The following is a 57,671-nucleotide window of genomic DNA, read 5'->3' on the forward strand; positions in this document are numbered from 1 at the left end:
GTCGCTCGCCTCCTTCCCTCTCCCCCCTACGCACGATTATCATTTTTATTTGAGTGATTTTGAGTATTTGGACTGATTGACAAAATGCATTTTACGTTAACCTCTCACAGATGGTTCCATTGAGACATCCTAGAAAGATAAGTTTAGTAAAAAGTATGCATTGATGCCACGCCAAAAAAGAACCTCTTCCCTGCTAGAAAAAACCGAACAGAGAGTAATCGGATTTAAATCGATTAATTCTAACCTTGACTTTGGTGATTCGATCAGCTTAAACCATTTAACCGAGTTAACTGGGCAACTCCGCAACCAGATTGACGAGTATAATATGATGCTAACTGCTATTGACTCAGCAAAGGAACAAATAGAAACCCTTGAAAAGACCATTCGGGAAACTTCAGAGCGCTTAGTCAGTGGTGTAGCATTAAAGTATGGCAAAGACAGCCGGGAATACGAGATGACAGGCGGAGTACGCAAAAGCGATCGCATTCGTAAAGCCACCATTACCCGGTTAAAATCGACAGCAGACTTAAAAGCAGCTTCTACACAGACGGCGTAATGAGCAACAAGTAGGCATCATTCACCGTGAATGATGCCCATGTTCTTGCAGTTTTATTCTTCAATCAACTCAAAATCAACTCGCTCATAAATATCCCGCAAGGTAATTTGAAATTCAATAGAATCTAAGACTAAAATTGCCTCTTCATTTTCATACTCTTTAAAAATCCATTGACTTTCTGCTTGTTTGGTAAATTGTTCTACAGCAAAACTATACTGGTCAATCATAATATATTCCTGAAAACCAGGAATTGAACGATAATATTTAAACTTATCTGTTTTGTCATAATTTTTAGTTGAATTTGATAAGACTTCAACAATTAATAAGGGATTAGTAATAATTGTTTTACCTGTTCCCTCATAGATAGGCTTACCTTTGATGACGATTACATCAGGATAAGTATAAAGGCGATGACGAGGTATTGATAATTTCACATCGCCTATGTAAATTTCATAATCTTGTCCTTGCACTGTCAAGGGAAACTTGCGACAAAAATTAAGTGCAATTTTGTTGTGGTTAGTTGTTCCCCCTGTCATGGGTATAATTTCTCCGTCTCTGTATTCATTTTTATATTCAGCCTTCTCTTCTAATTGCAAATATTCTTCTGGCGTGTAGTAGCGCTTTTCTGTTTGTAAAACCATATTAATTAACTCATAAAATGGGGGAATGGTTCTGTTATCAATAGCGTAACGTACCCGAAAGATAGCGAAAATAAATATTTTTGTTATACAAATACGGTTGCAGACAATGTAACAATAGCGATCGCAAGCAAATACTTTTAGCCATACCCACCAGTGAACGCCCCTACCAACATCTCTGCACAAACTCAGAATCGCAAAGCCGATCACATTCGGATCTGTTTAGAGGAAGATGTTCAGTCTCATCAAATTACCAATGGACTGGAACGTTATCGTTTCACCCATTCTTGCTTACCCGAACTAAACCACAACGATATTGATGTCAGTACAACTTTCCTGGGGAAACACCTTGGCGCACCTTTATTAATTTCTTCCATGACTGGCGGAACAGAACAAGCCGCAATGATTAACCAACGTTTGGCCCAAGTCGCGCAACACTACAAAATTGCAATGGGTGTTGGTTCCCAGCGAGTCGCGGTAGAAAAACCCCAGGTGGCTGATACTTTTGCTGTCCGCAAGTATGCGCCCGATGTTCTATTATTTGCGAACTTGGGGGCTGTGCAACTTAACTACAAGTACGGCTTAGATGAATGTTTGCGAGTAGTTGATATTCTAGAGGCTGATGCCTTGATTTTACACATTAACCCTCTACAAGAGTGCATTCAACCCAAAGGTGATACTAATTTTCGGGGTTTGCTTGACAAGATTTCTATATTATGCAGCAAGCTACCAGTGCCAGTGATTGCAAAAGAAGTTGGTAACGGCATTTCCGCAGCGATCGCACAACAACTAATCGCCGCTGGAGTAGCAGCAATTGATGTCGCTGGTGCGGGGGGTACTTCTTGGGCAAAAGTAGAAAGCGAACGGGCAGAAAGTCCCTTACAACGTCGCTTGGGGATAACATTTGCCGATTGGGGTTTACCAACAGCAGAGTGCATTACAACTATTAGAGCGATCGCTCCTTATGTGCCTTTAATTGCTTCGGGAGGTTTGCGTCATGGATTGGATGTGGCAGCTGCGATCGCCTTGGGAGCCGATATCGCTGGTTTAGCAATGCCTTTTCTGCAAGCAGCAGCAACATCAGAGACAGCAGTAGCCGAACTTGCTGAAGTATTAATCGCCGAAATTACCACAGTCTTATTTTGTACTGGCAACACTACCTTGTATCAGTTAAAGCACTCTGGTAGTTTACAGCGCATAGAATAAGTAAATGGGTCATTGGTCATTAGTCCTTTGTCATTTGTAAATGCTCAATGCCCCATGCCCAATACTCAATGCCCAATAACTAATAACTAATGCGTAATTTTATCAAACAAACTTTTGCTAGTGTAATTGGCACTTTACTAGGACTAATTATTTTCGGTGGTTTAGGAACCACTGGACTTTTCTTGCTGATATTGGCTGCTAGTTCCTCTAAAGATACTGGGCCAAATGTGAAAGATAAGTCAGTGCTAGTTTTTGACTTGTCAATGAAAATTACTGATAGCGAACCTAGTTCAGGCGAATTCTTTCAAAACACAATATCAGGTGTAGATGACGATAGGATGGCACTCCGCAAAGTTGTGGAAACTTTGGAAAAGGCGCGGCGCGATCCGCGAATTGTCGGGATCTATTTGGATGCAACGAAGGCAAGCCAAACTGGTAATGTCGGCTATGCTTCCCTGAAAGAAATTCGGAAAGCGCTGGAAGAGTTTCGGGCTGTGGGGAAAAAGGTTGTCGCTTATGGCAGTGATTGGAGTGAAAAGGAATATTACGTTAGTTCAGTGGCGGATTCCATCATACTTAATCCTCTGGGAATGATGGAAGTCAACGGTTTGAGTTCACAACCAATGTTCTTAGCTGGAGCGTTGCAAAAGTATGGCATTGGTGTTCAAGTCGTGCGGGTAGGGAAATTTAAAGGAGCCGTTGAGCCGTTTATCCTCAACAAGTTGAGTCCAGAAAACCGCGAACAAACTCAAAAATTGTTAGATGATGTTTGGGCAGAGTGGCGCACTGCTGTAGGCGCAAGTCGAAAACTTGAACCTAACCAGTTACAGGCGATCGCAGATAATCAGGCACTATTAGAAGCCACACAAGCCAAAACCAGCGGTTTAGTCGATCAAGTACAATACCCTGATGAAGTCGTAGCAGACCTGAAAAAGTTTACAGATAGCGATAAAGAAGACAAAACATTTCGACAAATTAGCCTAAATAGCTACGCCCAAGTTTCCGGTAAATCTTTGGGTGTAGAACGTAGTTCCAAAAATCAAATTGCTGTGGTTTATGCTGAGGGTGAGATTGTCGATGGTAAAGGTGATGATGGACAAGTTGGAGGCGATCGCTTTGCCAAAATCTTCAACAAACTACGACAAGATAAGGATGTAAAGGCTGTTGTCTTACGAATTAACAGTCCTGGTGGTAGCGCTACCGCAGCCGAAGTCATGCAGCGAGAAGTGAAATTAACTCGTAAGGTCAAACCAGTTGTAGTATCAATGGGCGATGTCGCCGCCTCTGGTGGTTATTGGATTGCTAGCGACTCAAATCGCATTTTTGCAGAACCAAATACCATTACAGGTTCCATAGGTGTGTTTGGGATGCTATTTAATGGGCAAAAGCTAGCTAATGATAATGGCATTACCTGGGATTCAGTGAAAACCGGACGTTATGCTGATAGTCAAACAGTTTCGCGCCCGAAATCGCCTCAAGAGTTGGAACTTTATCAGCGCAGTGTTAACCGGATTTATAGTATGTTTCTGAATAAAGTTTCTCAAGGTCGCAAACTCCCAGAACAAAAAGTAGCAGAAATAGCCCAAGGACGGGTGTGGTCGGGTGAAGCGGCCAAAGAAATTGGTTTAGTGGATGAAATTGGTGGTTTGAATACTGCGATCGCATACACTGCCAAACAGGCGAAACTAGGAGAAGACTGGGAAGTGCAAGAATATCCTCGCACTAGCAGTTTTGGAGAACGCTTTTTTGGACGTGCAACAGAAGAGGCGCGGACTGCTTTAGGGATTGAGTCGGCGAAACTCAAATCAGCCAATCCTATCACCACTGAATTCCAAAAATTACAACAGGAAATAGAGACTCTGCAAAAGATGAATGATCCACAAGGAATTTACGCCCGCTTGCCTTTCAACTTAAAGATTGATTAGATGCTTTGTCTTTATAGAAGAGTCGCCCAGAAGCCTACACTGACTGAGTACAGTACAGTGTAGGAGCATGTCAAAGAACAATGAGCTACCAGAAGAGGAACGTTTTATGATAGTTGTGCATCATCTTAACAACTCGCGATCGCAGCGTGTGCTATGGCTGCTCGAAGAATTAGGTATCGAATACGATATCAAGTTCTATGAACGCGATGCAAAGACGATGTTGGCACCAGAATCGCTGCGCCAAGTTCATCCCCTCGGCAAGTCACCAGTGATTACAGATGCAGACTCAACGATTGCTGAGTCGGGGGCAATCATCGAATACCTAATTGATCGCTATGGTAATGGTCGGCTAGTCCCAGCATCGGGTACGCCGGAACATCTGCGCTATAAGTATTGGCTACATTACGCCGAAGGCTCGGCAATGCCCCTGCTAGTAATGCAGTTGGTATTGAACAATTTTGGAGCAGGAGACAGCAGTGTGGTTAGCGGATTTGTCGCACCCCAGATCAAACTTCACTTTGACTATATAGAAAGCGAACTTGGTAAAAATACGTGGTTTGCGGGTGAAGAATTTACCGCCGCCGATATCCAAATGAGCTTTCCTTTAGAAGTAATCGCTATACAGCCCAAAGAAATCGAGAGCCGACCAAAGCTGAAAGAATTTGTCGAGCGCATTCAGACGCGACCTGCTTACAAACGCGCCCTTGAGCGTGGAGGTAAATACGACTTCTCCTCTCAATAATTTGGGAAATAACAACAAACTCACTAAGAGGCAGGGGGCAGGGGGGAGAACCCCATATATACCCATACATAAATGTAGGAAATGTATTGGCTCTGGAACAAGGACGTATTATTTCTCTCTACGAGACGCCAAAGGCGAATGTGCTATTCATCTCGAAATAAATGTTTAAATCAAAGAGCATAAATAAATTTAGGGGCTTGAAACCCTTTGAGCAGGGGAAATGAGCGAATCTTTCTCCCCTGCTCCCTGCTCCCTGCTCCCCTGCCTCTTTGGTCAAGTCGTTCTAATAGTTGTACTCTGGCTTGATATCTCGCAACATCAGCTCATCAAGTGCTTGTCCGGGTGTGATTTCGCCTTGAAGTAACCGATAAACTTGCTCAGTAATTGGAACTGCAATGTTTTGTTGCTTGGCTCGTTGCATCAAAACTCGGCAAGTGTTTACTCCTTCAGCAGTTCCTTGTAAATTTGCGAGAGTTTCTGTAAGTGATTTACCACCAGCTAACTGATAGCCAACTTGGTAATTGCGACTTAAGGGACTATTACATGTTGCTAACAAATCTCCTAGACCTGATAAACCATAAAATGTTTCGGTCTTTGCGCCCCAGTTGTTGCCGATGCGAACCATTTCGGTAAGTCCACGGGTGACTAAAGCAGCTTTGGCATTGGTTCCCAGTTGTAAACCATCGCATACACCAGCTGCGATCGCAATCACATTTTTTAGTGTTCCCCCCAGTTCCACCCCCAAGGGGTCGGGATTGGTATATACCCGAAAACGATGAGAAGAAAATACTAATTGCACTACTTCCGCCGCCGTGGGAATATTACTGGCTACCACCGTGGCTGCTGGTAATTCCATTTGAATTTCTTTTGATAAATTAGGCCCAGACAAAACAACTACTGCATGGTTAGGGAATATTTGTTGCCAAATTTGTGACGGTGTACAAGTGGTTTGGGGATCTAAGCCTTTCGTCGCCGTCACAAAAATTGTCTCTGGAGAAAGGGGGAAAGATTGAACTTGGGAAGCAACATCTCTCACGCCAATCATTGAGATAGCGGATAGGATTATTTGGGCATCTGTTAAAACTGCTTCCATTTGGGAACCTTGACGCGACCACACGCGCACCTGATGACCATTTGCAGCAGCGAGATTTGCGAGAGATGCACCCCAAGCACCTGCACCAAGAATTGCAACGGAAAGTTTTGTGTTGGAGTACATCTGCTCACTCATAACTCCTAATTCCTAACTCCTAACTTTTGAGCGTGGATAACGTTGCATCAATTCTCTAACTTGTTCTGCATGATATGAGCTTCTTGTCAAAGGTGAAGAAACAACTTGTAAAAATCCGATTTCTTCGCCGAATGCCTTCCAAGCAGCAAATTGTTCTGGATTGACAAATTCGTTTACCTGCAAGTGTTTTTGACTGGGTTGGAGATATTGCCCAATGGTTAAAATATCGCAATCCACAGATCGTAAGTCTTGCATAACTTGGCGGATTTCGGCATCAGTTTCACCGAGTCCAACCATAATGCCAGATTTAGTGTAGGCACTAGGAGAAAGTTGGCGAGTGCGCTGCAATAATTCTAATGTGCGATCGTAGTTTCCTTGGGGACGCACCCGGCGATATAAGCGTGGAACAGTTTCGGTATTGTGGTTTAATACCTCTGGCGCAGCTTGTAGAATTATCTCCAGAGCATTCCAATTACCGCATAAGTCAGGAATTAGCACCTCAATTGTGGTGTTGGGTGAAACAGAGCGAACCGCATCAATACACGCCACAAACTGAGATGCACCACCATCAAGCAAGTCATCTCGGTTTACAGAAGTGATGACTACATGATTAAGGTTCAGGCGGCGAACAGCTTGGGCCAATCGTGTAGGTTCCGTGGGATCTAGTGGTTTAGGTTTTTTCTCAAAATCAATATCGCAGTAGGGACAAGCGCGTGTACAAGCGGGCCCCATAATCAAAAATGTGGCAGTCCCAGCATTGAAGCATTCACCAATATTCGGACAGGACGCTTCCTCGCAAACTGTATTGAGGGCTAAATCCCGCAAAATATCTTTAACGTTACCGATGCGCTCAAGCCCAGGTGCTTTCACCCGCAACCAGTCTGGTTTTACAGTCACAATCCGCTTTTACCACTAGAGTTATACAAATTTAATCCTAGCAAGCAAAGTCTTTAGTGAAGCGATCGCATATGGATATAATTCTAATATTTGGCACAGATTGTGATATTCTTATATTTACAATGCCATTTTTGTGGCGGGATGTGGCGCAGCTTGGTAGCGCACTTCGTTCGGGACGAAGGGGCCGCTGGTTCGAATCCAGTCATCCCGATTGGTAGATGTCAAATAACTAATTATTTGTGAAACTAGATAAAGAGGCAAACGATTTGTCCTCTACATGAACATAGTTATAAATATTCCCGGTTGCCTACTTGCTTGTATTTGCTGACAGATTACTAGTAGCGTCTTCCAGACTAATTAGGGCGGTTATTCACACCAGAAGTTTTTGGGATAGTTTGTCAAAATTAAAGATAACTGGAGGTTCAAAATATGAAATTTTCAATCCAATCACTTTACACTTGGTACCGCGGTGTGCTTCGTAACCCCAAGTACCGTTGGTGGGTAATTTTAGGAACATTAGTCTATTTGGTTAGCCCGTTTGATGTTCTCCCAGATTTTATACCGGTTGTGGGACAAATTGATGATGTTTTCCTTTTGACTCTGCTTGTTTCTGAGGTGTCTGGGCTAGTCATTGAAGGCTGGAAAGCTCGTAAGGGTGATTTGAGTACTGAAGTGCCTAATACTACCGATGGTTCTACCTCCAGTGGCAGCACTGTTGATGTTGATGCTGTTTCGGTTAAGTAGTTTTAATAATACCCCTGCTTTTGGAATCTGAGGTGGGGGATATTTTTTTTTAACGCAGAGGAACGTAAAGGGAAGCGCGGAGGTTCGCGGAGGGGGGATTAGAGGTTGTTGGCTACGCGTTTGATGCCTTCTTTGAGGTGGAGGACGTTAAAGTTGAGGAGAAGACCTAGTTTGCAGTTTGCTAGTTTGAGATAGGTTAGGAGTTGGACGGAGTGAATTGGGTGGAAGGATTCTACAGATTTAATCTCTACAATTATTTGGTTTTCGACCATCAAATCTAATCGATAAACGCATTCCAATTGCACATCTTGGTAAACCAAAGGCAATGGAATTTGCTTACCAACACTCAACCCGGCCTTCTTCAACTCATAATCCAAACACTCCTCATAAGCCGACTCCAACAAACCAGGCCCCAAAGCAGTATGCACCCTCATCGCACACCCAATAATCACCCCACTCAACTCATTCTCTCTCATCCTCTGCGCTCCTCTGCGTTTCCCTTCGCGCTCCTCTGCGTTTCCCTTCGCGCTCCTCTGCGTTTCCCTTCGCGCCCCTCTGCGTTTAAAAATCCTTCACAAATTCCGTCAAGAACCTGAACGCCTTCAAAATATAACTAGCGCAATCTCTAGGAGAAGTATTGTAAAACGATCGCCACGCACTCGCCTTATCCTCATCATAGCGATCGCTGCGTTGACTATGATTCTCTAACCACGCCAATCGCACTGCATGGCCAATCAACACATCCAACACAATATATTCTTCAATTTGCAACTTGGGATTGTTGGCTACGATCGCAGCTAATTCTACTAATGCTTCAATATTAACTTGGCGGTATTCTGTAGCTTCGATTTTATTCAGCAAATGCTCAACCAAGAGAGCAAAATTTCTTTCACCGGCTGTCATTTCCGACAACATTATCTCACTATCTAAACGATTGCGGCGTTCTAATTTATCGCCAATTACTATACCTTTGCAATGTTGCATTAATAGCCAAACTTGTTTAAAAAATTCTTTTGGTACGCGCCCTGTCGCACCCTCGGCTTGGCGAAACCGTCGCCAACCGCCCGGCGGAACTTCCATACCTTCGGCGATTCCTGGTAACACCACCCAAGCAATATCACTTTCTTTTTGCTTGACGTGCAGTGATTCTTGCTGGCGTAACAGGTTACTCATGCCAGTATATCCAGTTAATACCTGACGCAAGCGCACTTTAACTTCAAAGGGTGAAAGTTGCATTAAGCGATCGTAAGCTTCATCTTGAGTAACATGCAATTCCCGCGCTAGTTCGCTGGTGATTAATAAGATAAGATAGCCGACTCTGAGCGTTAGTAATCCCTGAAATAGTTCGGGTTCTGAGCGAATTAAGATACCAAGATAGATTAAAATCTCTTGAGTGAGGACGCGATCGCGGATATCTTCACGACAGAAATGATTAATTTTATCGGCAATTTCATCGTGAGACATGGGTACGCTAATCAAAGATGCTTCGCTGTAAGCTTTACCTACAGCAATTTGTTTACCCCGCACCAAGATACTTGTGACTGCATCTGATAGGCTGATATCAACCATTTGGCGTAACCCCGCAGCCCGACGCACTACTGCCCAAATGCCTAAATCTCCAGCTTTGGTATAAACTTCATCTAGTAAATCACCCACGGTGACAGGATATCCTGGGCCACCATATCCCGTATCAAATTGCATTCCCTGCAAGCGAGTCAAAGTTTGCAATAACTCAATTTGCTCGTAGATATTCTCTGATGAACGCAAATAAGAAAGTAATAATCCGAAGTTAGTTTCATACTCCATTTTAAATTCTTGGGTATGTCCTAAACGCCAGTTTTTCTCAGGATGATATGCTAAATAATAGCAACGTGGGCTAGCATTTTTTACTGGCGATCGCGAAAATTCTGCATTGGGAAGAAAATCAATTCTTTGAATTCCGGCTGTTAGCATTAGCTGATTTAGCCGCCCTAATTTCACTCGCACACCGTTACAAACACCATCTTTCAGTTCTTGCATCAATTCTAGTAATGCTTCTGAACCTGCTTCTAACATGGTGTGCGTCAACATTAAAGTCAGAGTAGGACGACCTAAATCGCTCCAATATTTTTGAATGTATGCTAGTTCGCTTCTAATTTGGTCTAGTAGAAAATGGTAATCAAGGGTTAAATAAAACTGTTGAGAATCTGAAAATGAAGGCAAAAATACAATTGTTTCACCACTAATCCGAAAAATTCTAGATGTTGTTAAACTCCGCAGCCGCCGCACTGGCCGCCCAGTCAAACCAAGTTTTTTATTACGTCCAATTTGGGTATAAATAGCTGAAAATTCTCCAGCTTTTCTCACTTGAATCGGTTCTACTTGGGTAGGCGTTTGTGCTTCAATTCCGTGAACTTCTAATTTTTTCTGTAAATCTTCATCTTCTGCTAATAAAGCAATTTGTACTAATGACTCTCGCTGTTTACCAACACACAAATGTCTTCCCAAAGGATCGATATCACCAACCGCCAGTAACCCTTCACTCAACATTTCACCGAGAAAATATAAACTCTGTGCCCACACCAAGGGAATATTTTCATTAGGTAAACGTGGTTGAGTTTGAGGTGCTAACTTTTCAGCTTCGATATTTTCGGCGGGAACATAATAAAGTTCTGGCAATAAACGCAAACCATCTTGTTCTATAAGTAATGATTTTAAAAGACTTTGGTATTTTTTGACTTGTTCTTGTTCGCCGCGAAATAATCCATCTAGAACTAAATAAGTGAAAAATAACGGCCATTCGCATTCGATATGCTCAAATTGCTTAAGTTCTAATGGTTCGTAGTGCAAGCGCTGATGATCTTCTAAAACGGTTTGGTGTCCATCACGCAGAAAGCGTTTGCAGCCGTATTTACCTGCAAGTTTATTGATAATATCGTTTAAGGTGCGATCGCGTAACTCCAAATCTTCCACTGCAAAGGCAGGATAACTAATAATACTTAACAGCGCCGCATCAATTTCTTTGGAACCAGATTCCCTCGGTAATAAGGATTCTAAAGTAATCCGAGCGCGGGCAATTTCATCTGGTAGCACATGAATAACTGATGCTTGACTACCACGCACACCAAATAAATCCAGTCCGTTGATAGCTTCTAAAGCAGCTTTTGCCATGCCTACGGAACTGGCGTTTAACTCAGCACTACCACGATTAATTTTATTACCACGTTCCCAAATGCCGTAATCTGGAGTGCGGTAAGCTCGTCCAATGTAGTAAACCAAATTTTGGACAAAATTTACTTCATCAATGGTATAAATTATTGGCAATCCGGCTGCCGTCATTTGCGCCAATATCAGCAAAAATATAGATGTGGCATCAAGTTGCAAATGTCCCCATTCATCATCACCAACAACAATGTCACCGGTTGCGGTATTATATTTGGCGTGCAGTCCATCTAGTAGCGACTGAGTATGTTTAAATGTCTCTACTTTATGAGCCTGTCGCATCATCGCAAATAACAACCCGCGCATCAGTTTGATGACACTGTGTTCTAGTTCATAGGTGCGTCCCTTATCATCGTCAATTTTGCGGTATGCAAGTCCTAAACCCCAAACTGCCAAAATGCTGTAAACATTGTCTCGCACCCAGGCATCAGTATAATCACCGTGGGCTGTAATCGCTGTACTCGCAGGTAGTAAACCAGTAATTGGATTCTGCCGAGTCAGGATGATCGTTTTGATTTGCTGGTAGTAGTAGTCTAGGCGAGTTAGCAATTTGGTAGATGTTTTCATGGTTTGGTTCAAAACAACTTGCAAAATTCGACCCTGTGACTGTGAACTGAATTACCTAAACCAAGTCAGAACAAGCTCTGTAATGGTTGATGGAAGAACAGCGAAGGGTAGTAAGCTTATTATTATCTCCTGTTAATAGGTTTCTGGGTACTTAATTTTAGCGATTCCGAACTAAAATATGATACTTGTTCAAACTCCTCTGAATACTTGTACTATTTTATACTTAAACCATGCTTTTCTTCAGGCATACTGAATTCTTCTTGTTGATAGTTTAAATTAGATAAACGAGCGCTAATTTCAGCGAGCGATCGCAAAACGTTTAGGATGTTATGAAGCGGAAATAATTTATTACGATATCTTTCACAGCACTACTACTAAGGCCTGCAACCTAAATCCAATAAACAAAGTTATGAAGGATGAATTTTTATCTTATGGGCTAGACAACAAAGCTTTCTTACCTTGGATAAAGCTATCTGAAGATGAGAGAAAAAAATATTTATCACCATTAAAATTGATCGCGAAAGCTAAAACACATTACTGCGAATACGAAGTGAAACCTGTTAACCCATTTTTGATTCTTCGTCATCCAGGTGACTACGCATGAAGTTGCTTGATCCAAAATAATACTGAGATATTGGCAATATTTTAACTCTGTAAAGTTTCGGATTAAATTCGTTGATTGGCTTGACAGAGCTTATTATTGTTGTAGTAAAATCTACCTTAAGGTACACAAAAATTACTTAAAAGTCAGGTGTCAAGGCTATTTAAGAGTGAGAAATATCACAATTATTAAATACTGTCGTCTCAGTATGTACCGGAGAGTGCTATTCCGGGTTAGGATGATGAACAGCGATGCCTTGATTTAGATATCGATATTGAATTGTTGAAATTTTATGGGCAATAGTCCACCAGATGGCAGTATCAACCTCCTCTGAACTGGCGAGGAAGTCTCCCAGCGCGGGGGAGACTTAGGAGATATATATCATGCTCACACAAGATATTCGTGATTTGCTGACTGATACTACCGATTTGAACCAATTGAAATGGGATTTAAATCGCTTGCAACCTGTGGATGTGGGAGACTACATTACACAATTGCCTGAAAAACAACGCGCGATCGCATTCCGTTTACTCAATAAAACTCAGGCAATAGATGTATTTGAATATCTGCCCACAGAGGTGCAGGAAGAACTAATTAATTCTCTGCATGATGTCCAGGTAGTACAACTTGTAGAAGCGATGAGTCCCGACGAACGGGCAGAATTGTTTGATGAACTACCAGCTGGAGTCATCAAACGGCTATTGCAAGAACTGAGTCAAGAAGAAAGGCAAGCAACAGCAACGATTCTCGGCTATCCAGAAGGCACGGCTGGGCGGGTGATGACAACCGAATATGTCCGGTTGCGTCAAGGATTGACCGTTGGTGAAGCCTTGAGCAAGATCCGCCGTCAGGATGAAGACAAGGAGACGATTTACTACGCCTACGTCACAGACGACAACCGGACGCTGGTGAGAGTAGTTTCACTGCGCCAATTGCTGTTTACCTTTCCCGATGTTTTCATCAAAGATATCGCTAGCGATCGCGTCATCAAAGTTACAACTGAAACCCCTCAAGAAGAAGTGGCGCGAATCATGCAGCGCTACGACTTAATCGCTATCCCCGTAGTTGACCGAGAAGACCGATTGGTAGGCATTGTCACCATTGATGATGTCATGGATATTTTGGAAGAGGAAGCCACAGAAGATATCCAAAAACTGGGGGGTGTGAGTGGTGATGAAGCAGCTTTATCCTCTCCCCTGTTAACTATCCGTAACCGCTTACCTTGGCTGTTGGGGATCATGGGACTATATATTGGTGCAGCCAGTGCGATCGCGCCTTTCCAATCTGTAATTGCCGCAGTGCCAGTTTTAGCAGTAATCATGCCGATTTTTTCTAACACTGGTGGTACTGTTGGTATTCAATCATTAACGGTGACAATCCGCGGCTTGGGAGTAGGAGAGGTAACACCCAAAGATACTTTAAAAATTCTCCGCAAGGAACTTTTAGCTGGTTTAGGTACAGCTCTCGCTTTAGCCACAACGATGATCCTGCTTTCCTTAATTTGGGCCCGACCCCAAGAGCGATGGGTAGCTTTAATTGCCGGTATGGTAATGGCAACTAATACAATTGTGGCTGTTACACTCGGCACTCTACTACCAATGGGTTTGAAGCGCTTGAAACTAGACCCTGCTTTGGTTAGTGGCCCATTAGTGACTACAATGCTAGATACAATTGGGTTTTTAACCTTCCTCAGCCTAATTTCTTTAGCTTTAAACGTTTTGCATTTACCAACATGAAAAGAGGCAGGGGGGCAGGGTGTGGGGGGCGGAGGGGAAAATATCTTCTCCCTGTCCCCTGCTCCCCCAATCACCAATCCCCAGTCCCCAAATATGCCTACTACTACCTGGAATCGTCATCATATTCTTTCCCTAGCCGACTTTACTACCACTGAATACGATACTGTTTTGCAAACTGCGGCCAGTTTTCAAGAGGTACTATCACGACGGACGAAGAAAGTGCCAACCTTGCAGGGTCAGGTGGTGGCGAATTTATTTTTTGAATCGTCTACCCGGACTCGCAGTAGTTTTGAACTTGCTGCCAAACGTTTAAGTGCAGATACGTTAAACTTCGCCGCAGCATCTTCCTCTATGACTAAGGGAGAAACTATTCTCGACACGGCGAAAACCTATTTAGCTATGGGAACTGATATTATGGTAATCCGCCATCGAGAGGCAGGAGTACCAAATGCGATCGCGGCTGAAATGGATCGTCTAGGTGTAAAAGTTAGTGTCCTCAATGCTGGTGATGGTCAACATGAGCATCCTTCCCAAGCATTGCTAGACTTATTTACCATAACTACTCTCATTGACCCAGCTAGTCCCCGACTGGAACTTTTAAAGGGGAAAAAGATTGCCATTATTGGAGATATTCTCCATTCTCGTGTGGCGCGATCGAATATCTGGAGTTTGATTGCCAGTGGTGCCGAAGTGCATCTTGCAGCACCACCTACCCTTTTACCCAAGTTATTTGCCGAGTATATCTTGGAGGAGACAGAAGGTCACGAAGCAGCAGGAGATAAATCAACTGTCCCATCCCTCTCCCCAAATCAACAACTTTTTATTCACTGGCAGTTAGAACCAGCTTTACAGAATGCCGATTTTGTGATGACTTTGCGCTTGCAAAAAGAACGTATGACGGCTCATTTACTACCAAGTTTGCGAGAATATCATCATTTATTTGGTATTACACGTGCAAAGCTGCAACTCTGTAAACCTAACGTCAAAGTTTTGCATCCAGGCCCAGTTAATCGAGGTGTCGAAATTAGTTCTGATTTAATGGATGACCCAGAATTTAGCCTCATTCAATCGCAAGTTACCAGTGGTGTCGCCGTTCGGATGGCGCTGTTGTATTTGATAGGAAGCGGTAAGGTTTAAATAATTTAACATCAACCTCAAGCCAATACGATTCGGTTAAGTTTTTTGATGAAAATTCTAGATCTATAGAGACAGGATAAATCATCAAAAAGACGTGATAAATCGCCGTCCAAACAAGAGACTGATTATTGTAGAAACGGCGATTCATCGCGTCTCTTGCCTTAACCTGTAGGCAAAGTTGCTTGACATAACTACACAAGCTAGATAAAAAGGGTATAACATAAGACCAGCCCTTTCAATGCCAAGTATAAATTCTCGAAAATGAATTCCTCTTTAAACCTCTTTTCTATGTATTCTCTGTCTTGGAAAGACTGATATCTGAGGCTGGCTGCGCCAACCGAGGTTTTTTGTCCTCAGACTTTTCTCTGTGCCTCGTGGTTAAATAAATAACTTATAAACCACTTCCGACACAGATATAGCTCAGAGAAAAAGAGATTTTATGAGTTACGTTGAAAGGATTAATCTTATCACTCGTTCGGACTTACGCACTAAAGATCCACCAATGACCTTAAAAAGTTGGCTCTTAGAGTTCCCCTTTTTAAAGTTAGGGGGAATCTAGGTTTAAAATTTTCAGTGCGTAAGTCCTGTCTATTGCTATTTAATATCTGTGCCGGAGATTTGCCGATGAAAACTATATCTAGCCTCGATTCAGTAACCAAACATTTAGAACAGCATGAGAACTCAAAACGGATTAAAAAATTAATATACTCAGCTTGTAAAAATATTTGGGAGAATGATGAAGAGACGCTAGATAAGTTTAAATTACAGGAACTAATTCAAGAATTATATAGATTAAATCCAACTATAAATAACTTAAATTTTAGTTTATCTAAAGTTGTAAAAACCCTCAATAAACAAGCCGAATATGCGCTACTCGCCAGTATGATTTCTCATGAGATGCAGAAGCTACATATAACACCTGATGAAGCAACAGGAATATTATTAAATCAACCTCATCAAGAAGAAGATAAATTTTATAATTCTGAGCAAATATCATCAAATTCTATAGATAAATCTCCAAACAATCAAACCAAGAATCAATACAATCAGTTTGATTTACGGCAAAATATTATGAAGTATACCAACCCACTTAGGGCTAAAATAGTTCTATTCTCTGCACTTTACAAAAAGTTTACTTTCAATGAAGAAGACTGGTTGAAACTGAAGGCTGAACAACTTGATGATTTATTGCTGAGATTATTTGATACTTGTCCAACTATCAGAGAGCTTGAATCTAAACTAAATAGTGCTGTTATATCTCTAGGTAAGCCGGATGAGAATATCCAAGCAGCTAGTGCAATCATCCAATCTATGCGAGCTTTATATGGCAATATATCACCCAGCACTAACGGATATCAACCGTTTAACAGCAATTCATCTCTAGAAACGAGAACATTAGTTAATCCTGATCAAAAAAATGCACTCACGATTGATGATAATAATACCTGTCAATTTATAGTACCTCCTACCAAAGAATAATCGTAACTTTTGAATATTCTTAAACCTGTAAAAATTCGCAAAGATTATGGTAATTGACATAGGAAAAATATGGATGCCAATGAACTTCTTCAGCGATATGAAAATGGAGAAACAAAATTTATTGAGGCAAACTTAAATGGGGTAAATTTGTTTGGTGCAGACTTGATTGGTATAGCTTTGAATAAAGCAGATTTGGGTAATGCGATTCTAATTTTTAGCTATCTAAATCGAGGAATCCTGAATAAGGCAAATCTAGTTTGTACAAAGCTAAGTGGCGCGAACTTAAATCAGGCAAGTTTAATCAGTGCCAACCTACATGATGCTAATTTACATGGTGCAACTTTGCAAGGTGCTGATTTGCGTAATGCCAATTTAACTTTAGCGTATATGTTAGATACTAATTTGATGGATGCCGATTTGCGTGGTGCAGATTTGAGTGGTGCAAATCTAACTGGTGCGTGCTTGCGTGGTGCTAACCTGCGAGAAGAAAAGAGAATGTATTCTGCTAGTTTACGGGGTGCTAACCTGCATAAAGCTGACCTGCGAGGCGCTGATTTAACTGGCGTAGATCTATCTAAAGTTGATTTGAGTGGTGCTAACTTGAGTGAGGCAACGCTACGTTATGCCGATTTGAGTGACGCTAACCTGAGTGAAGCGATTTTGTATAATGCCTCTCTGGCAGATACTAACATTGGGGGTGCTAATTTAAAAGGTGCTAACCTGATGAACGCTAAGCTGGAACGGTCAAATCTTATTGACGCCGAACTTACAGGTGTTAACTTGTATGGTGCAATTATGGCAGATGCTAAACTGACTAGATGCCAGATGAGTGGAGTAAATCTGAGTTTTGCAAGGTTAAATAGAGTTGATTTAAGTCGGGCTAACCTGTGTGGCGCTAACCTCACTGAAGCAGACTTAGTTGATGCCTATCTTGCTAGGACAAACTTGACTGGCGCTAATTTAAGTAAAGCAAATCTAATTAGAGCAGAAATGAGTAGTACAAATTTGACGGGTGCAGATTTGCGTGGTGCGGTCATGCCTGATGGAACAATTAACGATTAAAAATATATAGCGGTTTGCATTTATTGCAGTTGAGTCCAATAATATAGCGGTTCTCGTTTACGTGAGGTACACCCGTAAGGACACGGCACTGCCCATTGGTGTCAACTTAACTTGAAAGCAAGTCTATAACTAGCTTTTAGATTACCTCGTTCCCAGTCTCCGACTGGGAATGCTTGTCTTTGAGGCTCCGCCTTTCTTACTGGCGGCAGAACCGCAAGGAGCAGCGTTTCCAGCCTCCATCTGGAAACGAGATTTGAAAAGGGTTTTAGCTTAAGTTGACACTAATGGGCACGGCAGTGCCCCTACACCTCGTGATGTTATATTTACCGCATCTGAATGGGAACCGCTATATTAGTCCTATCGGAATAGCTCAGAGAAGAATACCTAAGCTCATAGATGTTATATATTCCTCCGATCGCATGAGTACAGAATTCTGTAATCTTGGCACACTGGTATCGTAGAAGTTCAAAAATTTAATGACTTCTAGAAGTGTCGGAGGTAAATATGAAACAAATTTTTTTGACGGCAGCAGCCTTACTCAGCACGCTATCTTTAGTTGCTCCCCTTTCCGTCAAAGCAGAAAACTCCGCCGCTGTCCGGCGCTTGCTGGAAACTAGAGAATGTTCTGGATGTAATTTAACAGGAGCAAACCTCAAAGGCGCTCACCTAATAGGTGTTGACCTCAGAAATGCAAATTTAAAAGGAGCTAATCTCGAAGGTGCTAACTTAGAAGGTGCTGACTTAACTGGTGCAAATTTGAAGTCTGCTAATCTCACAAAAGCATTCGTCAGCGATAGTATCTTAAATAATGCTAATCTGACCAACGTTAATTTGAGTAATTCCCGTTTATATAATAGTGATGTAGATGGCGCTATTATGGCTAATATTGATTTAAGCGGTGCTGATGTATTTAATACTGCCATAAGCATTGGTGGTGAATACTGATGGTGAATAATGATTTCAAAGTGATGAGTTAAGAGTTATATTCAACTCTTAACTCTCTACTTTCTAACTTTTACTCACCAGTAATCGACAGTTCATTAACCCAGATTTTCGGGCAAACTCCCCCTGGCGTTAACTCTGGCTCTTTTTCTACATAAATAATTGACTTCAAGAGTTTTAAGAAATCGCCGGCAACTGTTGCTGACTCAATACTCGTCTTAACACCCTTATTAACTAGCCAACCATCAAACGGCAAAGAAAAGGAACCCTGCAAGGCTTTAACTCCGGCATGGAGAGCTTGTAAATCATCGATAAGAATCACATTTTCAGCCGTTTCTAAGCTCAACTCTTGCTCAGAAGTTGTTGTTGAAAAAACGTGATAAAAGTTGGGACTGACGCTGACTTTTGCGCCAATACTGGCATTACCCGTTGGCTGGGCATTTAACCTTTTAGCAGTGCCAGCACTATGGAGAAATCCTGTTAAAACACCATTTTCAATCAGCGAAATTTGACGAGTAGGTGTTCCTTCGCCATCAAAACTTTCTGCACCTACATTAGCTGGGTGAAGGGCATCATCATAAACTGAAAGTAGAGGAGAAGCAATTTCCTTTCCTAAATCATCAGGAGTAGATAGGCTTTGATTGTCTAGAATACTTTGGGCATTGAATAAGTTAGAAAAACCACCCAGCAGACTTAAGAAAGCTTCTGCGGAGAAAACAACTCGATATTTGCCAGTTTTAATTTTTTCATAATTCAAATGGCTGATAGTTTTATCGGCGGTTTCTTTGATGCAACCATTAATATCGAGATTATCTAAAGTTTGGTTGATTCTAAAAGCACCTGCACTACGCGGTTTTTTTCCTTCTTCGTCAGTTTTACTGTAAAGGTAAACTGATGACAAAGAGTGAGATTCAGTTCTCACTGCACCATCGCTATTGAGATAGAATCTGTCAACATCTCTTTGTGACAAACCGTTATAAGGTACACCTTTAATTGCTGGATGCGCTGCTAGTAATTCTTTTTCAGCCACCAACAATTTTTCTATGAGTTCAGCAACAGGTGCTTGGGGTGCTTTGTCCTGAGGTTTATTTGGGATAGAAATAGTAGCTTCTGGACTAAAATCAGGAACATTCTCTTTAACACCAAAGAAACTAGCTTCGTAGGCAGTTTTCAAAGCTAGTTCTAGTCCCTTGGTGTCTACATCTGTGGTGCTGGTGACACCCATTGTATTATCTTCATTCCAAACACGAACAATAACACCAGAACGATTTGACGCTTTAACTTGTTTTGGCTCACCTTGGTCTACTTGCACGCTAGTATCATCTACTGTTGAGCCATAAATGTCGAATTTCTTAATGCCAAGCTTCTCAGCATTGTCCTTGGCAGAATTTGCAATCTCATTAATATTCGGCATAGTTGATTTTAGATTTTAGATTTTGAATTGGAAGCGATTTTATTTTGAAGATTAGATTTTGGATTTTGGATGTTAAGCTTTTCCACATAATCAAGTTTATTTGTACTTCCTGGGCGGGCGAGACACCCACCCTACAAGAAATGTACAATTGAATATTATGCAAAGTAGATGTGGTTTAGCTGATGACTTAATATTTGTCTCACAGCTTTTTATTGAGATAATATCCTAATCATTCACAATCCAAAATCCAATATTATCTTCCACCGACGGTAATAGAATCAACCTTGATATGAGGTTGTCCAACGGTGGTGTAAATACTGCCACTAACGGAACCACAAAAGCCTGGTGCAATTTCCAAATCTTGAGAACACATAGAAATTTTATTCATAATTTCCTTAGCTTCTCCGATGAGAATTGCCCCCTTTAGCGGTTTGGTAATTTTGCCATTTTCAATCAAATAAGCTTCATCAACACTAAAGTTAAATTGACCTGTAGCACCAACGCTACCGCCACCCATCTTTTTGCAGTAAATGCCTTTATCAACAGAGGCAAATAATTCATCAATGGTGTATTCGCCAGAATCGATATAAGTGTTACGCATCCGGCTAGCGGCGGCATAGGTATAATTTTGGCGGCGTCCACTTCCTGTTCTGGGGTGTCCGGTGCGTGTAGAACCTGTTCTATCTGCTAAGAAGTTTTTCAAAACGCCTTTTTCAATTAGTAAGGTTCTTTGAGCAGGCATACCTTCGTCATCCATGTCAATTGTCCCGAAGGCATTTTCAGAGCGCCCTTCATCCCAGGCTGTCAAACTTTCATGGGCAATTTTTTCGCCTTTTTTGTCAGCAAAGGGAGAGGTATTGCGTTCTATTTGGGTAGTTTCTAGCAGATGTCCGCAAGCTTCGTGGAAGATTACACCGCCAAAGTGGTTGGCCATAATGATGGGGTAAGTACCCGATTCCACGTAATCTGCATAGAGCATTTTTCCTGCCGATTCTGCTATTTTCTCGGCAGCTTGTTGAGAATCCCAAGTTCTCAAGAAATTAGCATCGCTAGTATTACCTGCGCGATCGCCAATTGAGGTACGATTAGCACCATCAGCACACAATAGGTTAAATCCTACTGACTGGGTGAGGCGGATGTCACGAGCAAAAGTACCATCACTGGCGGCGATTAAAACTTCTTGCCAATCCCGGAAATAGGTAGCACGCCGCGATTGGACGTGGCTAGCTTTTTGCTTCAGGTTGGCAGTACCCTCAAGGAGGATTTCTCCCATTTCTCGGATGGAACTACATACTGGTAGCCAGGCATCTTTACCTCTTTTGGTGGCATAGTCTCTCAATAATTCCAGATTTATTTCTGGGATGAAAGCCTTCGCTGTGGGTAGTTGTAATCCCAAGATAGAAAGACCTTTTTCTAAGGCTGCTTTCAAACCGGAAAACGAAAGGTCATTGGTGCTAACGTAGCAGTCAGCTTTACCGCGAAATACTCTGACTCCCGCGCCTGTAGATAGACTGGGTGAAATACTGGTGATGGCGTCGTCTTCTGCAAGAGAACTAATATAGTTGCGACGTTCTAAAAATAATTCGATGAAGTCAGCGCCAGCGGCGCGTCCTAATCCCAGAAGGGTCGCCAGGGGGGCTTCCCAGGTTTCGTCGAAACGCTCTGGTGTGGAGGAATATTGGAGAGTGGGAAGTTGATTTGAGAGAAGTAGCGTACTTGTAAGCATGGGTAGCCTCGTCTGCTGGCGTAGTTCAGAGATTTGACTGAAAAATCCTGGTGTGTTCAGTCTAACAAATGAGTTAAAGTCACTGTTGGTAGAAAGGTGTGTGGATTTTACTCCTCTTCAGCAACGCCTTGGCAAATTAGCCCATAGAGTAGAAATTTGAGACTATATAAACAAAACCCGCCTTTGCGGGCTTTATTTTGAAAATTCACACCCTTGAGGGTGTCGTCGGAAAATAAGATGCACCTATATATATGTATTTAAGTGGCACTCTTCTTGACGAAGAAAGTTATGAGTTAGGAGTGGAACGCAAGAAATTCCACCTATGGACAGCGTACAGAAGCTTTTTGACGACTAACTCATCTTAAATATGTAATCTCGTTTACTGCAAACGCTTAATTTAATCTAGACTATCCTGCTCAGATTTATTTGCGATTTGCCATTTTCAGTGGAATTCTTGCTGTTTCTTGCTCATTGAAAGTCTGAGCTAAATTAGAAGTTGGTGCTGTCGATACTAGATTCTTAAATAACAACTTTAGGGTTCGAGTAATAGTTTTAAGAATTTTCATTTTGCTAGCACTAGGCTTTTGATCGTATCTTAAAACCATTGGAATTTCTACAATTTTTGGTTTGAGGACTTTGGCTTTCAGCAGTAAATCTATCATGCAGGCAAATCCACTTTCAGTGAATAGATTGTCTCCATAATACATATCCAGTTTTGTGAGGAAAGTACGGTTATATAGTCTATAGCCACAAGTGTAGTCTCTTACACCTCGTACACGGGCGGCAATTCTAAAAAGCCAGCTGGCTCCATAACTCATAAACTCTCTGAATTTTGATAAGCCTATGACTTTAGAACCTTTTCGATATCTGGATGCGATCGCAATATCATAACTCCCAGCTATCATAGTGTCATACATCTTTATTAACAGTTCTGGTGGCTGAGTGTTGTCGCAATCCATCGCCGCTAAAAAATCGCCTTCTTGAGATATTTCTAAGAAAGTTGTGAAACCTGTTTTAATTGCTTGACCTAAACCAGCATTTTTAGGATGTTGGACTAATTTTAGTAATATACCCAGTGATTGAGATTCTTCTAAAGCGGTTTCAGCAGTTGCATCACTACTACCATCATCAACCAGAATCAGTTTTATCTCCATCTTAGAGATTTCCTGCAATGTCTGAAACTTTTTGAACAAGGGGCGAATTGATTCTTGCTCGTTGTATGCAGGTAAAAGAACAAAAAGACTCATAAATAACTCCTGTGATTTTTAAAATAAAATATCATTACTCAAATTTCAAGAATTCAGTAATGTTGATTTTTTGAGAAACTCATCAACCTGTCGCACAACTGCATTATTGTTGACGCTATCATTGACCAACTGTGAGGTATTGACGACGAAAAAATCATCGTTTTCTGTACTCACTTTTGGAACAAGACTTGAGTAATTTAAAACTTGTAGTGGCTGCACTTTAATAGCTCGATTGATGTGTGCTGCTACAATGTCATCTTCTTTCAGTTCTGGGAACATCAAACGTATTCCCTGGAAAAATACTTGGCGTAATTCTTCATCTGGTTGTTTTAACAAGGCATCAGTGGAAAGTATATATTTTGGTAGGAATGTCATGTGATATCCTGCTGTCTCTTGTAAAGAAACTAAGTTGCTCATACCGATAACTCCGGTAAAGGGAATACTTCTATCGGCTATATTTACTACGTAATAAGGAATTAGAGCCTTGCGAGTAATAAGTACCATACAAATTACACCCAGGTATTCTACTGTTTCACTACTGTCTGAAACTTTCACCAGTTCATTAGCAGTAACCTGTTGCAAAATATTAACTGGGCCAGTAAAAATGACTTTATCAAAATGCTCTTTTTTCCCCTGATATTCTACCCACATTCCACCCCCTGGATGAGGTGCAATATATTCTACCGAAACACCTGTGTGGATATGACCTCCAGCCGCGTAAATTAATTTTTCTATACGATCAAAAACTGTTTTATAACCGCCTGAAACATAACCAAGTTGTTCTTTATTTAATGAAGAATCACGCGCTGAAAATAACCGTTTGATATAAGCCCAGATAAAAACTGCTGATATTCGCTTATAATTCTCTCCTAATTTGGATAAAAGCAAGGGTTTCCAGAGCTTCTCGTATGTGTTTCTTCCACCGAGTTTTAATAACCAATCTTCAACTAAAATCTTCTCTAAGCGCCGCCAGTTATTCAGGCGTGAACCATACAGAAGAGTAAAAGCTAACCTAATTTTACCGATAAGTCCAAAGAGAGGAAAGCGCAGGAATTCTATAGCATTACTAATCGAATAAAACTTTTTATTGTCATAGAACCCTGTTAAACTTCGATGCCAACGCAGTTTATCTCCAAGACCAATATCTCTAATAAAATTTATTAAGTGAGTATCAGAAGGGAGGATAACGTGATAAAAGCGATCCCAGGTAAACAACCCATAATCCTGATAAGTAGTAAGTCCACCAAGCTGCTTGTTGCTATCAAAGACAGTGACTCTATGTCCTTGATGTGAAAGACGTTGAGCTAATACCAACCCAGTTATACCCCCGCCAACAATGCCTATATTCATAAATTTAGATTTTTGTAGAGATACTTTTGAGATTTATCATTAAAGGATTTTATTTTAATATTAATAACTTGGGTTATTACCTATATAGCTATTAGCTGACAACAAGAACTACACCAGTGATGATGATGGAAATTCCTATCCACTGCTTCAATACAACCTGCTCTTTTAAAAGATAGTGAGAAGCAATTGGGATAAGTGCATACATCAATCCTAGAACTGGAAATGCTTGACTCAAAGGAATTGTCCGCAAGACATAAAGCCACAATAGAGTCATAAATGTATAGCAGACAAACCAAATCAAAAAATAACGAGAAAGTAACAAATTTAAGATAGATGCGCTTTCTCCCTTAGTAGGGGTAGAAATGTAAAGTCCGTATTTTAGAGACAGGTTAGCTATTGTTCCAAATAAAACTACAAACATTAGAAGTAGCCAAGTAGTGAAGTTCATTTGTCAATACTTTGTTGGGGAATTTACTATAAGATTGATTATATGGACTTTTTCGGTGGAATAACTACTAAAAGAACACCCATAAAAATAGTGAGGACTCCTACTATTCGAGTCAATGTAATCACCTCGCTAAAAAAGTAGTATGATCCGAAAAGTATACCGACATAATTTAAACTAGTCAGTGGATAAGCAATACTCAATTTTACGGATCGTAGAGCTAATATCCAATTTACTACTCCCAAACAATAAACACTAACAGCTAATGTTAATTTTTGAATAAATTCCCATGTCAATAGCCCCTCATTTGCATGACTCATGGTATATTTCATCAGCAATTGCCCAGCAATACTAAATAAAATACTGACAAACAGGATGATATAAGGAATTATTTTAAAGTTTGAAGTTTGGGACATAGATTTCATCCTACTTTTGCCTCTATTCAGATATTTAGGTATGAACCGGACAGTAAACAGCCTGTTGTTTTGAATGTTTCGGATCTCGGTTACACCTTCTCTGCAATTCGACCTCCACTTCAGTAAATAGACAACAAAGTTAGTCGGGTTGACTCATAATCAAAACAATTCTTGAAGCTCATTTTCTTAGAGTTAGTAACTAAATACTATGCAATGCAATTTCTCAGATGGTTAGTTTATAATTGCAGCGTTCGATATGATTCCCAGTAGAGCGCACTAAATTGGTTTACCGAGTTATACTCCCAGTCAAACCATTTTTTCTGCTTGGCAATTGGCACAATCAATTTCGTTTTTGCCCAACTATGAATTGCAGAAGTTTTTAGTATCAGCCAGCTATCCTTCAACACTACTTTGAGCGCGATCGCAATATCTAGGCTATAAAGGATACAGATGTAATAAAGGTTGAAAGCTTTGCCACAAATCATTTTTGGACAACGTTTAGCAGTACGCTTAGGTGTAGCCTGTAATAGACATCGTTTATCCTGAACTTGGACTGTAACCACATCTGCAACAGGTGCAGCTAAACGAATAAAAATGGATTGCCATAATTTTTGATTAATCCATTCATTAACTTTCATCTGTTGTATCCTGCTGTAGAAATCTTGTTGAAGACACTACTAAGCTTCCCAAACCATCAAGTTATAAATTAAAACTTAGCTGGATTGATAAATATTCTCTATTTGTTCCAGAAAAGTTGATTAATCTACTGATACACCGTAGAAATTATCGAGGCTCACAAACATATCTCTAAATCATGGCTGGGAACTAAACCGAATAATAAAAATTTGTTTGTACTCAAACTAAGTGTGTATACATACTTAGTTTTGGACATGGGAATACAATTATTAACATAAGTCTGTTTAGCTATGTAAATCATTGATAAATCAATTAATTTACTGGAGTACAGTTTACAGCTTACTAAATAATTTTACTGAATGCCCAAATATAGTTTTTGCAAACATTAACGGCTAATGCGGCGCTCAACTCGGAGTTGACATTGATTGCATTAGATTTGAAATGTTTTTAGACTATTTAGTATTAGGTTTGCTTGATTGTTCTTCGTAATTCTAACTAGGGTTTTCTCTCCCAATTTATTGCTACATGTAATCACCTACTAGAATACCACGAGAAAAGCGTGTTGCAAATTTATCGCCATACTTCATCAAAAATTCATTAACCGAAAATATACTTAAACGAAAACTTCATAAAATCGCAACTTTCCTTTATGTGAATTTTTATTTTGAGGATTTGTACATTTATGAAGTACTTTCTAAGTAATAAATTTGTAGAAGTAGGGAGTTAGTATCAGATTTGATAAAAGGCTGAATTGAAGCTTGAACAACAGTACAAGCATTATTTTGTCTTGGTACAAAAATATACTATTATATACTGAAACTTATAGATGGCAACTGGGAGTCTGAATCGGTTTTTATTTATCTACACAAATCCCCAAATTCCGATATCTCAGACATAACTAGGCTGACAGTTAATTAAGGTTCCAAGTCAGCCTAAAGCCCTATTGAGAATTTGAGCATCAAGCTTTATTTGATACCGTATTTTATTGTAAGTATATTTTTTAAAAGTTGGCGTGGTCTTATTGGTAAACAAGTTCATAAATACCTAACCATAACTTTTATAGGCTAAATAAGAAGATAAAAGTTAGTTATGGTTAGGATATTGAGATTATTCAATTTTTTTAGGTTGTTTTTCTATTGTTTGGACTCATTTTTTTGCAAAAGCCTGTTGCTAATTATGAAGACAACGATCAACAATCCAAACTGAATCTGCCAAGGTGCTAATACCAAGCTTAAAATCAAGCTAATAGCTGCAAATACACCTGCAAGATATGCAATTTCATCATTACTCTTTTTAAACAAGTAGCCAGTAGCTAAAGCCGTACATAGTGGTATCAAGAAAAACAAAGGCATTTTACTAACCTCTGGACTAAAAGTTGTTGTGCTTAGAAAACGAAATTGTTTTTGTAATTATGGTTAATTCTACATCCAATCAGGCTTCAGCCACAACGACCGATCGAAATAAATATTATAGAAAATCAAAATTATGTAACGTTATGTATTACACCAATGGGAATAATTCTGGCGACAGATGAAGCATCAAAAAGCTTGCTTTTATATAGTTTATGGTGCGCCAAGCTTGCTTTCAAAGTAGGTTACAAGATGCTAAGTGTAGCTTATTTTTGTGTATAAAATATTTTCCATGACACTCGTTCTAATGCTCTCTAACTCACCATATAGCAATCCTACTCGATTACTGAAGATACTTGTGTAGGCAGGGAACAGGGAAAGAAGGGAATAGATGTGTACTGAGGTTTTTCAAAAATCAAACCGGATTCCGATAGCTGCGCTATGCTATACAAACTCTCCTTCATCTACGCGGATTGAAAAAGTTTAAAACTTGCGTGGGTGGGTTTTGTCTATTTCGCCAATTACACTCTTGTGAGAAATCATCAGGTAAATTGGCTTAAAACTTTGGCCTTGCGCCAGAATCAGAATCTAGCGTATTACCTTTAGAAGTAGCATTTTCATTTTTTCATTTTAGACACCTAATGCTGAATATTCCTCAACTACTGGCAACTGAAATAAACCTCAAATCCCATCAGGTGCAAAACGCGCTGGAACTTTTGGCGGAGGGTGCAACAATTCCCTTTATTGCACGTTACCGTAAAGAGCGCACTGATGAGATGAATGAAGTGCAACTACGTGAACTGTCCGATCGATATACTTACTTAACAGAACTGGAAGAACGAAAATCGGTAATTTTAAGTGCGATCGTTCAACAAGGTAAACTTACGGATGAACTTAAAGCCAAAATCTCATCTTGTTTACAAAAAACCGAACTTGAGGATTTATACTTACCCTATCGACCAAAGCGACGCACTCGCGCCACTATCGCCAGAGAAAAAGGACTCGAACCACTGGCTGAGTTCATCAAATCTTTAAATGTCAAAAATGCTACAACAGCTTCCTTGGAGGAAGCCGCGGCTAAGTATATTTCGGAAACCAAGGGAGTCAAAACAGCAGAAGAAGCACTCAAAGGTGCTGCTGACATTTTAGCGGAAGAAGTCGCCGAAAAAGCTGAGTTACGCGCATATATCCGCGATTATCTTTTAGAAGAAGGGGTATTTGTCTCCCGTATCAAAGATGATCATCCTGAAGGTACGACCAAATTTGAGATGTACCGTAACTATCAAATTAAGGTAAAAAATATTGCACCACACAATATGCTAGCGTTGTGTCGCGGTGAAGCTGAAAAAATATTAAGCTTTGAAATTGCTTTTGATGAAGATACGCTACTTTACTATCTTGAGTCGAAAGAAATTAAAACCAAAGTTCGGACAATTCGGGATTTTTATCAGACGATGCTGAAGGATGCATTTAACCGTTTGATGAAAATCTCTCTTATGGGAGAGGTCATTTCTGAGAAGAAAGTTTACGCAGACATAGAATCAATCAAGACATTTGAAACTAATCTGCGGGAGTTGCTGCTGTCTGCACCAGCAGGGATGAAACCAACACTGGCGATAGACCCTGGATTTAGAACTGGATGTAAAGTTGCAGTCCTCGACCAAACGGGAAAATTTTTGGAATATCAAGCGGTGTTTCCCCACCAAGCGGCTGAACAGCGACTTAAAGCTGCACAAACTGTCAAAAATCTCATTGAAAAGTACAAAATTGAGTTAATTGCTATTGGTAACGGTACAGCGTCGCGCGAGACTGAGGAATTTGTCACGCAAGTTTTAGAAACCATAGAACGCAAACCAGTTAAGGTAATGGTAAATGAGTCTGGCGCATCTATATATTCTGCAAGTACTGTAGCGTTAGAAGAGTTTCCCGATTTAGATATTACTGTGCGCGGTGCTATCAGTATCGGTCGCCGTTTACAAGACCCTTTGGCAGAACTGGTGAAAATTGATCCCAAATCTATTGGTGTGGGACAATATCAGCACGATGTCGATCAGAAGTTGTTGAAAAAGAAATTAGATGACACCGTAGAAAGTTGTGTGAACTACGTCGGCGTAGACTTAAACACCGCCTCCAAAGAACTGCTAACTTCCGTCTCTGGGATTACGGCAACAGTTGCCAATAATATTGTCGCCCATCGCAACCAGAATGGAGCCTTTAAAAATCGCCGACAATTGTTGAAAGTTCCGAAATTGGGGCCAAAAGCCTTTGAACAAGCAGCCGGTTTTCTGCGGATTCGCGGTAGTGATAACCCATTAGATAATACAGCAGTGCATCCAGAGAGTTATTCTGTAGTAGAAGCGATCGCATCTGATCTAAATGTGCCATTAAATCAGGTGACACAAATTGCCGAAAAACTCAAAAAGACTAATTTGAAGAAATACGTTACTGATACCGTCGGCGAACCCACACTGCGCGACATCCTCAGCGAATTAGAAAAACCAGGTAGAGATCCTCGTGCTGAATTTAAGTATGCCACCTTCAGAGAAGGAATTAAGGAAATCAGGGACTTAAAGGTGGGAATGGAATTAGAGGGAATTGTGACGAACGTCGCCAACTTCGGTGCTTTCGTCGATATCGGCGTACATCAAGATGGCTTAGTGCATATATCCCAACTTGCTGATAGATTTGTAGACGATCCCAACAAAATTGTCAAAGTGGGACAAGTTGTTAAAGTGCAGGTGTTAGAAATCAACGAGAAACTCAAGCGGATTAGTTTGTCGATGAAAGCAGTTAAACAATAATTAGAAATAGCAGATGGTAGTTTATCAAGTTCGATTCATCAATCCTACACTTGGATTAGACCGCACCATTCCAGTACCAGACGATCAGTATATTCTGGATATGGCGGAAGATGCTGGTATACGTCTACCATCTGGGTGCAAACAAGGTGAATGCTCTGCGTGTATTGCTAAACTTCTTAGTGGTGAAGTTAACCAAAGCGAGCAAAAATTTCTGCGCCCAAGTGAAATACAGGCTGGTTATGTTGTTACTTGTGTAACTTACCCTTTGTCTGATTGCACTTTAGAAACCCATCAAGAACAAGTCTTATATAAATCAGCCCTTTACTATAAGCCTAAGTCGGGAAAATCTGATTAATTTTTGCGGTGTGACATTAAATTAATCTTAAATTTCTAGGATGCGTTAAATTTGTTTAACGCACCTTTAAAAGCATGGCAATACGTTAGATATCTCCAGAAATTAATATGCGTTATCCATAACTTTGTAGAGACGTAGCACTGCTACATCTCTATTCCTATGTCGAATGTAATATATGGGCGTACATCTACACCTATACATAGTTTTCTCAATGATAGACCTAATGGTAGAAAGAAATTCTATCTTGCAAGAGAGGTGAAAACCTAGCAGATAGTTAAAGATGATATAAGAAGTTGCAAAAAATCTCTAGTTATTAGGTCTAAACGATGTTGACTCCATTTTTAACTGCGCTAGCTACAGCTTTGAGCCTGTTGATTGTTGATTTAGTTGTTCCAGGCGTTAACATTGCTAATTTTCCCGCAGCGTTGATTGCCGCCTTAGTAATTGGTTTAATTAACGGTTCAGTTAAACCAGTCCTATCTGCTCTTTCTCTGCCACTTAATTTTCTATCATTTGGAGCATTTTCGCTCATCGTCAACGGTTTATGTTTCTGGTTAGCAGCAGTATTAGTTCCTGGGTTCGCCGTTCGCGGAATCATTGGTTTCCTTCTTGGCCCAGTAATTTTAACCTTTGCTAACACCTTCATTAACAACTACTTTGTTGAAAGAAATCTTTTAACCAGCAGCGGTAGTGTAAAGAATCAAACTGAGTTACCTTCTAGATAAGTTAGAAGAAGTAGAAACGCTCGTTAGCTCACGTTTCTTTAATTACATAAAATCTCCGAATCTGGATTTCCCAATTCGGCATCTTCAAATGAATGTAACTAAACAAAATCACAAAGTTGTAAAATCATGAAATTAGTTCGTTTTCTTCTAGGCCTGTTAGTTCCTCCTTTAGGCGTTTTCTTGACAGTTGGAGTTGGCCCAACTTTGATTATTAACATTGTACTCACAGTTCTAGGTTGGCTTCCTGGTAGTATTCATGCAATTTGGGTTATAGCCAAGCATGACGAACAAGTTAACCGAGAAGGAAATATTTACTAATACGTAATCAGAATTTCCTTAAGGGGTAATTGTTAAACCATAATTACCCATTTTCTACCCAGATTCCCGATTTCTTGAAGAAGTCGGGAATCTAATATTATTGCAGTTTCTATTATTCAACAAACAAAATAGGGTGGGAAATTTCCCACCCTACTTTTTAATTCAATTAAACATCAAAGCAGTCTATTTATGAATAGTCTCCCGTTCTTTATCAGCAGGTTCCTTATCTTTGAATAAGTCAGCTGCGGTTAAGAGCAACTCTCGCAACGTTTGTTTGATTTGGCGTTCTTTTCTGGCTAGAGATGTACCAGCTTCACCCAGTTTATCTTCTAACTGCGATCGCTTCTGTTCTACCTGTACGACTACAGACTCTGCTTGGGGACGGGCTTTATCATACCAGTGTTTAGCCTCGTCTAGATAATCTTGAACTTCCAGATTACGTCCGCCATAGCGTGCAGCTAAGTTTGCTCGGACAATGGCTAGCTGCGATTGCAGTTGCGCGTAACGTTTCTTTAACAATCCTACTTCTTCACTATCTTTAATGGCATTGACAGCAGAATCAATGGCAGTTTTGGTACTAGCAGATTTTTCCTTACCCGTCTCTTCAATTTCTGCCAAAATTACATCAACCTCTTGCTGGAGTTCTTCTTCTTCACCATCTAGTTGAGCCTGTAGCCGCTTGATATCTGTCTGAGTTTTAACAATGTTTTGGTGTCTTTGGCTATTAATTCCTTCCAACGCTCCTTCAATGGAAGCTGTCACTTCATCTTTGAGTTCGCCACCTTTATCTTGGAAGTTGTCAATTACAGCAGAAACAGCATCTTTGACAATGCTACGAACTTCACTAGAACCTTGTTTAAACTCAGAAGCTACTTGAGAAACTGCAGATTTGACAATTTCTCGAATCCGCTCAGTTCTTAATTGTCCAGTTTCTTTTGCTTGTTGCAAGTCGGCTTGAATTTGTTGTTTGATATTGTTAGGCATTTTCAACTCGGAGAATTTAACTAATTGGGATAAAAGTTTCTAGACATGTTCCTACATCCACATTATGGCGTAGTCTGATAGAGCTAGGCACTTCCTTTAGATAGAAAATTCCAGTCTCCAAGAGGTGACGTGTAGCATGTTGCCTATTTGTGAGATGATGAATATTTAGTGGTAGTAATTAGGAGTGAAATATGTGGCGAGTAAATATTACTTGTTCGGGCGATGCCTGGAAACTCTATGGTGTTGATTTTAAAGTGATTGCAGAGAAATATCAAGGTGAATTGATTGGTTCCAAAAAAATGCCAGATGGGACGCGCATCATGTCTTATAAAATTGAAGATGTTAGTGATGCAGAGTCTTTTCAAGAAGATTGTGCAAATTTTGCAGGATTTACAACTGACTTTGAATCTCTCTAGTATTAGTTCTAAAACTTATGCCTGCAACTAGTATGTCCAAATCTGGAGAAGTTAATTGAAAAAACTACTTAAATTAGTATTAGTAACCTTTTTGTTATTAATCAGTACTTTTACTTTACCTGCTAATGCCGTAGACACAGTTAATGGTGAACAAATCTTTAGTGTTCATTGTGCTGGTTGTCATATCAACGGTAGCAACATAGTTAGGCGGGGAAAAAATCTCAAAAAGCAAGCCCTGAAGAAATATGGTATGGATTCAATAGAGGCAGTTACATCTATAGTTACCAATGGTAAAAATAATATGTCAGCCTACAAAGAGCGTCTCACTGAACAGCAAATTCAAGACGTTGCTGCTTACGTTCTCGAACAAGCTGAAAAAGGCTGGCGTTAGAAAGTTAGGAGTTAGGAGTTCAAAGTTAGGAGTTAAGAGTTAAGATTTAAGAGTTATTGATTATCGCTGTTATAAATGGTTCTTAAGAAGGCATAAAAGCGAAGAATGTTGTAATAAGATGCTTACGAACTCACAAATTGTTCATTCTTCTCACTCCCAACTTCTCACTCCTAAACTTGAAAATGAATTTACCCGCAGCTAGCCGTCTCCAATTCACTCCCGATTTAAACATCTGCCGCATTTTAAATGGTATGTGGCAAGTATCTGGCGCACACGGAAAGATTAATCCCCAAGCTGCCATTGAGACTATGTTTCAATATTTAGATGCAGGCTTTACTACTTGGGATTTAGCAGATCATTATGGCCCCGCAGAAGACTTTATTGGTGAGTTTCGCTGTCAACTAATTGATACTCGTGGAAAAGATGCTTTATCTCAGATACAAGCCTTTACAAAATGGGTACCTCGTGCAGGCAAAATGACGAAAAAACTCGTCGAAGAAAATATTGATATTTCCCTGAGAAGGATGAATGTGCAATCGTTGGATCTGATGCAGTTTCATTGGTGGGAATATCAGGATAAAAATTATCTGGATGCCCTCAAATATATGGCTGAACTTCAGACTGAGGGTAAAATTAAGCATCTAGGTTTAACTAATTTTGACACTGAAAACTTAAAGATTATTACCGAAGCAGGTATCAAAATCGTTTCTAACCAAGTGCAATTTTCGCTGATTGACCGCCGCCCTGAAGTTAATATGGTGGAGTTTTGTCAACAGCATGACATCAAGCTTTTTACTTACGGGACACTATGCGGCGGTTTGTTATCAGAAAACTATTTGGGGAAACCGGAACCGCGAGGATTTGATCTCTCCACTGCTAGTTTGAAAAAATATAAAAATATGATCGATGCTTGGGGTGGTTGGCGCTTATTTCAAGAGTTGCTGGCTATCTTAAAGGAAATTGCTAATAAGCATGGGGTAAGCATTTCTAACGTGGCAGCACGTTACATTTTAGATCGGCCAACTGTGGCAGGTGTGATAGTTGGTGCCAGACTTGGGGTATCTGAACATATAGAAGATAACGCCAAAGTATTTAGTTTTAGTTTAGATGCAGACGATCGCGATCGCATCAGTGCAGTATCTCGCCAATCACGCGATTTGTACCAGCTTATCGGCGATTGCGGCGACGAATATCGGCGATAATTTCAGCAATTGGGTGATAATACGGTGAAGGTTACTGTGCAAACCACTGCTGTCAGCCATGCCCCTAAACTTCACCTTCGCCCTTAGTCAACAGCAAACTTTTGAACTGCGCTGTGATTATGGCTCACGTCGCCTAGATAAAACTGAGTTGGCAGCACTCATTGATTTGTGTGAGCAAAATTATTATGCTCAAGATGAAGATCGCCTACCCGATCTCACCCAGTTGGGACAGCAACTTTATCGATGGCTGGATGGTAAAGAAGGATGGCTGAGAAGGGCGCTGGATGAGGCGGATGAGCAAACAATTCTTCTAGATTTGATTAAAACCAGCGAAGCGCAGGGGTTGAACCCAGAAACAGAACGGGTAGCCTTGGGATTGGCGCATTTGCCTTGGGAGTTGCTGCATGATGGCATTGGGTTTTTACTGCAACGTCAAAATATTTCCGTCTTACCAGTGCGTTCTGTGCAGCAGCGTCAAACCCCATTAATTGACGTGCAAAATCGCCCCTTGCGGTTGCTGTTCATGGCGACTTCTCCTGAAGATCCGATAGTTGCGCCATTAGGGTTTGAGCGGGAAGAAGCGAACATTTTGCAAGCAACTGAAAATCAGCCATTGGCGTTGATTGTTGAGGAAAGTGGCTCGGTTGCAGAGTTAAGCAATTTGGTGCAATCCTACTCAGAAGACTATTTTGATATCTTTCACCTCACCGGACACGGGATAATTTACACCCACAAAGATTACGGCTATTTGATGCCAAAAGGTACAGCATTACGAGACAATACACCTTGCTTCATCACTGAAGATGAAGTGGGGAATATCCAACTGACTACCGTCAAGAATTTAGCTGAAGCCTTTAGCGGCCGCTGGCCGCGGGTAACTTTTCTCTCTGGTTGTCATACAGGACAGGTTTCTAACAAGGGGACAGTACCCTCGATGGCGCAGGCATTGGTGAAAGCGGGGGCGGGTATAGTTTTAGGCTGGGCGCGTCCGGTGTATGACCGCACGGGTATTGTAGCAGCACAGGCACTTTATCTAGCTTTGGCGACGGGGGCAACTGTTGAACAGGCTGTCAAAGCGGCACAGCAGAAGATGATTGAGGAAATATGCCCCGACTGGCATCTGTTGCGGATGTATCGAGATACGCGCCCCATTAAGCAACTGGTGACACCACTGAACACAAAAAATCGGGAAAAGCTGAAGTTCGCAGCGCCAGAGCAAGAATTTCTTGATGAGAATAAGCAAGTTAAAGTTGCCAGTCGGTTTGAATTTGTCGGACGCAGGCGACCTTTACAACGGTGTCTCAAAGCTTTGCGGGAAACCAACAACCAAATAGTCGGTGTGTTTATTGCCGGGATGGGCGGACTAGGCAAGAGTACCCTGGCGGCGCGGTTATGTACGCGGGTGCAGGCGCAGCGTCCTAATTTTGTGCGAGTCGTGTTGATTGGCCCTCTGGATGAGATAGGTTTGCTCAACAAACTTTCTGATAAATATCAGCGATTTGCAGATGTGCCCGCACTTTTGAATGAACCAAAGGTGTCTCTAGAAGGGCGGTTGCAAAACTTTTTTGAAGCAATAGAAAAAATTGACCAACCCTTGCTGTTAGTACTGGATGATTTTGAGCAAAACATCCCTAAACCTAACATTAAAGATGGCTCACTGCGGATGACGACAGATGCTTACAAAATTTTAGGGGCGATTTGTGCAGCATTGGCAGAAACCGGCGCAGAAAGTCGGCTGATTGTCACCTGTCGCTATTTGAAAGCAGATACTTTGCCAGAAGATCATCGCCTGCACTTGGAATCTTTGGCAGGGATGAGTAGCAGTGATATTGATAAAATCTGCTTTTCTTTAGATAAAAAAGTTAAGCAGCAGTTAAGAACTCAGAGGATTATTCACATTGCCGATGGTAATCCCCGCTTGCTGAAGTGGTTGTTAGAGGTGATTCAGCAACCAGGAATAGCGACGGATGAATTACTCAATCGGCTGGAGGCGACTGAGCAAAAATTCCGCGAAGATATCTTGGCGCAAACTCTACTGGCTGCTTTGGAACCGGAAGAACAAAAGTTTCTCGCACGATTGAGTGTGTTTCACTTGCCAGTGACAGAGGAGATTATCAGGGCAATTTCTCCCGCCGGGGACTCGAAGTCCCCGACTAATAGCGAAAGTCCTCTGAAGAGGGCTGAGGATTTAGGGGAGGGAATTTCTAGTCCGCTTGAGCGGACTTCGGCTATGAGCCAGGAAATTGATTTCCTGGCGGTTGTGGGCAAGCTTGTCAGCCTGAGTCTAGTTGAGTCTGCCACGACTCACGCCAACCAATCAGCTAATTATCGGGTGACGACAATTTTAGAATCGTTGCTAGAAACAGTGTTGAGTGAGGAAGAATGGCAAGCAGCGCGACAGCAAGCGGTAAGGGAAGTCTATAAAATTTGGTGGGAGCAGACTGACCAAAAAACGGAAGCAGAAGGACTGGAAATTGTACGTTTGGGACTACTCGCAAAAGAGCAAGGAATTGCTGTCACCATTGGGTATAAGATTGCAAACCGTTGGGTGAACAATTCCCGCTTTGTGGAAGCTTTAGAGCTATGTAAGCAAATCCTACAAGTTTATCAAGACTACCTCATCTTGAGAGAACTCGCTTCTGCCGAACGTGTTTTGGGTTTTGTGCAAGAGGCTGTTGCTCATTATCAGCAAGCTTTAGACCTTTGCCCTGAAGAGAAATTGCAAGAAAAAGCCGCTACCCTCGACAAAATGGCAGGGGTAATCGCCGACCAAGGGGACATAGCAAGAGCGATCGCACTCTACGAGCAATCCTTAGAAATAATTGAACAGATTGGTGATGTCAAAGGTAAAGCCACTGTCTTGAGCGACATAGCAGGGGTAATCGCTGACCAAGGGAACATAGCAAGAGCGATCGCACTCTACGAGCAATCCTTAGAAATAAAAGAGCAGATTGGTGATGTCAAAGGTAAAGCTGCTACCTTCAACAACATGGCACAGGTAATCGCCCAACAAGGGGACATAGCAAGAGCAATCGCACTCTACGAGCAATCCTTGGAAATATTTGAGCAGATTGGCGATGTTAAAGGCAAAGCCACTATCCTGGGTAATATGGCACAGGTAATCGCCCAACAAGGGGACATAGCAAGGGCGATCGCACTCTACGAACAAGACTTGGAAATATCTGAGCAAGTTGGTGATGTCAAAGGCAGAGCCGCTACCCTCAACAACATGGCACAGGTAATTGCCCAACAAGGAAACATAGCAAGAGCGATCACACTCTACGAGCAATCCTTGGAAATATCTGAGCAGATTGGCGATGTCAAAAACAAAGCCACTACTCTGGCAAACATGGCTTATTGGGTGGGTGAAACTGGAGATAAAGCTAGGCAATTAAAACTAAATCTGAAAGCTGCTTTGGCACTAGGACGGGTTCATGCCTATGTTGTTTTAGTGAGAGTTCTGAATAACTTAGGTGTAACAGATGAAAGCAACGGTTTGGTTTATTTAGCTCAAGCAATCTGGTTGACGCTCAGGATTCAAGCCCCCTTAGCAGATACCATTCTGTTAATCCATGCTTTATATAATAGAGTTCCTCAAGGCGATGAACTAGAAGCTTTGCTAGGGACAACCGCAATGTTATGCTGCAACCGCCGAGGTCAAGTTCATTCTCAGTTAGCCGAACTCCAAGAGCGTAGTTTTGAGATTATATCAGAAGCGGCGAGTACCCAAGGAATCGATACACAGGAAGCGTTTGATGCTTGGTTTGCCCAACAGCGGCTCAATGATCCAGAATATTTCTTCCCTCGACTCAATCAACGCCTAGAGGAAATAGTCGGCGATGGGTGGTTGTTTGACCGCAGTCAAGTTTCAATGAGTGGATAAGGGGAGATGCGATCAACCCTGTTTTTGTTGCGTTGCTGAATCTTTAATCTCCAAAGCGCGATGTTTCTTTTGCGAGACGCTACCCGTAGCTTGCTTTTCCGTAAGAGTACGATGGGTTGTTGGGTGAGGCATTTCTTACCTACCACTATCTGAAATTAAGTCTCAAGATAGTGTGTACCTCACCACAAAAAACTTAAGCTTGGCTTATAAGTTTGGGGAAATAGTGATGAATAAAGAAACAGTTCCTAATCAAGCTGAAAAGTCGAATCCAGAAGGTGAGGCATTACAATTAAGTCCAGAGGTACTGGACAAAATCAAACACCCTCGGAGAATCGACGATGTTATCCGGGAGCAATCACCAGAAGAACGTAAAAGTAACCCAGCTTTAGTACCAGAAATGATTGACGATGCAACTGATGATTGATTGGGTTTGCGAAAGAATAATGCAAAAGTTCATGCAGTAATTTGTTGCTATCCAGAACCCCAACTTCTTGAAGAAGTCGGGGTTCTAAATGATTTTTGTCGGCTTGGTGAAGGAGAAATGCGATCGCGTTACTCTTAAATTAATTGGCAATAACACCACGTTCACGGAGTTCAAAGACTCATAGACGAAGTTCAGAACTCCATTCATCCACATCAGAACTCCATTCATCCACATCAGAACTCCGTTCATCCACCTCAGAACTCCGTTCATCCACCTCAGAACTCCGTTCATCCACATCAGAACTCCGTTCATCCACATCAGAACTCCGTTCATCCACCTCAGAACTCCGTTCATCCACCTCAGAACTCCGTTCATCCACATCAGAACTCCGTTCATCCACATCAGAACTCCGTTCATCCATCTCAGATACTCGCTCTAGCGAATGAACTTTGCGGCGATACAGACAAAACCCACCAACCTGAGTTTCAAATTTTTGAGTCCGCGCAGGCGGACTTGGTTTGTGTAGACGCGATTTCTAACCGCCAGGTATATTTATTTACAAAGGTGAGATATTGTCATACATCTGCTTATGTTTGGCTAAAAGCTCTTGATATTTCTCATTTGTCTTTGCTTCTAACCACTTAGCTTTAAATATTGCTGCTGATTCCGCTTTCACGGGGTCTACTTCATAAGGAAGAATTTCTTTTTTGGCATCTGAAGTTTCCGAATTTTGTTTATACTTCCTGCCACTTTTATGATTAGCATAACGGCGAGAGCGAGTATAACCCATTTGGATAAACTTCCGTGCCATATCAGCACCAACAAAATCATCTTTATCTAAATAATCAAGAAACATCTCATAAATTTTTTCACTCGACTCTCTAGCAATCTCAGGAGTTTTGAACCGCCAGTAAGGAAGAATTTCTGATTTGTATGGTTCAACCAAAAGTACACCCTGCTCACCCTTGCCAACACGATAGAGTTCAGGATGTAGGCGAAAATCAATAACTTTAAAGTCTAAAGAATAATCAAAAGCCATGATAGGTTTTTATTATAAATAGTAAGCTTTAAGAAAATAGTTCAACTTCTATCCTAGTAAAGAGATTTTGTTCTACTATGCTATCCAGCATCCAATCCCTAAACAATGTCCTTGCGCCAGGAAATCTGCGTAAAGTACATCATATTGCTCTCAACGTCCAGGATATGCAGGCTTCCCGCTACTTTTATGGTACAATTCTCGGTTTGCACGAACTCACAGGCGACGAAGTACCTGCAACTCTTGTAGAACTCGTCACATCTGGGAAAGTAGCCAACTTCATCACTCCAGATGGTACAATCCTCGATTTATTTGGGGAACCCGATTTAACACCACCAAACCCAGACCCAGAAAAGACCTTCACCAGAGCCTACCATCTGGCTTTTGACATCGATCCGCAGTTATTTGATCGCGCGGTGACAGTAATCAGAGAAAATAAAATAGCGATCGCACACGGCCCAGTCACTCGTCCCACTGGTAGAGGAGTGTATTTTTACGATCCAGATGGCTTTATGATTGAAATTCGTTGCGACCCAGAAGCTAGTTAAATTAGGGGTAATCACAAAAGTATCTACTATGACCGCAAACCTCACGCAAATATTTCAAGTAATTGAAGACGCGATCGTAAAACCGCCAATTCCACACGATCCATACAAGCAATCATTGAAAGCTTGGGCGATGTATTGTTTGCGAGACAAAGGTTTTATAATTGTTTATGCTCAAAATGCCGACTTTGCTATTGAAAGAAAACGTGCAGAAAAGCTCTATTTTAAAGTTTCAAATAGCCCCGATGATTTAGATAATTCTCTTAGCTGGATTGTTTGGGATAGTGCAACCAAAAGCGCTAGTCTCATTCCCCAAAAAATAGACTAATGTCAAAATAATCATCAAATATTTCCCTAACTTCTGTTAGCGCAGCAGGGCGTAGCCCATTCTAAGAGGATGTTTTAAAAGTGGGTGGCTGTAATTTTAGGCACTTTTAGATTCCCCCAACCCCCCTTAAAAAGGGGGGCAAAGTCTCTAAAAGTCCCCCTTTTTAAGGGGGATTTAGGGGGATCTAAAACGTTTTGCTACCGAGCAGATGACTTTTAAAACATCCTCTAACTAACTATCTTCCTTGCTCAGATAACTGCTGCACAAATATTTGATGTTCTGGCGAATTTAATCCTAACTGCAACGTAGCCAATACTTGCGGCATATTGCCAGCAAGTAAATCAGACATTGACAACCACAAACCAGGAAATACTTGACTTTTGATAATTCCATCTGCGTCCACTTCTAAGGATACATATTCTCCTTGTTGCAGGCGAAACCAATCTAATTTATTTTCAAATATTTGCCAAACAATATATTCTTTTACCCCATTACGACCATAAACTTTTTTCTTGTCATGTAAATCAATAGCAACACTGCTAGCTGCTATCTCTATTACAAGTTCTGGCGCACCTTCGATGTAATCATCATCACTCAAACGAGATTGTCCTTGAGATGCTGGTGTAATTAATAGCACCCCATCTGGTTGCGGTTCATTGTCTCGATCTAAGCGGACTGTTGGCTCAATTCCCAATCTCACACCAGGAGTGGCAATTTGGTAAGTCCACAACCAACCTATTACATGACCGTGTGGTTCAGCATGACTTTCAAAGCGTAATGGGGATGCCAAGTATACAACTCCTTCAATTAATTCTGCCTTTTGATGACGGGGCATTGCTTGATAGCGTCGTTCAAATTCGTAGCGAGTGAGGCGATCGCCATTTTCTAAAGGAGGAATTCGTTGCTTGAGTGATAGGTTAACCATGATTTTCTGCTCTGGCAAGGAGTCTTACTTTATTATATTTTTCTACAGATACACCGCCCAAGCTTTATTTTGTCAATAAATCGCTAGAATCAGGTTTCTCAAACACCATTAAATGCTGTTGAGGTAACAAGTTTTTAGTTTCCCGCCAAACCAAACCAACAGCTTGCATTTCTTTACGGACTTGCTTTTGAGTCATCTTATGCAGACCTTTAATCATAATAAAGGGATTTTCACCCCGATACTCAACCAAAACTACTCGACCACCTGGTTTAAGTGCTTTCACAATTCCTTGCATCACTTCTAGGGGATACTCAAGTTCATGGTAAGCATCCACCATCAATGCCAAATCGATACTTTCAGATGGTAAGTTTGGGTCGCGAAGGGTTGCTAAAACAGGCTCAACATTGGAGATATTTTTCTCTTTTTTGAACAAATCAATGATTTCTAACATTTCTGGCTGAACATCTACAGCCAATACCTTACCTGTTGTTAATAACGGCGCGATGCGAAAGCTTAAGTAACCTGTTCCAGCGCCAATATCTGCCACTACATCATTAGATTTCAGATTGAGGGCGTTAACTACTTTACTTGGCTGTTCCTCTCCCTCTCGGCTGGGACGTTCTAGCCAGCCAGCGCCGGTGTATCCCATCACTTTGGCGATTTCGCGCCCCATGTAATATTTGCCGATACCATCTGGACTGTGGATTATCCGTTGTTCGTAAACAGTGGTGGATGAAGTCGCGGCTTGTGCTGTCAAAGTTGGATTCAGCAGCCAGCAACTCAATATCACAATAAGAGTTACTATAAAGTGGAGAAAATTTAACATTTGGTTATGACTGATCTAGATAATTATAAGCAGCAACTAAAAGAATTCTATGGTAGTAGAACAACTTATGACCATGAGGAAGGTACTCGCCATCCTCTAGAAGCCAAAATTTTACTTGAATTTGTTCCACTACATTCGGGACAAAAAATTCTTGATGTGGCAACTGGAACAGGTTTACTTGCGATACCCGCATCTGAAAAAGTTGGTTCAGAGGGCTACGTAATTGGAATTGACATGACCCCTGGAATGTTGCAGCAAGCAAGACAAAAGATTGCCGCAGCGAAATTACAAAATATTGAATTGATTGAAGCGGATGCAGAATATTTAAACTTTAGTGATAGTAGTTTTGATGCTGTCTTTTGCTGTGAAGCCATTGTACTTTTTCCTGATATCCTTGCTACTTTGCAAAAGTGGTACGGCTACTTGAAAACAGGAGGGTATGTAGCATTTACCTGTCCTCCCGAAACTGCTTTAATAGCATCTCTTCAACAGAGGATTTGCGCTAGAGTTTTGGGCGTGTCATTACCACACATCCTTGAACCACTTGGAACTCCAGAAAAATGTCGAAATTTACTCAATCAGGCAGGTTTTAGAGATATCGAAATTAAGATTGAGCCATCAGGACGTTATCGCCAGCTTAGGGATAGCAGATTATCTGAGACAGTAATTAAGATAAATTTTAAAGGTAATCCTTTGTTGTCAACATTATCACCAGAGCAATTAAATCAGTTGCAAGTTGAATATCAAGCAGAAATTGAGAAACTAGCAACCGATCGAGGTATTTGGATAGACACTACAAAGCTTTTTGTTCGCGCCAGAAAATAAGTTGATGACCAAAAATTTACTTTTGATAACTTCGGGCGATCGCACAGATCATCTTGCCGTTAATACATACCCATCTCCAGAAATTAATTATGGGTTGCCCGAAATTATTCGTAAGCACAATTCATAGATTATACCTACATCATTTTTACTAGATATCTAAAGGCAATGACAGTTTAATCTCATAGGCCGATGTAAAAGTAAACATTTTCAGGATTTACTTAAACAACCCCTTTAAATCAACCTTTGGACATTATGCAAAACCTGTCCCTGATATTAGTGCCTGTACTCGCTGCACAGAAAGTAGTAGGTGACGGTGTGATTAAACCTCTCGGTCATCATGAGTTGCTGTTAGTGCTAGTACAACTGTCACTGTTGCTTCTGGTAGCGCGGGGATTAGGTGAGTTGATGCGCCGGATTAACCTACCGCCTGTTGTTGGAGAATTACTCGCAGGTGTGTTGCTTGGGCCTTCTCTATTTGGTTTGCTCCTTCCAGATTTACAAGCACAAATCTTTCCCAAAAGTCAAGAACAATCTAATTTACTTTCGGTGATTTCTTGGTTAGGTGTGTTATTTTTGCTGATTGTAACTGGGTTGGAAACGGATCTCAAGCTGATTCTTCGTAAAGGTAAAACGGCTCTACTCATCTCGCTGGGCGGAATTATTATCCCCTTTATCACCGGATTTGGACTGGGGTGGCTATTACCAGATAGTTTTTTAGCCGACCCAGAAAAGCGATTGGTATTTAGTCTATTTATCGCCACAGCAATGAGTATTTCAGCAGTACCAGTGATTGCAAAGGTGCTGATGGACTTAAACCTGATTCGTCGTGACATTGGTCAAATTACCTTAGCTGCGGGGATGACTGACGACACCATCGGCTGGATTTTACTTTCTGTGGTTTCAGGTCTAGCTAGTAGCGGCAAATTTGACTTTGGGACAATTTTTCATTCTGTGAGCGCGGCTATATTGTTTCTAGCGATCGCCTTTACAATCGGGCGTACTATTGTAGATCAGATTTTACGCTGGGTTGATGACTACGTTGGTGGCATCGCCGCTAGTATCTCGGTTGTGTTGATTCTTTCGCTCTCAGCCGCAGCACTTACCCATGCATTAGGTTTAGAAGCAGCATTAGGTGCTTTCGTACTAGGGATTCTCGCAGGTCAATCTCGCCGCTTTAGCAATGAAGCCGGACACATGCTAGAAGTCTTCACAGCAGCCTTTTTAGCGCCAATTTTCTTTGCCTCAGCTGGCTTAAAAGTTAACTTGCTAACCTTGTTAGTCCCCCAAACATTGATATTTGGCTTGATTGTTCTCGCTGTCGCCTGTGTTGGCAAATTTACAGGTGCTTACATCGGTTCTCGTGTCGGTGGCTTGAGTCATTGGGAAGGTTTGGCGATGGGTTCCGGGATGAATGCTCGCGGGGCGATGGAAATTGTCGTTGCTACCATTGGTTTATCTTTGGGAGTGCTGAATCCCCAAATGTACTCGATTATTGTTATGGTAGCGATCGTCACTTCCCTAATGGCTCCGCCCCTTTTGCGTTGGTCTTTGTCAAAAGTAGTTATGGGTGAAGAGGAAGCTCGACGTTTAGAACAAGAAGAACAAGATAGCCGCAGCTTTATCAAACAGATTCAGCGTGTCTTAATACCTACTAGTGGTGGCCCCAACATCCAACTGGCGGCGCAATTAGTCGGTTACATGGCTCACCAAAACTCGATAGAAGTTACCTCTCTATATGCCCTGAGTGATAAGCAACCTCAAAGCAGAGCGCGCCGGACGGAGGCAACCCAGGTTAAAGATACCGCCGCAGACCTTGCTCTAGCTGCTGTTACTGAGGAAATGCAGCTCCCAGCGGATACCACCCTGCAAACAAAAACGGAGTCTGGGCGTAATAAAGCGGAGGTAATTCTGAATGAAGCAAACAAAAATTATGACTTAATTGTATTGGGAGCTTCTGAACAGATAAGCCCCCAGAAAGCATTATTTAATTTGCTTGTTGACCGGGTTGTACAAGAAGCGCCTTGTGCAACGATGGTGGTGAAGTCGCACTTACCCCAACCTAAAGGCGAGATATGCAAAATCCCTCAACAACAACTGAAAAAAATTCTGGTGCCAACGGTGGGGACAGAATATAGCAAAAATGCCGTAGAGATGGCAAGCACGATCGCAGCTCAAACTGGGGCATTAGTGATGATTGTTAACGTGATTAATTTACCACAGGTTGAGTATATTCTTTATGAACAGCGATCGCTAGCTCCAGTCAAGGAAATTGCTCACGATATGCTCGAACAGCAAGCAGCAATTAGCCGTAATCTGGGTGCTGATGTTAAAACTTACATTCTTCAAGGAACCAGCCCAGAAAAGGAAATTCTCAAGTTTGCCCAAACCCAGGAAGTTGACCTAATTATTCTCGGAAGTAACATCCGCATGGTTACAGGTCGCGTTTTCTTCGGTCATAGAGTCGATGCAATTTTAAGTAAAGCCCATTGCCCAGTAGCAGTTATTACAGTGCCATAAAAGTGCTGAGTGCTGAGTAAAAAAGAATGTAGAGACGTAGCACTGCTACGTCTCTACAAAGGTTTTGGATAAAGCATATTTACTTTCACCAGATGTATAGTGATTTGAACTTAACGCGAAGCTCTGGAAGTGACTGATTTTTGCAAATTAGCTAAAGCGCGATTGTAATCCAAAATAGCTGTGACTCGATTACCTTCTGCTCTTGTCAGGTCATTTTCAGCAGAGATTACCTCTGTTTGAGTGCCTACACCAGCTTGAAACCTCAGTCTTGCTAAATTCAGAGCTTCTCTAGCTTGATTTAAAGCCACACTAGAAGTTTGCACATTATCTAAACTGGATTGCAATTGAGAGTAGTACTGTTCTACATCAAAGCGAATTTGGTCGCGCTGGGTAGCAAATTGAGTCTCTGCGATCGCAATATTAGCTCTCGATTGAGCCGCACGCGCTCTTGCTGCACCCCCATCAAACAAAGTTAGATTTCCTTGAATTGCTGCGGAATACCCATCAGTAATGCTGACGCCATCGTTATACCGATCTAGCACGTTGTAGCTGCCGGCCAAACTAATCTGTGGCCCTAGCTGTGAAAGTGCCTGTCTTCGCTGTTGCTCGTAAATATTACGTTGTGCTAAAAACTGTTGTAATTCTGGACGATTTTGAAAGGCTTGGACAATACTTTGTTCTACTGTCTCCGACCAAAGACCCGATAATTCTACGGGATCGGCGGCAGTGATATCAACTGACTGCGACAAACTTAACAAAGTGGCAAGCTGACGACGGGCAATTCGCTGCTGTGAGATAGCATTAGTCAGAACTTGTTGGGCATTTGCTAAATTCACCTGAGCTTGCAGCACATCAAATTGCGTACCTACTCCAGCACTTAGTCGAGCTTGAGTATCCCGCAAACTAGCCTGGGCATTTTGCACAGCAGACCGATTAATTCTTACTTCTTCATCGGCTTGTTGCAAATCGTAGTATTGAGTGGTGGCATTCAAGCTAATTGTGAGAAACTGACTTTCAACATTCAGTTCATCCACACGTAGTTGTTCTTCAGCTGCTCGGATACTTGCCTCTCGATTCCCGGAACTATAAGCATTATAGTTCAGTTGTGCTGAACCATTGAAAGAGGTGCTGGGTTGAGATGAATTGCTAACAAAGCCATTACCACTGTTGGTTAGACTACTATTGATTCCCAGAGTAGGAAATAAGGCAGCTTGAGACTCGCGTAGAGATGAACGACTGCGTTCTAGCTGTAATATGGCTACCTGTAAGTCTCGATTGTTGCGTCGTGCTAGTTCCAAAGCTTGTGCCAAAGTGATTGGCACAGTTCCCTGAATCTTTACTTCCTCCGGTTTGGTAGGAAATTGGAGAGGATTGGGATTAGGGTTGAGGTAATCAGGAACCTGTACAGAACTTGAGGGATTCTGCGGTTTTGGGGGAGTTGTGGCACTCGCTGGATTTAGAAAAAGAATAGCGATACTTGACGGCAAGGCTACAGCTAACGCGACACTAATCCAGGTAGAATGCACGAAAAACAAGCTGAAATTCATAATCTAGATGTAGTCATTAATTGGGTTTCTTTGAGGATAAAATCAAAGTTTTCATTCTGATTAATCTACATAATTTTGAATTGTAAATCTCCCCTCAGATGGTTGATATTAACAAATTAGCCGACAATCAAACCATCCTGAACTCGGATAATCCTTCTGGTTTGAGCAGCAATATCTGGCTCATGAGTGACAATCACAATGGTGATTCCCTGGTCATTAAGTTCAGTCAACAAGCTCATTACCTCATGGGAAGTTTCAGTATCTAAAGCTCCTGTTGGCTCATCTGCCAAAACTAATGCAGGTCGGTTGACCAAAGCACGAGCGATCGCTACCCGTTGTTGTTGTCCGCCAGATAATTGACTAGGACGGTTACTTATGCGTTCCCCTAATCCTACCTTTTCTAAGGCTTCTAATGCCCTTTCTCGGCGTTTTGCCTTGTGTAAGTTAGCGTAAACCATTGGTAACATCACGTTTTCTAATGCTGTCGCCCGCGCCAAGAGGTTAAATTGTTGGAACACAAAACCAATCCTTTGATTACGGATATAGGCTAATTCATCATCATCAAAAGTCGTCAGGTTTCTGCCTTCAAAAATATAGTCTCCAGTTGTGGGACGATCTAGACATCCCAAAATATTCATGAGCGTGGACTTACCGGAACCTGACGCACCCATAATCGAGACGTATTCCCCTTCCTCAATAGAGAGTTGAATTCCCTTGAGTATTGGAACACTAACTTCTCCCAAGTGATAGGTTTTAGTAATAGATTCCATCCAAATCATTGTTGGCATAAGATGAGTGCTGAGTAATGAGTAATGAGTAATGAGTAGTGAGAGTTGATTTGTAGCCGTAGTCACATAGGTTAGGACAGTGTTAATTGCTCAAAGGCTTGAAAAAATAGGGTTTTTACTCAGCACTCACTACTCAGCCCTCTTAAGTTAGTCACTGCGTAAAGCGTTAATTGGATCTAATTTAGATGCATTCCGTGCTGGAATCACGCCAGCAATTAAGCCAACGGTTAACGAGAGTCCAAAGCCAGCAATAATCGACAAGAAAGAAATTATAAACGGAAATTTGAAAATGCTTGAAGCTATAAAGGCTAATAAAATACCAACTGTCATACCAATACATCCGCCGACAATGGAAATCACGATCGCTTCGGCTAAAAATTGATTGAGAATAGCTGAATTAGTTGCTCCTACAGCTTTGCGAATCCCGATTTCTCGCGTCCGCTCAACTACGGAAACTAGCATAATATTAGCAATACCAATGCCACCAACTACTAAAGAAATTCCAGCGATCGCTACCACCATTACTGTAAACAAACCCACAACACCAGTTAAGGTACTAACAATATCAGCTTGATTAGTCAGCCGAAAATCATCAGCTTGTGGTGGATAAATATTATGACGCAGCCGTAAGAGATTGGTAACTTGAAACTGAGCGGCTTCTAACTGCTCCTGATTAGCGCCTTTAACTAAAATTCCATTTACAGAAACGCCTACCAGGGCATTGTTCCCAACTAGTCTCTTTGACATAGTAGTTAGAGGGATGAAAATCTGGTCATCTCGATCCATCGGCCCCTGAGAACCTTTAGCTTCCATCACCCCAATGACTTCATAGGCCTCTCCCTGAATCCGAATTTTCTCGCCGATGACATTGGCTCCCTGTGCAAAGAGTGTTTTTTGAACTGTGGGGCCAAGAATGGCAAACTGTGCGGCAGTATCTAGTTCTTCTTGAGTAAAATATCTCCCTTGTTGGGGGTGAGTATTTCTGACTTCTGGGTAGTTTAAATCTGTGCCATAAATGGTTGTTGAAGTATTCTGTCCAGCATAGACAACTTGGGCGCTGCGTTGGAGATAAGCAGAAACCATCTGTGCTGATGGCGCTTGTGTAGCGATCGCTTTAGCATCTTCCCAAGTCAAGGTACTGCTAGAACCGACTCCTTGACGGACATTCCCACTTCTAGCCGCACCCGCCAAGATTTGGATAACATCTGTACCCAATGCTTGTATCTGTTGCTCAACCCCCTTTTGTACCCCTTGACCGACAGAAGTAATGGCAATAACTGAAGAAATCCCAATAATCACGCCCAACATAGTTAGACTTGTGCGTAATTTATTACTCCACAGAGTCTCTGCCGCCATTGTCAAGATTTCCAGCAACGGTACTGTGCGGGTATTCTTAGTTTTGGAAAAGCCCTTAAATATCTTAAACATAAGGTTTTATTTAAAGAAGAATGCAGAATTCAGAATCAATTAGTGGAGGAATTAAACCCACATATTTATCCGCTAGTCAAACTTGAATTTATACTGAATTCTGACTCCTGAATTCTTTATTGTTAAAACTAACTTTAAGGGGAACCACCGCCGGAACGACCTCCGCCGCCACCTGCTCCTCTTCCGCCACCGCCACCGCCACCGCCTGCACCTCCACCTAGACCAGGGAAAACTCCTCCTCTTGGTGTTGATTGCGGACGCGATCCTGGGGGGAAACTGAGTAATACCCTTTCGTCTCCTGTCAATCCCGATTTAACTTCGGTAAAGTTATTGGCAGTGACGCCAGTCTCGATGCGAGTAAACACAGGTTTGTTATCTGTTCCAGCCACAAACACACCTGTGGCATTTTCTTGGCGCACTACTGAGGCCGTTGGTACTACTAGAACATTTGCAACTTGACCGACTTGAAAATCTACTTCTGCATTCATCCCAGACCGTAGTAGTCTTTGAGGGTCTGAAAGTGATACTCTCACTTCAAAACTGGTAACGTTTTGCTCTACAATTGCTTGGGCAGCAATTTGGCTCACTTTACCTTCAAAGGTTTTTCCTGGGTAGGCATCTGCTTTAATCGAGACTTTTTGACCAAGGCTGATTTTGGAAATATTTGTTTCCGCTAAATTGGCGACAACTTCATTGGTTGAAGCTAAAGACAAGATTGAAGAAGAAGAAGAAGAAGCGACTTCACTACTGGCAGTTGTGGGTGTCACGAAAGCACCTGGATCGGCATACTTCTTTGTCATTACACCTTCAAAGGGTGCGCGAATAATTGTGTCATTGATTTCGGCTTGGATGTTTTGCAGCGATCCACGAGCAGATGTTACCTGGGCACGGGCTGCGTTAATATCTTCTTGGCGGGTTCCGGCTTTAATCAGTGCCAAAGCTTGCTGTCTCTGCTTCACTACAGCTTTTGCTTGCTCAATGTCTTCTGGACGTGACCCGGCTTTTTGCAAACCCAGTGCTTGCTGTGCTTCATTTACATTAGCTTGGGCACTGTCGCGATTGGAACGATTTTGGTTAAGAGTCTGGAGGGAAATACCGCCTGCATTGTAAAGTTGTTGATTCCGAATAAAATCATCTTCTGCTTGGCGAAGAGCGGCTTGAGCGCTTTGCAAGCGTGCCTGTGCTTGGCCAATATCTTGAGAACGATTGCCTGTTTGTACCTTTTGCAGATTCGCCTCGGCTTCGTCTAATACTCCTTGTGCTTGAGCAATATCTTGAGGACGATTACCTGCGATCGCTTTTTGCAAATTTGCCTCGGCTTGTGCCAATTGTCCTTGAGCAGAGGTGAGTTGCCCCCGTAGGTTGGAATCATCCATGTAGGCGACAATCTGTCCTTGTTTGACAATATCTCCTTCTTTTGCGAGTAGGCTTTTCAAGATACCAGAATTTTTCGGACTGAGGTTAATTGACCGCTCAGGTTTGATCGTTCCGTTCGCTGAAACTGTGATTGTTAAACTTTGCCTTTCTACAGGCTTTGTCAGTACCCGGCGTCTAGCTTCTTGACGGGGAGCAACCGTTACTTGGTAATAGACGGCATAGCCAATTCCACCCAAAAGGCAAAGAGCTATTAGCCAAGAGAGCCAATTACGTTTCCCCTTTTTTTTCTTTACCTCTGGAACTAAAGCTGGTGAATCTACGGTATTTGGTGTATCAATTTTCATGTTTATTTGTCTATAAAGAACGGCTACCAAGCTGGTTATTCACGGCTAATATAGCCTGGTAGCCCTATACTGACAATAATTTTGAGTTTTTAGTGTTTTAAAGGTTTATTTGCAGTACCAATCCACTAGGAAGTCTGAAATAATCATCACGCACTCTAACTAATCTCCCAGCAGGAACAATTTCCTGATTAGGAAGGAGAATATCTCCGTTGGGAAGTCTGAAGTAACCTTGATTACGTAGCCTGGCTATGGATCTAGCAGGAATAATTTGCCCATTGGGATATCTGATGTCACCATTGCCAAGTCTGACTACTCTGTTATTGAATTGGTTGTCGCGGTTCCAATTATCCCGATCTCTAGGGTTTCTAACTTCTCCAGCATTGGATCTACCATCGCGGTTCCAATTATCCCGATCTCTAGAGTTTCTGACTTCTCCAGCATTGGATCTACCATCGCGGTTCCAATTATCCCGATCTCTAGAGTTTCTGACTTCTCCAGCATTGGATCTACCATCGCGGTTCCAATTATCCCGATCTCTAGAGTTTCTGACTTCTCCAGCATTGGATCTACCATCACGATTCCAATTATTCCTGTCTCCAGGATTTCTGTTTTCTCTATAGTTGGATCTGCCGTTGTGATCTTGATCGTTTTGAGCAACAATGTCGACTTTCGTCTCGGCATTTGCAGGTGCAGTCAACAGAGTGGGGACAACGAGCAGGGTAGCAGCAGCTAAGACTATCGATAAACGGTTTGGTTTTAACATAGAATTGACTCCTTATTTAGATTAAAGTTCGATTATGCTTAGGTTCAAATTCATCAATTTAGACAGTTGCTTTTGTTTTGGCATCAAGATGTCTAATGTTTACCCCTTCGTATAATTTCATACATACAATTATTGCTCAAAAGCTTTAAACCGATATATGACCAAAGTCATTAGTAATTCCAAACTGGTGTATGACCAAAGTCATAAGTTTTTTTAATAGGAATTGGGAATGGGGAATAGTTAATAATCAATAGTTCTTTTTACCCTGCTTCCCCTACTCCCTCACTCTCCGCTCCCTATTTAATCCTGGCTTGGTGCAATTCCTTGCCAGACAATATCTACAAGACTCTGGACAAATGTTGATACATCTGTGGCCCGCTCTCCAGAATTTAATGGGAATTCGGTAGTTGGTATACTGACTTGAGACGATATCTGCTCTACGAAAACGTAGTTCATCAGCGATCCTAGTAAGATATGAGCTACTGTCTGGGGATCGCAAGGGCGAAGCCGATTTTGGTTGATCTCACGCTCTAGGAAAGCAGCTAGTACTTTGACATCTTTTATGGGTTTTGGTTCTTTACCTCCAAGTTCTGGGAGCACATTTCCGCGCGATCGCACCATCATGCTTCGAGGCAGCACTTCACGATGGAATTCCATAATCTGGAGACAGACCTTGATGAGGTTTTCTTTGAGGTTGCCTTTGCCACAAAGAGATTCCAACTCGTTTACCCACAGGGGTTTTTCTGGAATTCCCATCGCCGCAAAAAATAATTTTTCTTTCGTTGAGAATCGCTTGAAAATTGAAGCTTCAGAAATACCAGCTTGTTGAGCAATTTCTAAGGTTGAAGCACCAAATCCTTGCTGTAGGAAAATTTGACGAGCTGCTTCTATGATTTGCTGATTGGTAATTCTGGGTATACGAGCCATAAATAAGTAAGTGATTACTTATTAATATATTGCTTTTGTTATCAGGATGTCAAGAACCACTAAAGTTTCTGTTAATACTTCTTTCCTCCTGTCCTCTGCCTTTCTTTGTAAGATTTTGCTACCGTCAACAGCACAGATCGTTTAAGCTAGCTGAAAGATTCTTTGATTAGTGGCTTAAAGGCGGTAGTGTGCCTAAACATGTACGTTTGATTTCTTTTCTAATGATCTGTAGTTTGTGGAGTATGCCAAAAGCCGCTAACGCGCAGGCATTAATACCCCATACACTGCAACTAGATGCGACAAAGTTAGAGAAGCAGGGGTTGAGCCTGGCACAAGAGGCGGCTCAACTAGCTCAGTTTCAACAGGTAGAATTAGCTTTGCCACGAGCGCGGCTGGCTAGTCAACTGGCTCCGGGGAATGATAAGGTGTGGTTGCTGTTAGGTGGATTGCAACTGCAAACTAAAGAGTTTGACGGGGCGATCGCTAGTCTAAAAAAAGCACAATCTATCAATCCCAAAAATGGTGATATTTTGTTTGCCTTGGGTTCAGCTAATTTTCAGCAGAAAAATTACCAAGCTGCTATTGTCAATTACCAAGATGGTTTGAAGTTAAAACCCAACGATCCAGAGGGTTTATTTGATTTGGGTAATGCTTACTATTTGCTGGGTCGATTACCAGATGCGATCGCCCAGTACGATAAAGCTGTCTCTCAAGATAAAAAATTCTGGCCAGCGCTTAACAATATTGGCTTAATCAACTATGAGCAGGGTAATATCCCCGAAGCGATTAAGCGATGGCAATCGGCTGTAACTCTTGAGAAACAAGCCGCAGAACCTTTATTAGCCTTGGCAGTGGCACTCTATACGAAAGGCGATCGCCAACAAGGGCTAACCTTGGGAGAAGCTGCACTCCGTATCGATTCGCGCTATGCTAATTTGAATTTCCTCAAAGAAAATCTTTGGGGCGATCGCCTCCTGTCTGATACGAAAAAATTCCTAGAATTACCCCGTATTCAAGCAGCCCTACAGCAAAGAGAAAACTCATCATCAGCGCCTACGCCTAGAAAACAGCCTACTCAATAGGTAGTTTTGAGTAATGAGTAATGAGTAATGAGTGTTGAGTGCTGAGTTTACGAGTTCAAATATTTAACTGTTAATTCCAAACTTCTAACTCCAAACTCATTACTCAGCACTCATTACTCAACACTCGTCCTTACCACTTGCCTAATAGTACCTTTTCGTAGTACATCTATACTAGATAAATACAGGAACTAATCGCCCAAAAACATTTGCGGGCGAGTATTCCTGAAATAAGTCGTTAATTCTCAGTGTTAGTCTGTGGGTAGAAGTGCAATTATTTGGTCAACAAACAGTTGATGGTCAACAACTGGCTTAGAAATGTAGCCATCAGCACCGCTTTGCTTGAGAAAGTTCTCGCGATCGCCTTCCATAGCATGTGCCGTTACCAAAATCACAGGTAAATTTGCTGTTTTAGGATCTGATTTTAACATCTGTGTAATCTTGATTCCATCAACAGACTTACCTTGGTAAACACTTCTGGACAGAGAAACATCCATCAAAATCAGGTCGGCTTCTCCTGATTGGGCAATTTTTATGACTTCTTCGACATTTTCAGTGTGTTTCACACCCAAGCCGCCACGCTTGGACAAAATTTTGGAAAAAACACGAGCATTAATTAGATCGTCTTCAACAATTAAAACAGTTTTCATGAGAATTTTAGTTATAGAGGTGAGGAGATTCAAGAATTCCAGAATTCAAAATTAACAAATGCAATCATTGTAAATATCATGGCTACTAAGTTTATGTAGATTATACTCGTGTGCATCCTTTTTAATAGTCAATTGCATCGTTGTCATCAAGGATGATACTACTGCTTTTTTTCTGTGACTATCAAAATTTTGTTATGAATCCTATTTCATCCGTTATGCTGTGGTTGCCGCAGTGTTGAGTTCCATCGGCTTTTGTGTAGTTAAATTTCAGGGAAAAAACTCATGGCAAAACAGTTAAACCTTCTCTCAACGGGACAGGTAATTCCAACAGCCCTGCATACCGAGATGCAGCGGTCTTATCTAGAATATGCCATGAGCGTGATTGTCGGGCGAGCGCTACCAGACGTGCGTGATGGCTTAAAACCAGTGCATCGCCGCATTTTGTATGCAATGCACGAACTCGGTTTAGTACCAGATAGACCCTATCGAAAATGTGCCCGTGTAGTGGGTGATGTGTTGGGTAAATACCATCCCCACGGCGACCAATCAGTTTACGATGCTTTAGTCAGGCTGGTGCAGGACTTTTCTAGCCGCTATCCCTTGCTAGCAGGACACGGTAACTTTGGCAGTGTCGATAATGACCCGCCAGCAGCGATGCGCTATACAGAAACCCGCCTCGCACCTATCAGCCATGAGGGAATGCTGACAGAAATTGGGGAAGAAACTGTGGAATTTGTCGGGAACTTCGATAATTCCCAGCAAGAACCAACGGTGTTACCTGCTCAGTTGCCGTTTCTGTTGCTTAATGGCTGTTCTGGGATTGCCGTGGGAATGGCGACAAATGTACCACCCCACAATTTGGGGGAAGTTGTCGATGGGTTAATTGCTTTAATCGACAACCCAGATTTGCCAGATGAAAAATTATTTGAGTTAATTCCAGGGCCAGATTTTCCCACTGGTGGAGAAATAATTGGTGAGGCGGGAATTCGGGAAGCATACACCACAGGTAAAGGTGGAATTCTGCTGCGAGGAGTCGCAACTCTAGAGGAAATTCCCGCCGCGAGGGGAAGCAAGCGACGGACGGCAATTATCATTACAGAATTGCCTTATCAAGTGAATAAGGCTGCCTGGATTGAGAAGGTAGCGGACTTAGTAAATCAAGGACGCTTGCAAGGAATTTCCGATCTCCGGGACGAGAGCGATCGCGAAGGGATGCGGGTGGTAATTGAACTCAAACGCGATACCAATCCCCAAGAAATTCTCCAACATTTATATCACCAAACTGCTTTACAAATGACTTTTGGGGCAATTCTCCTAGCAATAGTGGATGGACAACCCCGGCAATTAAGTTTGCGTCAACTCTTGCAGGAGTTTTTGAGATTCCGAGAAGAGACGCTGAACCGTCGCTACAATTACGAGTTGGGTAAAGCCCAAAGTCGCGTGCATTTGGTGGAAGGTTTGCTGAAAGCGCTATCTAATTTGGATGAGGTAATTCAAATTTTGCGGCAAGCTCCCGATGGCAGTACGGCAAAAATTACTCTTTGTAGCCAACTGGATTTGAGTGAGGTACAAGGAGATGCAATTCTAGCGATGCCGTTGCGCCGCCTCACTAGTTTAGAACAGCAAAATTTGCAGCAAGAATTTGAGCAGATCAGTGGACAAATTAGCTTGTTGGAGCAATTACTCAACGATCGCCGCGAATTACTCAAGGCGCTGAAAAAAGATTTGCGATCGCTCAAGCGCAAGTACAACGATCCCCGACGGACGAAAATTGGAGAGGAGCAGAAGTCTAGGGCAGAGGAGCAGAAGTCTAGAGCAGATGAGGAAGAGGAACTTAAATCTTCTGAACCAGTAGAAGAAGCGATTTTAGAATTTACCCAACGGGGTTATGTCCGCCGCACTCAACCATCTGGGAGAAAGTCAAAAGCTGAAAATGGTCTGCACGATAATGATTTCATTATCCAAGCTGTGTTGACCGACACCGGGAAAGACTTGCTAATACTAACTGGTGGCGGCAAAGTGTATCCGGTGAATGTGGGAGAAATTCCCCCAACTACTGGGCGTTCTCCACGGGGAAAACCTTTGATCACTATGCTCAGTAGTACTGCTCAAGGCGCTCAAGAAGCTGTAGTCAGCCGCTTTTTGCTGCCAGAAAATCTCGTAACTAAGCAGATGATTCTTCTAACAAAACAGGGAAGAATTAAGCGTCTGTCTCTGGAAGAATTTACTAATCTGACTCGGCGCGGAATTACGATTTTGAAGCTCAAAGACGATGATGAATTATCATTTACCCAGTTCAACGCTCCAGGGGAGCATCTGATTTTAGCTAGTTCCGGTGGGCGAATGTTGCGCTTTGCAGTCAATGATGAACAATTGCCGATTATGGGACGCACCGCAATGGGTTTACAAGCATTTCGGTTACTGAAAAATCAGCAAATGGTTGGCTGTGTGACTGTGGGTAAAGATGACCAACTGCTGCTAGTTACTCAAGAAGGATATGCCAAGCGGATGGCTGCGAGTCAGTTGAGAGCGGCTAATCGCGGCGATTTAGGCACGCAAGCGCTGAAATTTGCTAGCAAAACTGATAACTTAGCTGGTATGGTCATGGCGATTGCATCTGGCGAGGTAGCTTTAGTGACGAATAAGGAGCGGGTCGTACGGATACCTATGGAAACAGTGCCGCTCTTAGGTAGAGATGTCAAAGGTGAAAGCATTCTCCAACTCAACCGCGATGAAAAAATTATTATTGTTGCCGAAGTGCGATCGTAAATTACAGCGCTTCCCGCTATTATGCAATACAATTTTCTCCTTGTCCCTCTCTTAGCATAGCTTTCAGCTTTGAGAATGTACCTCATAGCTGCCGTAAGTGCTGTATGTAGGGCTGATCTCGTTCCCAGTTTCCGACAGACTGATTATTGTAGAGACGGCGATTCATCGCGTCTCTTGCCTTAAGCGAACAGTATCAACCCCGATTTCTTGAAGAAGTCGGGGTTCTGGTCAGTATTTTCGATTGCAATATCTCC

The 57,671-nt window shown here is 41.8% G+C and carries 51 protein-coding genes and 1 tRNA gene; 28 read left to right on the forward strand and 24 right to left on the reverse strand.

What is annotated here, in order from left to right:
- Positions 1-163: 163 nt before the first annotated feature.
- Entirely contained in the window at positions 164-556 is a 393-nt protein-coding gene (locus HWQ39_RS17535; protein WP_292847583.1) for a hypothetical protein, read from the forward strand.
- A 53-nt stretch (positions 557-609) separates the two neighbouring features.
- On the opposite strand, the gene HWQ39_RS17540 is transcribed toward HWQ39_RS17535, so the two are convergent.
- Complete coding sequence (locus HWQ39_RS17540) at positions 610-1,197, reverse strand: Uma2 family endonuclease (RefSeq protein WP_292847586.1); 588 nt, start codon at positions 1,195-1,197, stop codon at positions 610-612.
- A 153-nt stretch (positions 1,198-1,350) separates the two neighbouring features.
- Between HWQ39_RS17540 and fni the strand changes: the two genes are divergently transcribed.
- The 3 genes from fni (at position 1,351) to HWQ39_RS17555 (ending at position 5,067) form a co-directional block, all read left to right on the forward strand.
- Positions 1,351-2,400 (forward strand): type 2 isopentenyl-diphosphate Delta-isomerase, encoded by a 1,050-nt coding sequence (gene fni, locus HWQ39_RS17545; RefSeq protein WP_292847588.1) that lies wholly within the window; start codon positions 1,351-1,353, stop codon positions 2,398-2,400.
- Between the two features lie 89 nt (positions 2,401-2,489).
- Positions 2,490-4,325, forward strand: a complete 1,836-nt coding sequence (gene sppA, locus HWQ39_RS17550) for a signal peptide peptidase SppA (protein ID WP_292847590.1) — start codon at positions 2,490-2,492, stop codon at positions 4,323-4,325.
- Between the two features lie 67 nt (positions 4,326-4,392).
- Positions 4,393-5,067, forward strand: coding sequence for a glutathione S-transferase (locus tag HWQ39_RS17555; protein WP_292847592.1), 675 nt, complete (start codon positions 4,393-4,395; stop codon positions 5,065-5,067).
- Between the two features lie 283 nt (positions 5,068-5,350).
- Here HWQ39_RS17555 and HWQ39_RS17560 read toward each other — a convergent pair whose 3' ends face one another.
- A complete protein-coding gene (locus tag HWQ39_RS17560; protein ID WP_292847847.1) occupies positions 5,351-6,283 on the reverse strand; it encodes an NAD(P)H-dependent glycerol-3-phosphate dehydrogenase in 933 nt (310 codons plus the stop codon).
- Between the two features lie 24 nt (positions 6,284-6,307).
- Complete coding sequence (gene lipA, locus HWQ39_RS17565) at positions 6,308-7,192, reverse strand: lipoyl synthase (protein WP_292847594.1); 885 nt, start codon at positions 7,190-7,192, stop codon at positions 6,308-6,310.
- Between the two features lie 137 nt (positions 7,193-7,329).
- Between lipA and HWQ39_RS17570 the strand changes: the two genes are divergently transcribed.
- A tRNA-Pro gene (locus HWQ39_RS17570) sits at positions 7,330-7,403 on the forward strand.
- Positions 7,404-7,621: 218 nt separating this feature from the next.
- On the forward strand, positions 7,622-7,936 hold the full coding sequence (locus tag HWQ39_RS17575; protein WP_292847597.1) for a YkvA family protein: 315 nt from the start codon (positions 7,622-7,624) through the stop codon (positions 7,934-7,936).
- A gap of 98 nt (positions 7,937-8,034) precedes the next feature.
- Here HWQ39_RS17575 and HWQ39_RS17580 read toward each other — a convergent pair whose 3' ends face one another.
- Both HWQ39_RS17580 and HWQ39_RS17585 read right to left on the reverse strand, forming a co-directional pair.
- Positions 8,035-8,412, reverse strand: a complete 378-nt coding sequence (locus HWQ39_RS17580) for a GxxExxY protein (RefSeq protein WP_292847600.1) — start codon at positions 8,410-8,412, stop codon at positions 8,035-8,037.
- Between the two features lie 85 nt (positions 8,413-8,497).
- Positions 8,498-11,704 (reverse strand): glycoside hydrolase family 15 protein, encoded by a 3,207-nt coding sequence (locus tag HWQ39_RS17585; RefSeq protein WP_292847603.1) that lies wholly within the window; start codon positions 11,702-11,704, stop codon positions 8,498-8,500.
- Positions 11,705-12,113: 409 nt separating this feature from the next.
- Here HWQ39_RS17585 and HWQ39_RS17590 point away from each other — a divergent pair, with 409 nt between their 5' ends.
- The 6 genes from HWQ39_RS17590 (at position 12,114) to HWQ39_RS17615 (ending at position 18,664) form a co-directional block, all read left to right on the forward strand.
- Positions 12,114-12,308 (forward strand): hypothetical protein, encoded by a 195-nt coding sequence (locus HWQ39_RS17590; protein ID WP_292847606.1) that lies wholly within the window; start codon positions 12,114-12,116, stop codon positions 12,306-12,308.
- A gap of 380 nt (positions 12,309-12,688) precedes the next feature.
- Positions 12,689-14,041, forward strand: a complete 1,353-nt coding sequence (gene mgtE, locus HWQ39_RS17595; protein ID WP_292847609.1) for a magnesium transporter — start codon at positions 12,689-12,691, stop codon at positions 14,039-14,041.
- Between the two features lie 93 nt (positions 14,042-14,134).
- Positions 14,135-15,178 (forward strand): aspartate carbamoyltransferase catalytic subunit, encoded by a 1,044-nt coding sequence (locus tag HWQ39_RS17600; RefSeq protein ID WP_292847612.1) that lies wholly within the window; start codon positions 14,135-14,137, stop codon positions 15,176-15,178.
- A 624-nt stretch (positions 15,179-15,802) separates the two neighbouring features.
- On the forward strand, positions 15,803-16,657 hold the full coding sequence (locus HWQ39_RS17605; protein ID WP_292847615.1) for a hypothetical protein: 855 nt from the start codon (positions 15,803-15,805) through the stop codon (positions 16,655-16,657).
- A 69-nt stretch (positions 16,658-16,726) separates the two neighbouring features.
- Positions 16,727-17,719: a pentapeptide repeat-containing protein gene (locus tag HWQ39_RS17610; RefSeq protein ID WP_292847618.1), complete on the forward strand. Its 993-nt coding sequence runs from the start codon at positions 16,727-16,729 to the stop codon at positions 17,717-17,719.
- A 504-nt stretch (positions 17,720-18,223) separates the two neighbouring features.
- The gene (locus tag HWQ39_RS17615; protein WP_292847621.1) at positions 18,224-18,664 is read left to right on the forward strand and encodes a pentapeptide repeat-containing protein; all 441 of its coding nucleotides are present in this window, start codon (positions 18,224-18,226) and stop codon (positions 18,662-18,664) included.
- Positions 18,665-18,734: 70 nt separating this feature from the next.
- Here the strand turns inward: HWQ39_RS17615 and HWQ39_RS17620 are convergent, their stop codons facing one another.
- The 7 genes from HWQ39_RS17620 to HWQ39_RS17650 form a co-directional block, all read right to left on the reverse strand.
- Positions 18,735-20,075 (reverse strand): TldD/PmbA family protein, encoded by a 1,341-nt coding sequence (locus tag HWQ39_RS17620; protein WP_292847624.1) that lies wholly within the window; start codon positions 20,073-20,075, stop codon positions 18,735-18,737.
- Positions 20,076-20,328: 253 nt separating this feature from the next.
- Positions 20,329-21,801, reverse strand: a complete 1,473-nt coding sequence (locus HWQ39_RS17625) for a TldD/PmbA family protein (RefSeq protein ID WP_292847627.1) — start codon at positions 21,799-21,801, stop codon at positions 20,329-20,331.
- Between the two features lie 422 nt (positions 21,802-22,223).
- A complete protein-coding gene (locus tag HWQ39_RS17630) occupies positions 22,224-23,048 on the reverse strand; it encodes a glycosyltransferase family 2 protein (RefSeq protein ID WP_292847630.1) in 825 nt (274 codons plus the stop codon).
- 45 nt (positions 23,049-23,093) lie between these two features.
- Positions 23,094-24,398: an NAD(P)/FAD-dependent oxidoreductase gene (locus HWQ39_RS17635; RefSeq protein ID WP_292847633.1), complete on the reverse strand. Its 1,305-nt coding sequence runs from the start codon at positions 24,396-24,398 to the stop codon at positions 23,094-23,096.
- Positions 24,399-24,489: 91 nt separating this feature from the next.
- Entirely contained in the window at positions 24,490-24,846 is a 357-nt protein-coding gene (locus HWQ39_RS17640) for an EamA family transporter (RefSeq protein ID WP_292847636.1), read from the reverse strand.
- Positions 24,847-25,495: 649 nt separating this feature from the next.
- Positions 25,496-25,897 (reverse strand): hypothetical protein, encoded by a 402-nt coding sequence (locus HWQ39_RS17645; protein WP_292847639.1) that lies wholly within the window; start codon positions 25,895-25,897, stop codon positions 25,496-25,498.
- A 1,131-nt stretch (positions 25,898-27,028) separates the two neighbouring features.
- The gene (locus HWQ39_RS17650; RefSeq protein ID WP_179067865.1) at positions 27,029-27,247 is read right to left on the reverse strand and encodes a hypothetical protein; all 219 of its coding nucleotides are present in this window, start codon (positions 27,245-27,247) and stop codon (positions 27,029-27,031) included.
- A gap of 638 nt (positions 27,248-27,885) precedes the next feature.
- On the opposite strand from HWQ39_RS17650, the gene HWQ39_RS17655 reads away from it, so the two are divergent.
- The 4 genes from HWQ39_RS17655 (at position 27,886) to HWQ39_RS17670 (ending at position 31,443) form a co-directional block, all read left to right on the forward strand.
- The gene (locus tag HWQ39_RS17655) at positions 27,886-30,045 is read left to right on the forward strand and encodes a Tex family protein (RefSeq protein WP_292847642.1); all 2,160 of its coding nucleotides are present in this window, start codon (positions 27,886-27,888) and stop codon (positions 30,043-30,045) included.
- 13 nt (positions 30,046-30,058) lie between these two features.
- Positions 30,059-30,400: a 2Fe-2S iron-sulfur cluster-binding protein gene (locus HWQ39_RS17660; RefSeq protein ID WP_292847645.1), complete on the forward strand. Its 342-nt coding sequence runs from the start codon at positions 30,059-30,061 to the stop codon at positions 30,398-30,400.
- Positions 30,401-30,726: 326 nt separating this feature from the next.
- Positions 30,727-31,125 carry a phage holin family protein gene (locus HWQ39_RS17665; protein ID WP_292847648.1) on the forward strand — a complete coding sequence of 133 codons (399 nt, stop codon included), beginning with the start codon at positions 30,727-30,729 and terminating at the stop codon, positions 31,123-31,125.
- Between the two features lie 126 nt (positions 31,126-31,251).
- Complete coding sequence (locus HWQ39_RS17670) at positions 31,252-31,443, forward strand: YqaE/Pmp3 family membrane protein (protein ID WP_292847651.1); 192 nt, start codon at positions 31,252-31,254, stop codon at positions 31,441-31,443.
- Between the two features lie 183 nt (positions 31,444-31,626).
- Here the strand turns inward: HWQ39_RS17670 and HWQ39_RS17675 are convergent, their stop codons facing one another.
- Positions 31,627-32,427 carry a histidine kinase gene (locus HWQ39_RS17675; protein ID WP_292847653.1) on the reverse strand — a complete coding sequence of 267 codons (801 nt, stop codon included), beginning with the start codon at positions 32,425-32,427 and terminating at the stop codon, positions 31,627-31,629.
- 191 nt (positions 32,428-32,618) lie between these two features.
- On the opposite strand from HWQ39_RS17675, the gene HWQ39_RS17680 reads away from it, so the two are divergent.
- The 5 genes from HWQ39_RS17680 to HWQ39_RS17700 all read left to right on the forward strand — a co-directional run bounded on the left by HWQ39_RS17680 (position 32,619) and on the right by HWQ39_RS17700 (position 38,743).
- Positions 32,619-32,843 (forward strand): hypothetical protein, encoded by a 225-nt coding sequence (locus HWQ39_RS17680; protein WP_292847656.1) that lies wholly within the window; start codon positions 32,619-32,621, stop codon positions 32,841-32,843.
- 55 nt (positions 32,844-32,898) lie between these two features.
- Positions 32,899-33,234 (forward strand): cytochrome c6 PetJ, encoded by a 336-nt coding sequence (gene petJ, locus HWQ39_RS17685; RefSeq protein ID WP_292847659.1) that lies wholly within the window; start codon positions 32,899-32,901, stop codon positions 33,232-33,234.
- A 182-nt stretch (positions 33,235-33,416) separates the two neighbouring features.
- Positions 33,417-34,436: an aldo/keto reductase gene (locus tag HWQ39_RS17690; RefSeq protein WP_292847662.1), complete on the forward strand. Its 1,020-nt coding sequence runs from the start codon at positions 33,417-33,419 to the stop codon at positions 34,434-34,436.
- Between the two features lie 58 nt (positions 34,437-34,494).
- On the forward strand, positions 34,495-38,319 hold the full coding sequence (locus HWQ39_RS17695) for a tetratricopeptide repeat protein (protein WP_292847665.1): 3,825 nt from the start codon (positions 34,495-34,497) through the stop codon (positions 38,317-38,319).
- 226 nt (positions 38,320-38,545) lie between these two features.
- Positions 38,546-38,743: a hypothetical protein gene (locus HWQ39_RS17700; RefSeq protein WP_292847668.1), complete on the forward strand. Its 198-nt coding sequence runs from the start codon at positions 38,546-38,548 to the stop codon at positions 38,741-38,743.
- Positions 38,744-38,921: 178 nt separating this feature from the next.
- Here HWQ39_RS17700 and HWQ39_RS17705 read toward each other — a convergent pair whose 3' ends face one another.
- Positions 38,922-39,164 (reverse strand): hypothetical protein, encoded by a 243-nt coding sequence (locus HWQ39_RS17705; RefSeq protein WP_292847671.1) that lies wholly within the window; start codon positions 39,162-39,164, stop codon positions 38,922-38,924.
- A 135-nt stretch (positions 39,165-39,299) separates the two neighbouring features.
- Positions 39,300-39,782, reverse strand: coding sequence for a DUF4385 domain-containing protein (locus HWQ39_RS17710; RefSeq protein ID WP_292847674.1), 483 nt, complete (start codon positions 39,780-39,782; stop codon positions 39,300-39,302).
- A 77-nt stretch (positions 39,783-39,859) separates the two neighbouring features.
- On the opposite strand from HWQ39_RS17710, the gene HWQ39_RS17715 reads away from it, so the two are divergent.
- On the forward strand, positions 39,860-40,327 hold the full coding sequence (locus tag HWQ39_RS17715) for a VOC family protein (RefSeq protein ID WP_292847677.1): 468 nt from the start codon (positions 39,860-39,862) through the stop codon (positions 40,325-40,327).
- Positions 40,328-40,355: 28 nt separating this feature from the next.
- Positions 40,356-40,652, forward strand: a complete 297-nt coding sequence (locus tag HWQ39_RS17720; RefSeq protein WP_292847680.1) for a hypothetical protein — start codon at positions 40,356-40,358, stop codon at positions 40,650-40,652.
- Between the two features lie 235 nt (positions 40,653-40,887).
- Here HWQ39_RS17720 and HWQ39_RS17725 read toward each other — a convergent pair whose 3' ends face one another.
- Both HWQ39_RS17725 and HWQ39_RS17730 read right to left on the reverse strand, forming a co-directional pair.
- Positions 40,888-41,577, reverse strand: a complete 690-nt coding sequence (locus tag HWQ39_RS17725; protein WP_292847683.1) for a Uma2 family endonuclease — start codon at positions 41,575-41,577, stop codon at positions 40,888-40,890.
- A 64-nt stretch (positions 41,578-41,641) separates the two neighbouring features.
- Positions 41,642-42,403: a class I SAM-dependent methyltransferase gene (locus tag HWQ39_RS17730; protein ID WP_292847686.1), complete on the reverse strand. Its 762-nt coding sequence runs from the start codon at positions 42,401-42,403 to the stop codon at positions 41,642-41,644.
- 6 nt (positions 42,404-42,409) lie between these two features.
- Between HWQ39_RS17730 and HWQ39_RS17735 the strand changes: the two genes are divergently transcribed.
- The 3 genes from HWQ39_RS17735 (at position 42,410) to HWQ39_RS17745 (ending at position 45,745) form a co-directional block, all read left to right on the forward strand.
- The gene (locus HWQ39_RS17735) at positions 42,410-43,228 is read left to right on the forward strand and encodes a methyltransferase domain-containing protein (RefSeq protein WP_292847689.1); all 819 of its coding nucleotides are present in this window, start codon (positions 42,410-42,412) and stop codon (positions 43,226-43,228) included.
- A gap of 4 nt (positions 43,229-43,232) precedes the next feature.
- Positions 43,233-43,355, forward strand: coding sequence for a hypothetical protein (locus tag HWQ39_RS17740; protein WP_292847692.1), 123 nt, complete (start codon positions 43,233-43,235; stop codon positions 43,353-43,355).
- Between the two features lie 125 nt (positions 43,356-43,480).
- Entirely contained in the window at positions 43,481-45,745 is a 2,265-nt protein-coding gene (locus HWQ39_RS17745; RefSeq protein ID WP_292847694.1) for a cation:proton antiporter, read from the forward strand.
- A gap of 110 nt (positions 45,746-45,855) precedes the next feature.
- On the opposite strand, the gene HWQ39_RS17750 is transcribed toward HWQ39_RS17745, so the two are convergent.
- From HWQ39_RS17750 to HWQ39_RS17775, 6 genes are all read right to left on the reverse strand, one after another.
- Positions 45,856-47,292, reverse strand: coding sequence for a TolC family protein (locus HWQ39_RS17750; protein WP_292847697.1), 1,437 nt, complete (start codon positions 47,290-47,292; stop codon positions 45,856-45,858).
- 116 nt (positions 47,293-47,408) lie between these two features.
- Positions 47,409-48,080 carry an ABC transporter ATP-binding protein gene (locus HWQ39_RS17755; protein WP_292847700.1) on the reverse strand — a complete coding sequence of 224 codons (672 nt, stop codon included), beginning with the start codon at positions 48,078-48,080 and terminating at the stop codon, positions 47,409-47,411.
- A 147-nt stretch (positions 48,081-48,227) separates the two neighbouring features.
- Complete coding sequence (locus HWQ39_RS17760; protein ID WP_292847703.1) at positions 48,228-49,508, reverse strand: ABC transporter permease; 1,281 nt, start codon at positions 49,506-49,508, stop codon at positions 48,228-48,230.
- Between the two features lie 134 nt (positions 49,509-49,642).
- Positions 49,643-51,229, reverse strand: a complete 1,587-nt coding sequence (locus HWQ39_RS17765; protein ID WP_292847706.1) for an efflux RND transporter periplasmic adaptor subunit — start codon at positions 51,227-51,229, stop codon at positions 49,643-49,645.
- Positions 51,230-51,326: 97 nt separating this feature from the next.
- On the reverse strand, positions 51,327-51,992 hold the full coding sequence (locus HWQ39_RS17770) for a hypothetical protein (RefSeq protein ID WP_292847709.1): 666 nt from the start codon (positions 51,990-51,992) through the stop codon (positions 51,327-51,329).
- 300 nt (positions 51,993-52,292) lie between these two features.
- Entirely contained in the window at positions 52,293-52,919 is a 627-nt protein-coding gene (locus tag HWQ39_RS17775; protein ID WP_292847712.1) for a TetR/AcrR family transcriptional regulator, read from the reverse strand.
- A gap of 188 nt (positions 52,920-53,107) precedes the next feature.
- On the opposite strand from HWQ39_RS17775, the gene HWQ39_RS17780 reads away from it, so the two are divergent.
- A complete protein-coding gene (locus HWQ39_RS17780) occupies positions 53,108-54,001 on the forward strand; it encodes a tetratricopeptide repeat protein (RefSeq protein ID WP_292847715.1) in 894 nt (297 codons plus the stop codon).
- Positions 54,002-54,249: 248 nt separating this feature from the next.
- Here the strand turns inward: HWQ39_RS17780 and HWQ39_RS17785 are convergent, their stop codons facing one another.
- Positions 54,250-54,648 carry a response regulator gene (locus HWQ39_RS17785; protein WP_292847718.1) on the reverse strand — a complete coding sequence of 133 codons (399 nt, stop codon included), beginning with the start codon at positions 54,646-54,648 and terminating at the stop codon, positions 54,250-54,252.
- A gap of 282 nt (positions 54,649-54,930) precedes the next feature.
- On the opposite strand from HWQ39_RS17785, the gene gyrA reads away from it, so the two are divergent.
- Positions 54,931-57,417, forward strand: a complete 2,487-nt coding sequence (gyrA, locus tag HWQ39_RS17790; protein ID WP_292847721.1) for a DNA gyrase subunit A — start codon at positions 54,931-54,933, stop codon at positions 57,415-57,417.
- Positions 57,418-57,671 lie beyond the last annotated feature (254 nt).

Source organism: Nostoc sp. NMS8 (assembly GCF_017115045.1).
GTDB lineage: Bacteria > Cyanobacteriota > Cyanobacteriia > Cyanobacteriales > Nostocaceae > Nostoc.

Bases quoted from the DNA above. Each gene is read 5' to 3' on its own strand.
- HWQ39_RS17535 (WP_292847583.1), top strand. From the start codon at position 164: ATGCCACGCCAAAAAAGAACCTCTTCCCTGCTAGAAAAAACCGAACAG.
- HWQ39_RS17540 (WP_292847586.1), bottom strand. From the start codon at position 1,197: ATGGTTTTACAAACAGAAAAGCGCTACTACACGCCAGAAGAATATTTG.
- sppA (WP_292847590.1), top strand. From the start codon at position 2,490: ATGCGTAATTTTATCAAACAAACTTTTGCTAGTGTAATTGGCACTTTA.
- HWQ39_RS17555 (WP_292847592.1), top strand. From the start codon at position 4,393: ATGTCAAAGAACAATGAGCTACCAGAAGAGGAACGTTTTATGATAGTT.
- HWQ39_RS17560 (WP_292847847.1), bottom strand. From the start codon at position 6,283: ATGTACTCCAACACAAAACTTTCCGTTGCAATTCTTGGTGCAGGTGCT.
- HWQ39_RS17575 (WP_292847597.1), top strand. From the start codon at position 7,622: ATGAAATTTTCAATCCAATCACTTTACACTTGGTACCGCGGTGTGCTT.
- HWQ39_RS17580 (WP_292847600.1), bottom strand. From the start codon at position 8,412: ATGAGAGAGAATGAGTTGAGTGGGGTGATTATTGGGTGTGCGATGAGG.
- HWQ39_RS17585 (WP_292847603.1), bottom strand. From the start codon at position 11,704: ATGAAAACATCTACCAAATTGCTAACTCGCCTAGACTACTACTACCAG.
- HWQ39_RS17590 (WP_292847606.1), top strand. From the start codon at position 12,114: ATGAAGGATGAATTTTTATCTTATGGGCTAGACAACAAAGCTTTCTTA.
- mgtE (WP_292847609.1), top strand. From the start codon at position 12,689: ATGCTCACACAAGATATTCGTGATTTGCTGACTGATACTACCGATTTG.
- HWQ39_RS17600 (WP_292847612.1), top strand. From the start codon at position 14,135: ATGCCTACTACTACCTGGAATCGTCATCATATTCTTTCCCTAGCCGAC.
- HWQ39_RS17605 (WP_292847615.1), top strand. From the start codon at position 15,803: ATGAAAACTATATCTAGCCTCGATTCAGTAACCAAACATTTAGAACAG.
- HWQ39_RS17610 (WP_292847618.1), top strand. From the start codon at position 16,727: ATGGATGCCAATGAACTTCTTCAGCGATATGAAAATGGAGAAACAAAA.
- HWQ39_RS17615 (WP_292847621.1), top strand. From the start codon at position 18,224: ATGAAACAAATTTTTTTGACGGCAGCAGCCTTACTCAGCACGCTATCT.
- HWQ39_RS17620 (WP_292847624.1), bottom strand. From the start codon at position 20,075: ATGCCGAATATTAATGAGATTGCAAATTCTGCCAAGGACAATGCTGAG.
- HWQ39_RS17625 (WP_292847627.1), bottom strand. From the start codon at position 21,801: ATGCTTACAAGTACGCTACTTCTCTCAAATCAACTTCCCACTCTCCAA.
- HWQ39_RS17630 (WP_292847630.1), bottom strand. From the start codon at position 23,048: ATGAGTCTTTTTGTTCTTTTACCTGCATACAACGAGCAAGAATCAATT.
- HWQ39_RS17635 (WP_292847633.1), bottom strand. From the start codon at position 24,398: ATGAATATAGGCATTGTTGGCGGGGGTATAACTGGGTTGGTATTAGCT.
- HWQ39_RS17640 (WP_292847636.1), bottom strand. From the start codon at position 24,846: ATGAACTTCACTACTTGGCTACTTCTAATGTTTGTAGTTTTATTTGGA.
- HWQ39_RS17645 (WP_292847639.1), bottom strand. From the start codon at position 25,897: ATGAAAGTTAATGAATGGATTAATCAAAAATTATGGCAATCCATTTTT.
- HWQ39_RS17650 (WP_179067865.1), bottom strand. From the start codon at position 27,247: ATGCCTTTGTTTTTCTTGATACCACTATGTACGGCTTTAGCTACTGGC.
- HWQ39_RS17655 (WP_292847642.1), top strand. From the start codon at position 27,886: ATGCTGAATATTCCTCAACTACTGGCAACTGAAATAAACCTCAAATCC.
- HWQ39_RS17660 (WP_292847645.1), top strand. From the start codon at position 30,059: ATGGTAGTTTATCAAGTTCGATTCATCAATCCTACACTTGGATTAGAC.
- HWQ39_RS17665 (WP_292847648.1), top strand. From the start codon at position 30,727: ATGTTGACTCCATTTTTAACTGCGCTAGCTACAGCTTTGAGCCTGTTG.
- HWQ39_RS17670 (WP_292847651.1), top strand. From the start codon at position 31,252: ATGAAATTAGTTCGTTTTCTTCTAGGCCTGTTAGTTCCTCCTTTAGGC.
- HWQ39_RS17675 (WP_292847653.1), bottom strand. From the start codon at position 32,427: ATGCCTAACAATATCAAACAACAAATTCAAGCCGACTTGCAACAAGCA.
- HWQ39_RS17680 (WP_292847656.1), top strand. From the start codon at position 32,619: ATGTGGCGAGTAAATATTACTTGTTCGGGCGATGCCTGGAAACTCTAT.
- HWQ39_RS17690 (WP_292847662.1), top strand. From the start codon at position 33,417: ATGAATTTACCCGCAGCTAGCCGTCTCCAATTCACTCCCGATTTAAAC.
- HWQ39_RS17695 (WP_292847665.1), top strand. From the start codon at position 34,495: ATGCCCCTAAACTTCACCTTCGCCCTTAGTCAACAGCAAACTTTTGAA.
- HWQ39_RS17700 (WP_292847668.1), top strand. From the start codon at position 38,546: ATGAATAAAGAAACAGTTCCTAATCAAGCTGAAAAGTCGAATCCAGAA.
- HWQ39_RS17705 (WP_292847671.1), bottom strand. From the start codon at position 39,164: ATGGATGAACGGAGTTCTGATGTGGATGAACGGAGTTCTGATGTGGAT.
- HWQ39_RS17710 (WP_292847674.1), bottom strand. From the start codon at position 39,782: ATGGCTTTTGATTATTCTTTAGACTTTAAAGTTATTGATTTTCGCCTA.
- HWQ39_RS17715 (WP_292847677.1), top strand. From the start codon at position 39,860: ATGCTATCCAGCATCCAATCCCTAAACAATGTCCTTGCGCCAGGAAAT.
- HWQ39_RS17720 (WP_292847680.1), top strand. From the start codon at position 40,356: ATGACCGCAAACCTCACGCAAATATTTCAAGTAATTGAAGACGCGATC.
- HWQ39_RS17725 (WP_292847683.1), bottom strand. From the start codon at position 41,577: ATGGTTAACCTATCACTCAAGCAACGAATTCCTCCTTTAGAAAATGGC.
- HWQ39_RS17730 (WP_292847686.1), bottom strand. From the start codon at position 42,403: ATGTTAAATTTTCTCCACTTTATAGTAACTCTTATTGTGATATTGAGT.
- HWQ39_RS17735 (WP_292847689.1), top strand. From the start codon at position 42,410: ATGACTGATCTAGATAATTATAAGCAGCAACTAAAAGAATTCTATGGT.
- HWQ39_RS17740 (WP_292847692.1), top strand. From the start codon at position 43,233: ATGACCAAAAATTTACTTTTGATAACTTCGGGCGATCGCACAGATCAT.
- HWQ39_RS17745 (WP_292847694.1), top strand. From the start codon at position 43,481: ATGCAAAACCTGTCCCTGATATTAGTGCCTGTACTCGCTGCACAGAAA.
- HWQ39_RS17750 (WP_292847697.1), bottom strand. From the start codon at position 47,292: ATGAATTTCAGCTTGTTTTTCGTGCATTCTACCTGGATTAGTGTCGCG.
- HWQ39_RS17755 (WP_292847700.1), bottom strand. From the start codon at position 48,080: ATGCCAACAATGATTTGGATGGAATCTATTACTAAAACCTATCACTTG.
- HWQ39_RS17760 (WP_292847703.1), bottom strand. From the start codon at position 49,508: ATGTTTAAGATATTTAAGGGCTTTTCCAAAACTAAGAATACCCGCACA.
- HWQ39_RS17765 (WP_292847706.1), bottom strand. From the start codon at position 51,229: ATGAAAATTGATACACCAAATACCGTAGATTCACCAGCTTTAGTTCCA.
- HWQ39_RS17770 (WP_292847709.1), bottom strand. From the start codon at position 51,992: ATGTTAAAACCAAACCGTTTATCGATAGTCTTAGCTGCTGCTACCCTG.
- HWQ39_RS17775 (WP_292847712.1), bottom strand. From the start codon at position 52,919: ATGGCTCGTATACCCAGAATTACCAATCAGCAAATCATAGAAGCAGCT.
- HWQ39_RS17785 (WP_292847718.1), bottom strand. From the start codon at position 54,648: ATGAAAACTGTTTTAATTGTTGAAGACGATCTAATTAATGCTCGTGTT.
- gyrA (WP_292847721.1), top strand. From the start codon at position 54,931: ATGGCAAAACAGTTAAACCTTCTCTCAACGGGACAGGTAATTCCAACA.